Source organism: Massilia agrisoli, from assembly GCF_020831365.1.
In the GTDB taxonomy this organism is placed as follows: Bacteria; Pseudomonadota; Gammaproteobacteria; order Burkholderiales; family Burkholderiaceae_D; genus Telluria_A; species Telluria_A agrisoli.
Genome location: NZ_JAJHPV010000021.1, coordinates 1 through 57,671, shown reverse-complemented (window position 1 = coordinate 57,671; position 57,671 = coordinate 1). Strand labels below are relative to the sequence as shown.

At 63.2% G+C, this 57,671-nt stretch carries 44 protein-coding genes and 1 rRNA gene (1 of these 45 running past the window's edge); 16 read left to right on the top strand and 29 right to left on the bottom strand.

Features of this window, described 5'->3' with window-relative positions:
* Together LMJ30_RS19065 and LMJ30_RS19060 are read left to right on the top strand one after the other, a co-directional pair.
* A protein-coding gene (locus tag LMJ30_RS19065) for a S46 family peptidase (RefSeq protein ID WP_229434121.1) crosses the window boundary here: on the top strand, positions 1-843 show its 3' portion. 1,314 nt of this gene lie to the left of the window's left edge; 843 of the gene's 2,157 nt are visible here — the last part of the coding sequence; the start codon falls outside the window, past its left edge; its stop codon occupies positions 841-843.
* 287 nt (positions 844-1,130) lie between these two features.
* Entirely contained in the window at positions 1,131-1,502 is a 372-nt protein-coding gene (locus tag LMJ30_RS19060; protein ID WP_229434119.1) for a CPBP family intramembrane glutamic endopeptidase, read from the top strand.
* Between the two features lie 119 nt (positions 1,503-1,621).
* Here LMJ30_RS19060 and LMJ30_RS19055 read toward each other — a convergent pair whose 3' ends face one another.
* A complete protein-coding gene (locus tag LMJ30_RS19055) occupies positions 1,622-3,076 on the bottom strand; it encodes an APC family permease (RefSeq protein ID WP_229434117.1) in 1,455 nt (484 codons plus the stop codon).
* A gap of 178 nt (positions 3,077-3,254) precedes the next feature.
* On the opposite strand from LMJ30_RS19055, the gene LMJ30_RS19050 reads away from it, so the two are divergent.
* A complete protein-coding gene (locus tag LMJ30_RS19050; protein WP_229434115.1) occupies positions 3,255-4,448 on the top strand; it encodes a globin domain-containing protein in 1,194 nt (397 codons plus the stop codon).
* Positions 4,449-4,481: 33 nt separating this feature from the next.
* On the opposite strand, the gene LMJ30_RS19045 is transcribed toward LMJ30_RS19050, so the two are convergent.
* The 9 genes from LMJ30_RS19045 to LMJ30_RS19005 all read right to left on the bottom strand — a co-directional run bounded on the left by LMJ30_RS19045 (position 4,482) and on the right by LMJ30_RS19005 (position 18,922).
* Positions 4,482-5,339, bottom strand: a complete 858-nt coding sequence (locus LMJ30_RS19045; RefSeq protein WP_229434112.1) for a head GIN domain-containing protein — start codon at positions 5,337-5,339, stop codon at positions 4,482-4,484.
* A gap of 181 nt (positions 5,340-5,520) precedes the next feature.
* Positions 5,521-6,495 carry a succinylglutamate desuccinylase gene (locus tag LMJ30_RS19040; RefSeq protein WP_229434110.1) on the bottom strand — a complete coding sequence of 325 codons (975 nt, stop codon included), beginning with the start codon at positions 6,493-6,495 and terminating at the stop codon, positions 5,521-5,523.
* A gap of 5 nt (positions 6,496-6,500) precedes the next feature.
* A complete protein-coding gene (locus tag LMJ30_RS19035) occupies positions 6,501-11,204 on the bottom strand; it encodes an NAD-glutamate dehydrogenase domain-containing protein (RefSeq protein WP_229434108.1) in 4,704 nt (1,567 codons plus the stop codon).
* A 126-nt stretch (positions 11,205-11,330) separates the two neighbouring features.
* The gene (gene astB, locus LMJ30_RS19030; RefSeq protein ID WP_229434107.1) at positions 11,331-12,674 is read right to left on the bottom strand and encodes an N-succinylarginine dihydrolase; all 1,344 of its coding nucleotides are present in this window, start codon (positions 12,672-12,674) and stop codon (positions 11,331-11,333) included.
* Positions 12,675-12,682: 8 nt separating this feature from the next.
* Positions 12,683-14,149, bottom strand: a complete 1,467-nt coding sequence (gene astD, locus LMJ30_RS19025) for a succinylglutamate-semialdehyde dehydrogenase (protein WP_229434105.1) — start codon at positions 14,147-14,149, stop codon at positions 12,683-12,685.
* Positions 14,142-15,176, bottom strand: coding sequence for an arginine N-succinyltransferase (astA, locus tag LMJ30_RS19020; RefSeq protein WP_229434103.1), 1,035 nt, complete (start codon positions 15,174-15,176; stop codon positions 14,142-14,144). The genes astD and astA overlap by 8 nt, the downstream gene beginning before the upstream one ends.
* A 13-nt stretch (positions 15,177-15,189) precedes the next feature.
* A complete protein-coding gene (locus LMJ30_RS19015) occupies positions 15,190-16,221 on the bottom strand; it encodes an arginine N-succinyltransferase (protein ID WP_229434101.1) in 1,032 nt (343 codons plus the stop codon).
* A 64-nt stretch (positions 16,222-16,285) separates the two neighbouring features.
* Positions 16,286-17,536, bottom strand: coding sequence for an acetylornithine/succinylornithine family transaminase (gene astC / locus LMJ30_RS19010; RefSeq protein WP_229434100.1), 1,251 nt, complete (start codon positions 17,534-17,536; stop codon positions 16,286-16,288).
* Positions 17,537-17,974: 438 nt separating this feature from the next.
* Positions 17,975-18,922: a GlxA family transcriptional regulator gene (locus LMJ30_RS19005; RefSeq protein ID WP_229434099.1), complete on the bottom strand. Its 948-nt coding sequence runs from the start codon at positions 18,920-18,922 to the stop codon at positions 17,975-17,977.
* Between the two features lie 176 nt (positions 18,923-19,098).
* Between LMJ30_RS19005 and LMJ30_RS19000 the strand changes: the two genes are divergently transcribed.
* The 3 genes from LMJ30_RS19000 (at position 19,099) to LMJ30_RS18990 (ending at position 20,762) form a co-directional block, all read left to right on the top strand.
* A complete protein-coding gene (locus LMJ30_RS19000) occupies positions 19,099-19,551 on the top strand; it encodes a MarR family winged helix-turn-helix transcriptional regulator (RefSeq protein ID WP_229434098.1) in 453 nt (150 codons plus the stop codon).
* A gap of 14 nt (positions 19,552-19,565) precedes the next feature.
* The gene (locus LMJ30_RS18995) at positions 19,566-19,850 is read left to right on the top strand and encodes a hypothetical protein (protein WP_229434097.1); all 285 of its coding nucleotides are present in this window, start codon (positions 19,566-19,568) and stop codon (positions 19,848-19,850) included.
* 78 nt (positions 19,851-19,928) lie between these two features.
* Positions 19,929-20,762: an HDOD domain-containing protein gene (locus LMJ30_RS18990; protein WP_229434096.1), complete on the top strand. Its 834-nt coding sequence runs from the start codon at positions 19,929-19,931 to the stop codon at positions 20,760-20,762.
* A gap of 246 nt (positions 20,763-21,008) precedes the next feature.
* On the opposite strand, the gene secF is transcribed toward LMJ30_RS18990, so the two are convergent.
* The 5 genes from secF to queA all read right to left on the bottom strand — a co-directional run bounded on the left by secF (position 21,009) and on the right by queA (position 26,739).
* Positions 21,009-22,031, bottom strand: coding sequence for a protein translocase subunit SecF (gene secF, locus LMJ30_RS18985; protein ID WP_229434095.1), 1,023 nt, complete (start codon positions 22,029-22,031; stop codon positions 21,009-21,011).
* A 25-nt stretch (positions 22,032-22,056) separates the two neighbouring features.
* Positions 22,057-23,928, bottom strand: a complete 1,872-nt coding sequence (gene secD / locus LMJ30_RS18980) for a protein translocase subunit SecD (RefSeq protein ID WP_229434094.1) — start codon at positions 23,926-23,928, stop codon at positions 22,057-22,059.
* Between the two features lie 55 nt (positions 23,929-23,983).
* The gene (gene yajC / locus LMJ30_RS18975; protein WP_229434092.1) at positions 23,984-24,319 is read right to left on the bottom strand and encodes a preprotein translocase subunit YajC; all 336 of its coding nucleotides are present in this window, start codon (positions 24,317-24,319) and stop codon (positions 23,984-23,986) included.
* Between the two features lie 251 nt (positions 24,320-24,570).
* A complete protein-coding gene (gene tgt / locus LMJ30_RS18970; protein WP_229434091.1) occupies positions 24,571-25,710 on the bottom strand; it encodes a tRNA guanosine(34) transglycosylase Tgt in 1,140 nt (379 codons plus the stop codon).
* A 6-nt stretch (positions 25,711-25,716) separates the two neighbouring features.
* Positions 25,717-26,739, bottom strand: coding sequence for a tRNA preQ1(34) S-adenosylmethionine ribosyltransferase-isomerase QueA (gene queA, locus LMJ30_RS18965; RefSeq protein WP_229434090.1), 1,023 nt, complete (start codon positions 26,737-26,739; stop codon positions 25,717-25,719).
* A gap of 82 nt (positions 26,740-26,821) precedes the next feature.
* Between queA and recG the strand changes: the two genes are divergently transcribed.
* On the top strand, positions 26,822-28,873 hold the full coding sequence (gene recG / locus LMJ30_RS18960; RefSeq protein ID WP_229434089.1) for an ATP-dependent DNA helicase RecG: 2,052 nt from the start codon (positions 26,822-26,824) through the stop codon (positions 28,871-28,873).
* A 72-nt stretch (positions 28,874-28,945) separates the two neighbouring features.
* On the opposite strand, the gene LMJ30_RS18955 is transcribed toward recG, so the two are convergent.
* The 5 genes from LMJ30_RS18955 to LMJ30_RS18935 form a co-directional block, all read right to left on the bottom strand.
* Entirely contained in the window at positions 28,946-29,965 is a 1,020-nt protein-coding gene (locus tag LMJ30_RS18955; protein ID WP_229434088.1) for a Gfo/Idh/MocA family protein, read from the bottom strand.
* A 9-nt stretch (positions 29,966-29,974) separates the two neighbouring features.
* Positions 29,975-30,310, bottom strand: coding sequence for a hypothetical protein (locus LMJ30_RS18950; RefSeq protein ID WP_229434087.1), 336 nt, complete (start codon positions 30,308-30,310; stop codon positions 29,975-29,977).
* Positions 30,311-30,388: 78 nt separating this feature from the next.
* On the bottom strand, positions 30,389-31,189 hold the full coding sequence (locus tag LMJ30_RS18945) for a DUF3025 domain-containing protein (RefSeq protein ID WP_229434086.1): 801 nt from the start codon (positions 31,187-31,189) through the stop codon (positions 30,389-30,391).
* A 5-nt stretch (positions 31,190-31,194) separates the two neighbouring features.
* Positions 31,195-32,244 carry a dihydroorotase gene (pyrC, locus tag LMJ30_RS18940; protein WP_229434085.1) on the bottom strand — a complete coding sequence of 350 codons (1,050 nt, stop codon included), beginning with the start codon at positions 32,242-32,244 and terminating at the stop codon, positions 31,195-31,197.
* 80 nt (positions 32,245-32,324) lie between these two features.
* Entirely contained in the window at positions 32,325-33,050 is a 726-nt protein-coding gene (locus tag LMJ30_RS18935; protein WP_229434502.1) for an amino acid ABC transporter ATP-binding protein, read from the bottom strand.
* Positions 33,051-33,277: 227 nt separating this feature from the next.
* Between LMJ30_RS18935 and LMJ30_RS18930 the strand changes: the two genes are divergently transcribed.
* The 3 genes from LMJ30_RS18930 (at position 33,278) to LMJ30_RS18920 (ending at position 37,062) form a co-directional block, all read left to right on the top strand.
* A complete protein-coding gene (locus LMJ30_RS18930; RefSeq protein ID WP_229434083.1) occupies positions 33,278-34,537 on the top strand; it encodes a dicarboxylate/amino acid:cation symporter in 1,260 nt (419 codons plus the stop codon).
* A 144-nt stretch (positions 34,538-34,681) separates the two neighbouring features.
* A complete protein-coding gene (locus tag LMJ30_RS18925) occupies positions 34,682-35,968 on the top strand; it encodes a metal-dependent hydrolase family protein (protein ID WP_229434081.1) in 1,287 nt (428 codons plus the stop codon).
* 17 nt (positions 35,969-35,985) lie between these two features.
* The gene (locus tag LMJ30_RS18920) at positions 35,986-37,062 is read left to right on the top strand and encodes a type II asparaginase (RefSeq protein WP_229434080.1); all 1,077 of its coding nucleotides are present in this window, start codon (positions 35,986-35,988) and stop codon (positions 37,060-37,062) included.
* A gap of 118 nt (positions 37,063-37,180) precedes the next feature.
* Here LMJ30_RS18920 and LMJ30_RS18915 read toward each other — a convergent pair whose 3' ends face one another.
* Complete coding sequence (locus LMJ30_RS18915; RefSeq protein WP_229434078.1) at positions 37,181-39,031, bottom strand: ABCB family ABC transporter ATP-binding protein/permease; 1,851 nt, start codon at positions 39,029-39,031, stop codon at positions 37,181-37,183.
* A 62-nt stretch (positions 39,032-39,093) separates the two neighbouring features.
* On the opposite strand from LMJ30_RS18915, the gene LMJ30_RS18910 reads away from it, so the two are divergent.
* Both LMJ30_RS18910 and LMJ30_RS18905 read left to right on the top strand, forming a co-directional pair.
* The gene (locus LMJ30_RS18910; protein ID WP_229434076.1) at positions 39,094-39,534 is read left to right on the top strand and encodes an acyl-CoA thioesterase; all 441 of its coding nucleotides are present in this window, start codon (positions 39,094-39,096) and stop codon (positions 39,532-39,534) included.
* Positions 39,535-39,546: 12 nt separating this feature from the next.
* Complete coding sequence (locus LMJ30_RS18905; RefSeq protein ID WP_229434074.1) at positions 39,547-41,124, top strand: alkaline phosphatase D family protein; 1,578 nt, start codon at positions 39,547-39,549, stop codon at positions 41,122-41,124.
* A gap of 95 nt (positions 41,125-41,219) precedes the next feature.
* On the opposite strand, the gene LMJ30_RS18900 is transcribed toward LMJ30_RS18905, so the two are convergent.
* Complete coding sequence (locus tag LMJ30_RS18900) at positions 41,220-42,314, bottom strand: calcium:cation antiporter (protein WP_229434073.1); 1,095 nt, start codon at positions 42,312-42,314, stop codon at positions 41,220-41,222.
* A 163-nt stretch (positions 42,315-42,477) separates the two neighbouring features.
* Here LMJ30_RS18900 and LMJ30_RS18895 point away from each other — a divergent pair, with 163 nt between their 5' ends.
* A complete protein-coding gene (locus LMJ30_RS18895; RefSeq protein ID WP_229434071.1) occupies positions 42,478-44,862 on the top strand; it encodes a glycoside hydrolase family 31 protein in 2,385 nt (794 codons plus the stop codon).
* A gap of 98 nt (positions 44,863-44,960) precedes the next feature.
* Here LMJ30_RS18895 and LMJ30_RS18890 read toward each other — a convergent pair whose 3' ends face one another.
* From LMJ30_RS18890 to LMJ30_RS18875, 4 genes are all read right to left on the bottom strand, one after another.
* Positions 44,961-46,640 carry a long-chain fatty acid--CoA ligase gene (locus LMJ30_RS18890; RefSeq protein WP_229434070.1) on the bottom strand — a complete coding sequence of 560 codons (1,680 nt, stop codon included), beginning with the start codon at positions 46,638-46,640 and terminating at the stop codon, positions 44,961-44,963.
* 78 nt (positions 46,641-46,718) lie between these two features.
* Positions 46,719-48,416, bottom strand: a complete 1,698-nt coding sequence (locus tag LMJ30_RS18885) for a long-chain fatty acid--CoA ligase (RefSeq protein ID WP_229434068.1) — start codon at positions 48,414-48,416, stop codon at positions 46,719-46,721.
* A gap of 200 nt (positions 48,417-48,616) precedes the next feature.
* Complete coding sequence (locus LMJ30_RS18880; protein ID WP_229434066.1) at positions 48,617-49,675, bottom strand: aminopeptidase; 1,059 nt, start codon at positions 49,673-49,675, stop codon at positions 48,617-48,619.
* Positions 49,676-49,692: 17 nt separating this feature from the next.
* Positions 49,693-51,774 (bottom strand): molybdopterin-containing oxidoreductase family protein, encoded by a 2,082-nt coding sequence (locus LMJ30_RS18875; RefSeq protein ID WP_229434064.1) that lies wholly within the window; start codon positions 51,772-51,774, stop codon positions 49,693-49,695.
* A gap of 143 nt (positions 51,775-51,917) precedes the next feature.
* Here LMJ30_RS18875 and LMJ30_RS18870 point away from each other — a divergent pair, with 143 nt between their 5' ends.
* Entirely contained in the window at positions 51,918-53,111 is a 1,194-nt protein-coding gene (locus tag LMJ30_RS18870; protein ID WP_229434063.1) for a M20 aminoacylase family protein, read from the top strand.
* Between the two features lie 2 nt (positions 53,112-53,113).
* Here LMJ30_RS18870 and LMJ30_RS18865 read toward each other — a convergent pair whose 3' ends face one another.
* Positions 53,114-54,028 carry an NAD(P)-dependent oxidoreductase gene (locus LMJ30_RS18865; RefSeq protein WP_371873066.1) on the bottom strand — a complete coding sequence of 305 codons (915 nt, stop codon included), beginning with the start codon at positions 54,026-54,028 and terminating at the stop codon, positions 53,114-53,116.
* A 203-nt stretch (positions 54,029-54,231) separates the two neighbouring features.
* On the opposite strand from LMJ30_RS18865, the gene LMJ30_RS18860 reads away from it, so the two are divergent.
* Positions 54,232-54,705, top strand: a complete 474-nt coding sequence (locus LMJ30_RS18860; protein WP_307729384.1) for an acyloxyacyl hydrolase — start codon at positions 54,232-54,234, stop codon at positions 54,703-54,705.
* Positions 54,706-54,825: 120 nt separating this feature from the next.
* Positions 54,826-56,079 carry a M20/M25/M40 family metallo-hydrolase gene (locus LMJ30_RS18855; protein WP_229434060.1) on the top strand — a complete coding sequence of 418 codons (1,254 nt, stop codon included), beginning with the start codon at positions 54,826-54,828 and terminating at the stop codon, positions 56,077-56,079.
* Here the strand turns inward: LMJ30_RS18855 and LMJ30_RS18850 are convergent.
* Both LMJ30_RS18850 and rrf read right to left on the bottom strand, forming a co-directional pair.
* Positions 56,051-57,181: a sensor histidine kinase gene (locus LMJ30_RS18850; RefSeq protein WP_229434058.1), complete on the bottom strand. Its 1,131-nt coding sequence runs from the start codon at positions 57,179-57,181 to the stop codon at positions 56,051-56,053. The genes LMJ30_RS18855 and LMJ30_RS18850 overlap by 29 nt on opposite strands.
* A 218-nt stretch (positions 57,182-57,399) precedes the next feature.
* A 5S ribosomal RNA gene (gene rrf / locus LMJ30_RS18845) occupies positions 57,400-57,512 on the bottom strand.
* Positions 57,513-57,671 lie beyond the last annotated feature (159 nt).

Here is a 57,671-nt window from a genome sequence, read left to right as displayed (position 1 = left end):
TATGCCGAGAAAGTCGACAAGGCGCTGGTACTGAACAGCCTGGTTAAATACGCTGCACAGCCAAAAGCACAGCGCAGCGCCAATTTCGACGCTGCCATGGGCATCACCGACGGCATGACTGAAGCGCAGCTGAAAGCCATCCTGGACAAGATGTACGCCGGTTCGCAGCTGGCCGACAAGGCAGCGCGCACCGCGTGGCTGGGCAAGAAGCCGGAAGACTTCAAGGCCAGCAACGACAGCTTCATCAAGGCAGCGGTTGCCATGTACGAGCAGGGCATGAAGAGCGAAGCCGAAGACGAAGAACTGGCCGGCAAGATCCAGCAAGCCTACGCCAACTACATGAAAGCGAAGATTGCCTACATGACCAGCAAGGGCCAGGCGGTCTACCCTGACGCCAACAGCACCCTGCGCGCGACCTTCGGCAAAGTCGCCGGCCGCGCACACGGCGCCGATGGAACCGGCTCCTGGACCGCGTTCACGACCGTCAAGGGCGTGGTAGCGAAGGCAACCGGCGAAGGCGAGTTCAACGCACCGGCAGCCCAGCTGGCAGCGATCAAGGCCAAGGACTTCGGCAAGTATGTCGATCCGAAGCTGAAGACCGTGCCGGTGAACTACCTGGCGACCCTGGACATCACCGGCGGCAACTCGGGTTCGGCAGCACTGAACGCCAAGGGCGAGTTCATCGGCCTGGCATTCGACGGCACGCTCGACTCGATCATCTCGGACTGGGACTTCAACAAAGAAAACACCCGCGACATCCAGGTCGACGTCCGTTACATGCTGTGGAACATGAAGCATGTCGACAAGGCTGACAACCTGCTGAAAGAAATGAACGTCGAGTAATGTGACGACGGCATCGCAAGATGCGTATCAGAAGCCACGCCGCCGCAAGGCCGCGTGGCTTTTTTATATTCTCGGGGAACGTCCGATGACACAGGCAAACAGAGGCGCGATCTGGCGCATGGCAGCATCACCGGCCCCCGCCCTCGCCGTGGTGCTGATGCTGGCGACCGGGTTTGCCGCCATGCGCGCTGCAGGCGCCTGGCTGCCCGCCATTGCGCTTGGCGCGCTTGCATCGATGACCTGCTTTGCGGTGGGGACCATACCGCGGCATAACGGATACCAGCGGCATGTCGCTGTTGACGCTGTACCTGATGTTCACGCTGCCGGCGCTGGTCTTCAGTCCGGTTGCTGAAGAGATTTTTTTCCGGGGTATATTGCAGCGGACGCTTGAGCAGCACTTGCCCGAACAGACCAGTACGTTGATCGAAAGCGCGGCGTTTGGTGTTGTGCACCTGTGCCATCACGGGCTCATGGTGGGCGCTGCGGGGCTTGGCTGGATGCCGCTGTCGGGCTCGTTGTGGATGATGCTGATGTTCGGCACGGCACTGCTGTTTGCGCGAATCAGGAAACGCAGCGGATCCCTCTACCCTGCCATGGCGGCGCATGCCGCGTTCAACCTGACGATGAACGCGATGATTTTCATGGCCCTGTGGGACTAAATAAATAACCGGGACCGTAGGGCGGAAGAGCACGAAGTGCGTCATCCGCCGAATCAGCGTCGCGTTGACGCAAATCGGCGGATGACGCTTCGCTCGTCCGCCCTACGACTAGCTACACCTCAGCCCTTGCCGTTCAGCTTGGAGTTCCTAATCCCGTACGCAAAGTAGGTCAGCACCGCCACCGCCATCCAGATCGCAAACGTCGTGAAGGTCGTCTTCGACAAGTCCTTGATGATATACAGGCAGGCGAAGATCGACATCCCCGGAATCAGGTAAGGCCCGAACGGTACGCGGAAACCCTTGCCCGTGTTCTCGCCTGCGCGCTTGCGCATCACCGGCACCGCAATCGACACAACGATGAACGCCGTCAGCGTCCCCATGCTGACCATATCCCACAGGAAGGTCGAATCGACCAGCCCCGCCACCAGGCCAACCACGATGCAGACAATAATCGTGTTGCTGACCGGCGCCGCGGTACGCACGCTGAGCTTCTGGAAGGTCTTCGGAATCAGTCCATCACGGCTGATCGCGTACAAAATGCGCGTCTGGCCATAAATCGTCACCAGGGTCACGCTGAACACCGAAATCACCGCGCCGGCCGACAACACCAGCGCAGGCCAGCTCTGGCCGGTCACGTTCTGCAAGATGACGGCAAGGCCGGCTTCCTGGTGCGCGAACATGTGGGCAGGCTGCGCGCCGACCGCGGCCAGCGCCACCAGCAGGTAGAACACCGTGACAATACCGAGTGCCAGCAAAATACCCATCGGTACTGTGCGGCTTGGGTCCTTGACCTCCTCACCCGCGGTGGCAACCGTATCGAGGCCGATAAAGGAGAAGAACACCGTGCCCGCGGCAGCCGTCACGCCCGCCATGCCCGCGAAACCCTTGCTGTTGTCCGTGTTGAAGAACGGCGTGAAGTTGGCGCTGTCGAAGCCCGAGAAAGCGATCACCACGAAGAACACCAGGATCGCCAGCTTGATCAGCACCATGACCGCATTGGTGGTGGCCGACTCGCGCGTGCCGCGGACCAGCATGATGCCGCACATGATCACCAGCAGGATCGGCGGCAGGTTGATATGGCCAACATTGAATTCCACGCCGTTCGGCCCTGACACGATCATCGGCGTTCGTAGCATCTCGGGTATCTGCCAGCCAAACGCGTTATCGAGGAAGTTATTCAGGTAGGACGACCAGCCGATTGCGGTGGCGCTGGCGGCCAAGCCGTATTCAAGCAGCAGGCAGGCCGCCATGATGAAGGCGGCGAACTCGCCCACCGACGCGTAGGCAAACGAATAGGACGATCCGGAGGCCGGAATGCGGAACGCCAGCTCGGCGTAGCACAGCGCGGTCAGGCCGGCGGTAATCGCGGCGATAAGGAAGGACAGGATGACCGACGGCCCGGCCTTGGGGACGGCTTCGACCATCGTGAAGAAAATACCGGTGCCGATGGTGGCGCCGACGCCAATCATGGTCAACGGGAATAAGCCCATCGTCTGCGCCAGTCCGCCGGCGCCATCGGCCGTTCGGTCTACCCGCTTGGTTCGCAACAGCTTCTGGCCCAATGATTGATTCACGTCAGTCCCTTTTCGCGCTCTAAAAAATTCTAGCGATTATAGGGGCATATCGAATTTACCAATACACATCTTTCACCAGAGCCAAAGGTAAACATTCATTTCATTTACTTGTTTTGGTAAAATAGCGGACATCGACCCCAAGCGTCCCCGCTCCCCTCTCTAACATTGGATAAAACACATGATTTCTGAAGCTTCCCGCCCTTACATCGATGCCAGCGTCCCGGTCCTGCGCGAGCATGGCCTGGCCGTCACCACCACCTTCTACCGCAACATGTTCGCCGAACTGCCGGAGCTGACCAACCTGTTCAACATGGGCAACCAGGCCAACGGTGCGCAGCAGCAGTCGCTCGCATCGGCCGTCTTCGCCTATGCCGCCAACATCGGCAATCCGGACGCGCTCGGCCCGGTGGTCAACCGCATCGTCCACAAGCACGTCTCGGTCGGCATCCGCGCCGAGCACTACCCGATCGTCGGCCGCCACCTGCTGGGCGCGATCGCCGAAACCCTGGGCGACGCTGCCACCCCGCCCCTGCTGGCAGCGTGGGAAGAGGCATACAACTCGCTTGCCAACCTGTTCATCCAGGCTGAAAAAGATCTGTACGCCAGCGCCAGCGTGGAACCGGGACAGACCCGCCCGATGCACGTCACCAAGGTCACCCGCGAAAGCGACGACGTGGTTTCGGTACGCATGGCGCCAGCCGACGGCGGCGCCGTGCCGCCGTTCAAAGCCGGCCAGTATGTCAGCGTGACGGTCGACCTGGAGCCTGGCTACCAGCAGACGCGCCAGTACAGCCTGTCCGACGCCCCGGATGGCGCGACCTTGCGCATCTCGGTCAAGCGCGAGGACGGCGCCGGCGCAGCGGCTGCGGGCCAGGTATCGAACTGGATCCATGCGAACGTCAAGGAAGGCAGCGTGCTGCAGGTGTCGCACCCGTTTGGCGATTTCGCGCCTGACACAGAATCGAACGAGCCGGTCGTGCTGCTGTCGGCCGGCGTCGGCATCACGCCAATGATCGCGGCGCTGAACCGCATCGCCAGCATTAACCCGCAGCGCCGCGTGATCTTCGGCTTCGCCGCGCGCGATGCGGCGCACCATCCGCACAAGCTTGACCTGGCGATGGCCAAAGCGGCCATGCCAAACCTGCAGGTCGTGACGTTCTATGAAACGGTTGGGGAAGCTGTGGACGCGAAGGCCGGCCGCATGCAGGCCAGCCAGCTGCCAGCGTGGCCGCGCAGTGAAACCAATGTCTTCATGTGCGGGCCGCTGGCGTTCATGAAAGAACAGTGGCTTGGGCTGGTTGGCGCAGGCGTGCCCGTGACGCGCCTGCACCGCGAGGTGTTCGGGCCTGACCTGCTCGACCACCTGCTGTAACACACATGGCGGCCGCGATGGCCGTCATCTTTTTTAGTTCAGCACGTCGATATGCTTGCCGCTGACGTTACGCTGGTGAGGGTTGCCATGCACGGTGATGCGCCCCGAGCCGTTGCCGTTGGCAACCAGCGACTGCTTGACCAGCGCCGAGATGTCGCCCGAACCATTGGTGGACAGGTCGGCGCGCTGCGCGGTCAGGCGCGACAGGTGCACATCGCCCGAGCCATGCACGCTCGCGTTGAGCGCCTGCACCGCGCCGGCCGCTTCGATGTCGCCCGATCCGCGCACATGGGCGTTAAGCTGGTCGCCGTGGACCTGGCCCAGCATGATGCGCCCGGACCCGGTCAGGTTGGCGTTGGCGCCGGTGCTGCGCAGGCCAAGCGCATCGATGGTGCCCGAGCCGGTGCTGCGTACGTCGAAGCTGCCCACATTGCCAGACAAAACAGACTTGCCCGAACCGGTCTTGACGAAGGTAAGCGGCGCGCCATTCAGGCCGCTGACGTCAAGGCGGCCCGACCCGGTGGCGCGCAGGTGGCTCAGTTGCGGCGCGCTGTAGCTGATGCGGATAGGCTGCGACGGCTTGATTTTCCCGTCGATCCAGATCCGCATCGTGTCGCCCGACACGTCCGAACGGATCATCGGCAGCAGGTTGCTCTCTGCCTCGACCTGCAAGCCAGGCTTGCCGCCGACGCGCACGTCAACCTGCATCGGGCCGCTGACATCGAGGCCGGCCAGGTTCGCCACCGGCCGCTGCTCGCTGGCGACGCGGCCATCGCCGGCCACGCCATCGCCGCTAAAGACGGAATGCATCTGGACGTCGTGGTCCGGGGTGACGATGATGGCGCAGCCAGCCAGGGCGGCTACGCAGGCGAGGGACAGGAGTGTACGCATGGTCGGACCTTATTGTTGTTGGTTGAGGATTCAACCTTAACAAAAGCATCCGTGGGGAAGAACCGCGGTGCGACGAACTGCACAAAACGCGGAACAGGCTGCAAAGCCGCGTGTGGCGGGCGCGCTGCGAACCACAGTTCTCACGTAGGGCGGGTAAGCGCAGCGCACCCGCCGAACGTGACTAGATACGGACCACCATCAGGCCCGCACGCAACCCGGCGCGAACGTCCGGATTTGGAAATACCACCAGCTCCTCGGCATGCTTCACCGTATAGACGGTATCGCCGTCGGTGGCGATCACCTCGCCCTGGCGCAGCGCGGTGAAGTTTTGCGTCGTGCGGTCAAACGCCATGCGGAAGCCGTCAGTCAGCTTGATCACTTCCTGCGCCACCTTGAAGACATGCGGTTCGGTCCGTGCCGGCTTTGGCGGAGCGCCGCGCAGCAGGCCTTCCAGCGCCGTCTGCACGTCCGCGAACTGCGCCAGATCATTCTGTCCCAGCACGCCAACGCGCCCCAGCTCCACGGTGCTTGCCGCCGCACCGTGATGCTCGGCCGAGTAGTAGCTGTAGGTGCCGGCCGAACTCGGATTCATGATGATCGCCCCGATGGCAGCCTGCCCCAGCCACGCCACCAGCGCCGCCTTGCCCTCATCGGCAATCAGGTCAGGCACGATGGCGAAAGTCGGGTACACCGACGGACGGATCGCCGTATGCAGGTCCAGGTGCCAGCGCACCGGGCCAGCGCCAGCGAAGAAGTCTGCGGTAGCCTTGATCATCGTATCGGCGCGCGCAGCCTCCGCCGCATCGGCCAGCGAGCCCCGCACCGGACGGAACATCCGGTTCAGGTCAGCGTCGATAAAACGCTTGCCCGCCGCGATGGCATCCACGTTACCGACGCAAACCATCAGGTCCACCGCCAGTTCAGCCGGCGCGTGCGACAAGGCGTCAAGCACGTGGGCGACCACCTCGATCGGCCCGGTCTCGTCACCATGCACGCCAACCGACAGCACCACGCTTGCGCGCGGACCGCCAGCAGACCGAATGGTCATGATTCCGCGCGCCGGCAGCGCTACCGCAAAGCCGGCATCACGGAAACGCTGCGCCACGCCGCCGAGATCAGCTTCGGCGAGGGCGCGGACGGCTTCAGCAAGCGCCATGCCGCTTAAGCTGCCTTGGCCGACGGGCTGGTCGATTCCGACAGCGACCAGACATCGAGCATTGCCTGCTCAAGGTCGGCCGGCTGTTCGAAACCGGTCAGCGCCAGCTGGCTGGCAACCGCTTCGACCGCGTCGTGCGGCGAGGCGCCGCTGTTCGCGCGGGCCAGCACCTGCTCCAGCAAACGCTGCTGCGTGCGGCGCAGGGCCTGCGTTGCGTAGTTGCGCAGTTGCTCCTGCGACTTGCTCTGCGCGGTCAGCTTCAGGCCGCGCTCCAGCGTGTCGATGCCGGCACGGGCGCGCAGCGCCATGCCCACTTGCAGGAACTGCGCAAGCGACATGCCTGCAGGACGCCGTACCGCGACCGCCGCGAACAGGAAGCTCGACACCGATTCGATCGCATCGACCGCCTTCCACGCCTGTGCAAACGAGGCCGACAAGCCTGGGTGGCTGTCCGCATCGGTATGCGCAGGAGTGAGGCTCTTGACCGTGTCCGGCTGCGCGAACAGCTGCGCCAGTTCGGCCATGCCGCCGGCGTGGGCGCCGCCGTTCACCGACAGCACGCCGTCGAGCAGCGCCTTGAACAGCACGCGGGTGCGCGCATCGACCTTCATCGATACAGCGCGCGGCACCTTGAGCGCATCGGCGTCAAGTGCGTTGAACACCGGCGCCAGCTGGAGCGCCGACCATGCCTGGCCCCACGCCTTGACCACTTCGGTCTCGTCGACGCCATGTTCCGCCGCCAGGTCGCGCAGCATCAGCGGGCCGCAGCGGTTGACCGCTTCGTTGGCCAGCACGGTTGCCAGGATCGCATTGGCCAGCGGGTGCGCCAGCGGATCGCGGGTTGCCACCAGCTGCGCCGGGAAGTAAGGCTTGAGGACAGTCGCCGCCCATGGCTCGTCGGTCAGCGGCAACGCCAGCAAGGTGCGCTTGAAGCGGTTCTTCACGTTGGCGATAACCACTGCCAGTTCCGGCGCGGTCAGGCCGCGGCCGCTGGCCTTGCGGCGCTGCAGTTCAGCGTCGGTCGGCAGCTGCTCCAGGTCGCGCGACAGCGCGCCCTCTTTTTCCAGGCTGGTGATCAGCGACGCATAGCCGTCGACCACGTGGGCATCGCCCTGCGCCTGGCCTTCGCGGGTCAGCAGGTGCGTCTGCTGCGTGTTGTCGCGCAGGACCAGGCGTTCGATCTCGCCGGTCATTTCGTTCAGGATGCGGTTGCGGTCCGCTTCAGGCAGTTCGCCTGCATTGACTTCGGTGTCGAGCCAGATCTTGACGTTGACTTCGTGGTCGGAGCAATCCACGCCGGCCGAATTGTCGATCGCGTCGGTGAAGATGCGCCCGCCTGCCAGGGCGAATTCGATACGGCCGGCCTGGGTTGCGCCCAGGTTGCCGCCTTCGGCCACGACCTTGCAACGCAGCTGGTTGCCATCGACGCGGATATTGTCGTTTGCGCGGTCCTTGACCTGTGCGTGGGTTTCGGTCGACGACTTGATGTAGGTACCGATACCGCCGTTGTAGAACAGGTCCACAGGCGCCAGCAGGATACGGTGCATCAGTTCTTCAGGCGACAGCGAGGTCTCGGCGATGTCGAGGGCTGCGCGCACCTGCGGCGACAGTTCGATCGAACGGGCGCTGCGCGGGAACACGCCGCCGCCTTCCGAGATCAGGCCCTTGTCATAGTCTTCCCACGACGAGCGTGGCAGCGCGAACATGCGCGCGCGTTCTGCGAACGAGCTGACGACATCCGGTGCAGGGTCGAGGAAGATGTGGCGGTGGTCGAACGCGGCCAGCAGCTTGAGCTGGCGCGACAGCAGCACGCCGTTGCCGAACACGTCACCCGACATGTCACCCACGCCGACCATGGTGATCGGGGTGGTTTCCATGTCGTGGTCCATCTCGTAGAAGTGGCGCTTGACCGCTTCGAACGCGCCCTTGGCGGTAATGCCCATCTTCTTGTGGTCGTAGCCGTTCGAGCCGCCCGACGCAAACGCGTCGCCCAGCCAGAAGCCGCGCTTGACCGCGATGCTGTTGGCGATGTCGGAGAAGGTAGCGGTGCCCTTGTCGGCCGCGACCACCAGGTACGGGTCGTCCTGGTCGTAGCGCACGGTGTCGCTTGGCGGCACGATGGCGCCGCGCACGCGGTTGTCGGTCACTTCCAGCAGGCTGGAGATGAACAGGCGGTAGACTGCTTCGCCTTCAGCGGCGATGGTCTCGCGCACTGCATCTTTCGGCATCTGCTTGCAGACGAAACCGCCCTTCGAGCCGGCCGGCACGATCACGGCGTTCTTCACCATCTGCGCCTTGACCAGGCCAAGCACTTCGGTGCGGTAGTCTTCCATGCGGTCCGACCAGCGCAGGCCGCCGCGGGCGACAGGGCCGCCGCGCAGGTGCACGCCCTCGAAGCGGCGCGAGAACACGAAGATCTCGCGGTACGGGCGCGGTTCCGGCGCCAGCGCCAGGTTGCTGGTGTCGAACTTGAAGATGATCTTGTCGCCCTTCTGTTCGTTCTGGAAGTAGCTGGTGCGGACGGTGGCCAGCACCAGGTCCACCAGCGCGGCCAGGATTTCTTCGGTGTCGGCGTGGTTCACGGTTGCCAGGCGCGACTTGATCGACTTGACCTTCTCGGTGCCTGCCGCGCGTTCCGCTTCAGGCAGCGCAGGGTTGAAGCGCTGCAGGAAGCCGTCAACCAGCTCCTTGACCAGCCCTGGCTGGCGGCGCAGGGTGTCGGCCATGTAGCGGACGGTAAACTTGCTGCCGGTCTGGCGCCAGTAGCTGATGTAAGCGCGCACCAGCTGGACTTCGCGGGTCGACAGGCCGCCCTCGATGACCAGGCCGTTCAGGCGGCCGTCTTCCGCTTCGTCGTTGAACAGCGCAGTGAACAGTTCTTCGGCGACCGGCACGATGTTCGGGCGCGCCAGCTTGGCCGCGCTTTCCGCGTCAACCGACAGGCTGGTGACGAAACGGCGCGCGCCGTCGATCGAGGCGATCGAATAGGTCTGTTCGCGGTCGATCGATACGCCTGCGTTCTGCAGGGCCGGCAGGATGCGCGACAGCGACGGCACGTTCTCGATGGAGTACAGGCGCACCGTGGCGCTGTCGGCGTCTTCGGCGTCGATACGCACTTCGATGCCTTCGCTGCCGTTGGCCAGGATCGCTTCGAGGTCGCGGAACGCGACTTCAGGCGCGGTGGCGGTCACGTAGTTGACCGGCAGGGTCGAGCACATCTTGCGCAAGGTGGTGCGGGCCGCAACGTCAGGAACGCTGTCGGTCAGCGCGGCGAACTTGTCATGCCAGCCTTCCAGGATCGACATCAGCGGCTGCTGTATGTCGCTTTCGAGGTCGAGCGGATTGCGCGCGGCGTGTGCGATCAGGTAGACGCGGGCCAGCGGGCCGTCGGCCACCAGGGCCTGCGGGCGCACGTCGGTCGCGCCCGAGCTTTCCTTCAGCGCCTGGGCCAGGCTCTGGACGATGGCGGCGCTATAGCGCTCGCGCGGCATATAAACCAGCACGTTCAGGTGGCGCGCATAGACGTCGCGGCGGGCGAAGATCTTTGCGCGCGGCTGCTTGTACAAGGAAACGACCGAGCTGCATACCTGCGCCAGCCATTCAGGATCGGCTTCCAGCGCTTCGGTGCGCGGCAGCGATTCGAGGATCTCGATGAACTTCTCTGCGCGGAAGCCTTCCTGGCGCACGCCAGCGAGCGACAGCACCTTGGCCACGCGGCCACGCGCGAACGGCAGGCGCGCCAGCGGGGTCGAGGTGGCGGCGCGGGTGAACAGGCCGACGAAGCAGTGCTCGCCGAGGATCGCGCCCTGCGCGTCGGTGTGGCGCACGCCGATGAAATCCAGCGGCTGGTCGCGGTGCAGCGTGCCTTCGACGTCGGCCTTGACGATCGACAGCGCGTCGGGACGGTTCGACAGGGTCTCAAAGTCGCCCGGGATGTTGGCCAGGCAGGTGCCGTAGACCGGGTGCGAAGTATCCTGCAGCACGCCCATGCGGCTTGGGATGTCGCGCTCAAGTTCGCGCACGCCAGGCTTGGCGACGTAGTAGGCGTAGCCGAACGGCTCGAAGCCTTCGTTCTTGGCCCATTCGAGGAAGGCAGCGACTTCCTGGCCGGCCGGGCCCTGCTGCGCGGCTTGCGCGGCGACGGCGGTCAGGCGGTCGGCCATCGCCACCGCGTCGCGGCGTACCACGGCGGCGTCGCGCGCCACCATCTGCAGGCGCTCGACGAGGGCGCTCAGTTCATCCGCGGCGAGGTCTTCAGCCAGCAGGCAAAGCACATACGATTCGAGCGGCGCGCCGGCTTCGCCGACAGCGACTGCCTGGCCGTTCGCATCGCGGCGCACAGCGAGCACGGCGTTCATCACGCCGGTCGCCTGGACCTTCTGCTTGCGCAGGGCCATGACGATCGAATCGACGAGGTAAGGCATGTCGTCATTCAGGATAAGCAAGGCGCTCGCCATGCCGCCGCGGCCGTCCGCGTAACGCAGCTGGGCGATCTGGCAGCCATGCGAGGCGCGGCGCGCGGCCTGGAAAAAACCGTCCCACAGCACTGGCGCGAGGCTGTCGGGCGACGTGCCTGCCAGGTCTTCGTCGTCCAGCGACGCCAGCCAGGCGCCGATCAGGGCTTCGACCTGGCTGCTGTCTGCAGCCGGCTTGCTTGCGTTGACCAGTGCCAGCGTTTGCGCACGCACGTTTTGTGGCATGTTCTTCATCTTGCTTCTCCAATGCTTGTTGTGTAGTGCCTCGCGTTTGCACCTGCTTGTGGCCGTGCTCGCGCGATCGATAGAAAGACGGGGTTGGCCCGTCCAAAAATTAGTTCCTCAAAGCAACCCAGCATTCTACGCCAGGTCGTACAGGCCGGGCAGCCCCAAAATGCGTTCAAGATCCTGCAGCGCAGTGCTGCATTCGATGGCCAGCTGCGGGTCGGCCAGGTCTTTCGGCTCGATCCGGTCGCGGTAGTGTTTCCCGACCCACGCCACCAGGCTTGCGTAAAGCGCCTCGGTCATCACCACGCCCTGGTGCATCGCCGCCGCTTCGGCGTCCGTCAGCGCCACGCGCAGGCGCAGGCATGCCGGGCCGCCGCCGTTGCGCATGCTCTGGCGCAGGTCGAAGTCGATCAGTTCATTGACCGGGCCGGCGCCCGCGACCAGCGCTTGCAGGTAGCGCGACACCGCTTCGTTTTCCGCGCATTCGTGCGGCACCACCAGCGCCATCGAACCGTCGGGTTTTGACAACAGTTGGCTGTTGAACAGGTAGCTCGATACCGCATCGGCGACCGACACGAGGCCGGTATCGACGCGCACAGCATGCAATTCTGCGCCCACGCCGGCCATTGCGGCGCGCAGCTGGGCCAGCACGGCGGCTTCGTCCGCGAAGGCCTGCTCGTGATAGAACAGCACATTGCCGTTACCGACCGCGATCACGTCATTGTGGAACACGCCCTGGTCGATCACGTCCGGGTTCTGCGACGCGAACACGGTGCGCTCGGCATGCAGGCCATGCAGGCGCGCGATGGCCTGCGATGCTTCCAGCGTCTGGCGGGCCGGGTATTTTTTCGGGGCTGGCGCGGACGGGTCGAACTCGACGCGGCCGTACACAAACAGCTCGACGCCGCGCTCGCCATGGCGGGCTGCGAAGCGGGTATGGTTGGCCGCGCCTTCGTCGCCGAACGCCGGCGTCGATGGCAGCGCGTCATGCACTGCAAAGTGCCCGGCGTCTGAGAAGATGGCGCGCAGCGTGCGGCAGGCCTGCTCGTGCTCCATCGCGCGGTGCAGCTTGTTGTTCAGGTTCGCGGCGGTGAAGTGCACGCGCCCATCAAGTGTGTCAGCCGACGGGCTGACGGTGGCCGCGTTGGCGGTCCACATTGGCGACGCCGAATACGCGCAGGCCAGGATCACCGGCGACTCGCGGTAAGCGCGCGCCAGCACGTCGGCGTCGGTGCCGGTAAAGCCGATCGAACGCAGGAGGCGGAAGTTCGGGCGCGCCTGCGGCGGCATGACCGCCTGCGCGAAGCCGCGCGCGGCCAGCGCGCGCATCTTGGCCAGGCCCTGCAGCGCGGCCTCCCTCGGGTTCGACGCGCTCTTGACGTTGCTGAACGAGGCGACGTTGCCGAAAGAGAGTCCGGCGTAGTTGTGCGACGGCCCTACGAGGCCGTCGAAGTTGAATTCGCGTGCTGGTTGCATAAGTGATCCTAGATGGCCAGGCCAGGCGACAGCTTGGCTGGCAGCGCCAGTTCGTCGGTCTCGATCGACGCGACCGGATAAGCGCAGTAGTCTGCGGCGTAGTAAGCGCTTGGGCGATGGTTGCCGGACTTGCCGACACCGCCAAATGGCGCGCTGCTGGCTGCGCCCGTGGTCGGGCGGTTCCAGTTGACGATGCCGGCGCGTGCCTTGACCGAGAACTGCTTCCACAGGGATTCGTCGTTCGACAGCAGCGCGGCGGCCAGGCCGAATTCGGTGGCGTTGGCGACCTTGATGGCGCTGTCGAAGTCCTTGACGCGCACGACCTGCAGCAGTGGCCCGAACCACTCTTCGTCAGGAATGCCTTGTGCATTGGTCACGTCGACGATACCAGCGGTGACGAAACCGGCATTTGGGTCGAGCTGCTTCATTTGCAGCAGCACGGTGCCGCCCTTGGCGGCCATATCGGCCTGCGCCTGCACCAGGCGGGCCGCCACCGCGCTCGACACCACAGGGCCCATGAACGGCTGCGGGTCGGCATCCGGCGCGCCGACGGTCAGCTTGCCGGCCACTTCCACCAGGCGCTTGATGAACGCCTCGCCGGCAGGCGAATCCTGCACCACCAGCCGGCGCGCGCAAGTGCAGCGCTGGCCGGCCGAGATAAATGCCGACATCACGGCGTGATGCACGGCCGCGTCGACATCCTTCACATCCCACACCACCAGTGGATTGTTACCGCCCATTTCCAGCGCCAGCATCTTGCCTGGCTGGCCGCCGAACTGCTTGTGCAGCGCGACGCCGGTCTGGCAGCTGCCGGTGAACAGCACGCCATCGACATCGGCCTGGCCGAGCGCGACACCGGTATTTCGGCCACCGTTGACCAGGTTGATCACGCCCTTCGGCAGGCCGGCCTTTTCCCACAGCTGCACGGTCTTGACGGCCGTGCGCGGCGCGTACTCGCTCGGCTTGAACACCACCGTGTTACCAGCGATAAGCGCAGGCACGATATGGCCGTTGGGTAGGTGTCCCGGGAAGTTATACGGACCGAACACGCCGAACACGCCATGCGGGCGGTGGCGCAGCACTGCATTGCCGTCGGCGACCTTGGCGGCCACCTCGCCGGTGCGCGCGCCGTAGGCCTGGACCGAGATATCGACCTTGTTGGCCATGGTCGTCACCTCGGTGCGCGCTTCCCACATCGGCTTGCCCACTTCTTCCGCGATGGTCTTCGCCAAGTCCTCGGCGTTTTCCTTCAGCAGGTCGCGGAAACGGGTGCACACGGCGATGCGCTCATCGAGCGGCGCCATGGCCCAGCTGTCGAACGCGCCGCGTGCGGCCTTTACCGCGCGCGCCACGTCGTCGGGCGTCGACTCCTTGCTGGTCCAGGTCTGGCGGCCGCTGGCCGGATCGATGGTTGCGAGATCAGCGCCGCTGCCGGCTTCCCACTCGCCGTTGATGTAGTTGCTCAGGTTAGACATGTGCGTTCTTCCTTACATTGAGTGACAGCGTGCGAACCTGGTCGCCGCCTTGGCAGTGCAGCAGCGCCAGCTCGTCGGGCGACAGGGCGATGGCGCCCTGGGCCGGCGCGGCGCTTGCCACGATCATCCGAAAATCATGCAGCGTGGTGTTCGACACCAGGGTCGGCTCGCCGGGCGCCGGCAGTGCGGCCACGTCCGCGGTGACCACGATACTGTCGCGCATGGCGCGCAGTTCGGACACGCGCGCCTGCAGCACCGGGCCGGCGTCGAAGATGTCGACATAACCCTCGTAATGCATGCCCTCCTGCTCCAGCAGCCTGCGCGCCGGGGCGGTGGACGTGTGCACCTTGCCGATCACCTCGCGCGCATCGTCGGGCAGGTAATCGACATACAGCGGCTGGCGCGGCATCAGCTCGGCGATGAAGGACTTCTTGCCCAGCGCCGTCAGGTTGTCGACGTGGTTGAAGTCCATCTTGAAGAAGTGGCGGCCAAGGCCCTCGTAGAACGGCGAGCGGCCATCTTCTTCCTGGTAGCCGCGCATCTCGGCGATCAGCTTTTCGGTGAACAGGTGCGGGAACTGGGCGATGAACAGGAAGCGGCTCTTTGAGAGCCATTTGCCGTTGTTACCGACGCGGTAGTCCGGATGCAGGAACAGCGAGCATAGTTCGGTGGAGCCGGTCAGGTCGTTCGACAGGTACAGCGTCTCCATGCGCGTGAACACATCGAGCTCGCGGCTCGAATGCACCAGCGTGCCGATGCGGTAGTTATAGAAAGGCTCGTCCAGGCCAACCGCGCCCTTGATGGCGCAGATTCCGGCCATGCGGCCGTTGCTGGTGTCCTCCATGACAAACATGTAGTCGCGCTTTTCAGGCGCGATGGTCTCGGCGAAGGACTGCACGGCGATGCTGACGCGGTCGCCCAGCATCTTGCGGTCCGGCTTGAGGGTCGTCATGCCGCTGCCGACCTGGCCCGCCATATCGAGCAAGGCTTCGAGGTCGTCGGCGGTAATTGCGCGCACTACTAGCATAGGTTTATCTCACTCAGATTCTGACGCAAATGACGTTGTCGCCCGGCTCGACCATCAACTCCGCGAGTGCGGAAGCCGGCAGCAAGATCGAATCGAGTGCTTCGGCCGACGGACAAGCCACGGTGATGGCGCGGAAATTCTGCTCGTTGCTGGCGGCCACGGCGTAGTTCACCATGACATCGCTGGCGGCGCCGGGTTCGGCTTCGGCCACGCGGCGCACCATCGATGCGCCGAAGGTGCGCAGCGAGTTCTTGTGGGCCTGCAGGATCGGACCGCCGTCGAAGATATCGATGTAGTCGTCGGCCTCGAAGCCCTCCTCGGTCAGCAGGCCGAAAGCCAGCTCGCCGTCCGGATGGATCTGGCCCATCGCCGCTTGCGCGTCGCCCGGCAGCAGCGGCACGTACACCGGATAGTGCGGCATCAGCTCGACGATCAGCGTGCGGTTGCGGGCGCCGCCGATGACGCGCTCGGCGTCGAGGAAATCCATCTTGAAGAATTTGCGGCCCAGCGCATCCCAGAACGGCGACTGGCCGCGGTGGTCGGTGATGCCCGCCAGCGGCACGAAGAAGCGGTCGCCGAAGCGGTGCGGCGCCAGCACGGCAAACAGCAGGCGCGCGCGCGACAGCAGGGCCGCCTCGACGCCCGCATGTTCGCGGTTGCTGATGTAGTAGCCGGACAGCTGCGAATAGGCGGTCAGCTCGGAGCACAAGGTCAGCGCATGCACGCTGTGGCTGATGTTCAGGTCGCGCGAGACCTGCTGGATCACATCGTTACGGAATGAGAAGTAAGTACCGTTGGAGCCAGCCGACGCATGGATCGCGGCGGTGCCGGCGATACTGCCCGTCGCTGTCTCCTCGAGCACGAACATGTACGACTCCTCGCTCGGAATGTCGACATGGGCCGCGAAGGAGGCGATCGACCGCTCCACCGAGGCCGCAATTTCTCCGTGCGTTTTCGGCAGGGTGTGCACGCCTGGCATGGTCACCGCGGCCAGCTTTTCGAGGCTGGCGATATCCGTAAGTTCCACCGGACGGACAACAAACATGTGAACTCCTAAAGTGCTTGCAGGCCGGCGCGCTGCGCGAAACGCGGCGCGCCGGCAGGTGGTATTACTTGGCAGGCGCCGGATTGAGCATCTGCTCGATCGCCTCGCGCATGATGCGGTCGGCGTTGGCGATCTGCTCGTCCGAGACGATCAGCGCAGGCGCCAGGCGCACCACGTCGGGACCGGCGATCAGCAGCATCAGGCCGAGGGCTTCGCATGCCTTGGTGAAGTCCTTGGCGCGGCCCTTGAAGCCTTCGGCCAGCGGCAGGCCAATCAGCAGGCCGCTGCCGCGCACCTTGCCGAACACGTGCGGGTAGTCGGCGGTCAGCTTGTCGAGGTTCGCGAAGATTTTGGCCGAAGCCTCTTTCACGCGCGCCAGGAAGGCAGGCTGGTTGATGGTGTCGATGACGTTCAGCGCCACGGTTGCAGCCAGCGGGTTGCCGCCGTAAGTGGTGCCGTGCGAGCCGACGCCGAAGTGGTGCGCGATCTCGTTAGTGGTCAGCATGGCGCCGATTGGATAGCCGTTGCCCAGTGCCTTGGCGCTGGTCAGGATGTCCGGGGTCACGCCCATGCCCATGTAGGCATACAGCTCGCCGGTGCGGCCAACGCCCGACTGCACTTCATCGAAGATCAGCAGCGCGCCGGTCTTGTCGCAGAACTCGCGCAGCGCCTTCAGGTATTCAGGATTTCCCGGGATGACGCCGCCCTCGCCCTGGATAGGCTCGACGATCACAGCGCACACATCGTCGCCGATGGCTGCGCGCGCCGCTTCGATGTCGTTGTACGGGATGTGGTCCAGCTGCTGCGGCAGTGGCTCGAAGCCCTCGGTGTACTTCGGCTGGCCGCCGACGGACACGGTGAACAGGGTGCGGCCGTGGAACGACGACAGGCAGGACACGATGCGCGACTTATGCGGGCCGAACTTCGTGTGCGCATACTTGCGCGCCAGCTTCAGTGCGCCCTCGTTCGCCTCGGCGCCCGAGTTGCAGAAGAAAGCGCGGTCGGCGAAGGTAGCCTCGGTCAGCGCCAGCGCCAGGCGCAGCACCTGCTCGTTGGTGTAGCCATTACCCAGGTGCCAGACCTTGTGCATTTGCTGGGTCAGCGCATCGACCAGGGCCGGGTTGCAATGCCCCAGGCTGGTCACGGCGATACCGGAAGTGAAATCGAGGTAATGCTTGCCGGCCTGGTCCCACAGATCGAGTCCGGAAGCGCGCACGGGCACCATGGCGGCCGGTGCGTACGTTGGGACCAAGACCTCGTCGAAAGTTTCCCGGGTCACAGCCCGTGTAGTAAGACCGGCATCATTTGCGTTCATGGCATTCCTCGTCGAAGTTAAGGGTCGCGCCCGGCCAACAGCGGGGCGCGTGTGCGCCATTATAGGAAACGCAGCAACAAAACTCTTTTCAACAAGCGACAGCCATTTTCACTTTTGCTCATACAAAATTGCCATGAAATCGCTCAAAAAGTGCCAAAATCGGGGTCAGACCGGGTCACGTTGACCACCGGTTTCTGAAAATCTTTCAAAAACCCTGTGGTCTGACCCCGAATTTGGAAACTCTTTTGCTCATACAAAACTGCCACTAAATAGCCCGAAAATTGCCAAAATCGGGGTCAGACCACCGTTTTTTGCAAAATCGGGGTCAGACCACCGGTTTTTTGGAAATCTTTCAAAAACCCTGTGGTCTGACCCCGAATTTGGAAACTTCTTGCAAAAACCGGTGGTCTGACCCCGAATTTGGAAACTTTTGCTGTTTTAATTGGTGCCGCTGAGCTTGCGCTGGCGTTCTTCGCGGGGGGTGTTGCCGAACAGGGCGCCGAAGGCGGTGGAGAAGTGCGAGCCACTCGAGAAGCCACACATCAGCCCGACCTGCACGATCGAGTTGTTGGTGCTTTGGAGTAGTTGCCGCGCGCGCTGTAGCCGCAGCTCGAGGTAGTAGCGCGATGGCAGGCTGCCGAGGTATTGTTTGAACAGGCGTTCGAGCTGGCGCCGCGAGATCCCTACAAGATTGGCAATGTCGTCCGTCGACAGCGGTTCTTCGATGTTGGCTTCCATCAGCGATACCGCTTCCGTCAGCTTCGGCTGCAAGGCGCCGAAGCGCGCCTGCAGTGCTACCCGCTGCCGTTCGTCCTTGCCGCGCACGCGGTCGATGCAGAGCTGTTCCTTGATCTGGCTCTGGATGCCGGCACCGAAAATCGCTTCCACCAGGGTCAGCGCGAAGTCGATGCTGGCCGCGCCGCCGCAGCAGGTCAGGTGGGCGCCGTCGATTTCGAACAGGTTGGGCGTGAACATGGTGTGCTCGTCGATCGAGTCGGCGTCCGGGTACAGCGACCACGGCAGCGCCGTGCGCACGCCCGACAGCACGCCGGCGTCCGCCAGCCAAAGCACCCCGGCGCCTACCCCGCCCCAGAACGCGGCCGAGCGGCAGCGCTCGATCACGACACGGATGTTGCCGGGCTTGAGCGCGGCCTGGGCTTCGTCGGCAACCAGCAGCACCAAATGCCAGTGGCGCTGGATGTCTGTGGGGAATTTGTCGGGACTGCGCACGTCGACGTGCAGGCGTTCGGGCCCGAGCAGCTTGGCGGCGAGCCGCAGCGGCTGGTACAGGCCGGCCCAGCTGAGCGAGTCAGGCTCGCCGGCATGGATCAGCAGGACGCGCAGCGGCTTCTCCTGCGCAAGGCGGGAGAGGTCAGCGGACGGCATCGGACTGCGGGAGGCGTGTCATGTACTCGGGTGGCGGGAGCCCTTGGAGCGGCTCAGGATTGCATACCTCATATCATACCGGAGATCAACAGCAGCGGTCTTGTCCAGCCCTCGTTTTCCCTCGATAGCGACGGGGCGCAACTGCGATCCGGCGCAGGCGGCTATAATTGCGCCCCATGGGTGAACGATATCTAAAGAGTGTGCGGCTGCTGGCGGAATGCCTGCAGGGCTTCGAGCGCTTCTCCGGTGAATCGGTCCGCGCTTGCGGTTTGACCCATGCCCAGTTCGATATCATCGCCACGCTCGGCAACACGCCCGGCATGACGTACAAGGAGCTGGGCGAGCGTACCTTGATTACTAAAGGCACCCTGACCGGCGTGATTGAACGGCTGGAGCAGAAAGGCCTTGTTGCACGCGAGCGCAGTAGCGAGGATAAGCGTTCGTTCTTCGTGCGCCTGACGCCGAAAGGCGATGAAACCTTCCACCAGGCTTTCCCGGTGGTCGTGGCGCAGGGCAAGAAGTTGTTCGAGACGTACTCCGAGGCCGATTTCGCCGACCTGGATGCGTCCTTGCTCAAGCTGCGCAACCTGATTGCCGGCGCTGCGGCTGCCGATCCCCCACATTCCTGAATTGACGATAAAAAATGCTCAAAACTACCCTGCTCGATGGCGTCAAGCCTGCAAAATTCGATAAGCAAATCACTGGCAACCTGCTGCTGGAGTCGGTCACGCCCGACGAAGTGCGCGCGGAGAAGATGGTGATCGGCGTGCGCAACGACGATGGCGACATCTACCGCCTGATCGGCGCCACCAAGATGAACAGCTATGTCAACGCCGTCGAAGAGCTGGAAGACATGGAGCTGGTCGATGAGCTGGCCGACGTGGAAGAGACCCGCGAAGGCTGCGACGCCATCTTCGCCGAGGCGTAAGCCGTAATCTTGTCGCAAAAAAGTGCCGCAAGGCATCTTTTTCGGCGGATGGCCTGTTTACTGGAGTAGAATTTCCCCATGGACAGACTTGAAGCCTTCAAAAGCCTTGCAGCTGAGGCAAGCCGCGGCGAACTTACCTTTCCGACCAATCTCGATGCGACGCTGAAGCTCCAGCGCGCCCTCGACGATCCGGATTGCGATACCGATACCGCGGCGCGCCTGGTCCAGGCTGAACCGCTGCTTGCCGCGCGTGCCGTGGCGATTGCCAATTCGGTCGCCTACAAGCGCGCCGGCAACGAAGTGACGAATGTACGCGCAGCTATCCAGCGCGTGGGTTTCCGTACGCTCAATGCGCTGGTCGCCGCTGTCATCGTGCGCCAGCTCGACAGCAAGATCACCCACCCGCAGCTGCGCGCCATGGCCGACCAGCTGTGGCGCCATTCGACCCACGTGGCGGCGCTGGCGCAAGTCATCGCCCGCCGGGTCACCAAGACCGACCCGGAAACCGCGCTGTTTGCAGGCATCGTCCATGAGGTCGGCAGTTTCTATGTGCTGTCGCGGGCCGAGGAGTTCCCGGGCCTGCTCGATGGCGAACCGGAAGAATGGATCGAGTTCGGTGAAACGGCCATCGGCCGTGGCGTGCTGGCCAAGCTTGGCGTCCCGGCAACGGTGATGGAGGCAATTGAAGCCATGTGGCATGGCATGCGCGCCCTGCCTCCGGAATCGCTGGGCGACACCTTGTTGTTGGCAAATGATCTCGCGCAAGTGCCTTCTCCCCTGCACGTGCGTGCCGGCGCCACTTCCCTGCAGGCAGCCTCCACCATCGACTTCGTCATTGGCGATGGCAGCCTGCAGAGCATCCTGGACGAATCGGCCGAGGAAGTGCGCAGCCTGGCGTCCGCCCTGCTGTAAACCTTTCGGGCAAAAAAACGCCCGCTACGAGAGCGGGCCAAGTCCAAAACTAGGGATGTCCTGAAAGAGACAGCTCCACTTTAACGCCATGGCGATACCCGCTCTGTGCGTGAACACACACAATTTGCAATTAAGTTTCCGGATGAGTTGCGCGGGATCGCGCCGGGGATGTGTGCGCCAGAGGGAAACGCGCGTTTCCCTCTTGATCTGGCGCAAGGTGCCGCCCCGTGAAGGGGCGGCGAATTGTTACACGACGGCGCCGTCGGTCTCGTCTTTCTGGACCACCGGCTTGATCAGGTCTTCACGCTTGATGCCCAGCCACATTGCGATTGCCGCGGCCACGAACACCGACGAGTAGATACCGAACAAGATGCCAATGGTTAGCGCCATCGCGAAGTAATGCAGCGACGGGCCGCCGAAGATCAGCATCGACAGCACCATCATCTGGGTCGAACCGTGGGTGATGATGGTCCGCGAGATGGTGCCGGTAATCGCGCTGTTGATTACTTCGCTCACGCTTGATTTACGCTGCTTGCGGAAGTTCTCGCGAATCCGGTCGAAAATAACCACCGATTCGTTGACCGAGTAACCCAGCACCGCCAGCACCGCGGCCAGCACGGTCAGCGAGAACTCCCACTGGAAGAACGCAAAGAAGCCGAGGATGATCACCACGTCGTGCAGGTTGGCCAGGATAGCCGCGACCGCATATTTCCACTCGAAGCGCACTGCCAGGTAAATCATCACGCCCACGATCACCATGATCAGTGCGTTCAGGCCATTCTGCGCCAGTTCGTCGCCCACCTGCGGGCCGACGAATTCGACTTTCTGCAGGTGCAGCACTTCTTTACCGGCGCTGTCGAAGCAGCCCGTCTTGGCCACGTTCTGGCCTTGCGGCGTTACCGAATTGAGCTGGCGCGTGGTGCCGCCTTCGGCCTTGCACAGCCCGTTGAAGACGAGCTGCGAGCCGGCCGCGCCGGACACCGATTTGATGATCGGCAGGCGCAGCATGACTTCCTGCGCATTACCGAAGGTTGCCACTTCCGGATGCTCGTAGCCCAGCTTGGTCAGTTCGCCACGGATCTTCTCCGTGTTCGCCGCCACCGGGTACTTCAGCTCCATCACGGTGCCGCCCATGAACTCCACCGACAGGTGCAGGCCTTTGGTCGCGATGAAGAAAACGGCTGCCACGAAGGTCAGCGCCGAAATCACGTTGAAGATCAACGCATGGCGCATGAAGGGAATATCTTTCTTGATGCGGAAAAATTCCATCTCGAATCCTAGTAGTAAGTGCTAATTATTTCTCGACCGACAGGCCAGGAGTCCAGACGGTACCGATCGACACTTTGGACAGCTTTTTCTTGCGGCCGTACCAGAGGTTGACGACGCCGCGCGACACGAAGACCGCAGAGAACATCGAGGTCAGGATGCCCAGGCAGTGCACGATTGCAAAGCCGCGGACCGGTCCGGAACCGAACACCAGCAGTGCAATACCGACAATCAGGGTCGTGATGTTCGAGTCGAGAATGGTTGCCCATGCGCGGTCGAAGCCGGCGGCAATCGACGCTTGCGGGCTGTTACCGGCACGCAGTTCTTCACGAATACGCTCGTTAATCAGCACGTTCGAGTCAATCGCCATACCCAGCGCCAGCGCGATCGCGGCAATGCCAGGCAAGGTCAGGGTGACACCCAGGAAGGAGAGCAGTGCGAGCAGGAACAGCACGTTCGCCGCCAGGGCCAGCGAGCTGAAGATACCGAACAGGTGGTAGTACAAAACCATGAAGATGGCGATCGCGATAAAGCCGTACACGGTCGAGTACAAGCCCTTGGCGATGTTCTCGGCGCCCAGCTGCGGGCCGACCACGCGCTCTTCGATGACTTCCATCGGTGCCGACAGTGCGCCCGAACGCAGCAGCAGCGCCAGTTCGGTCGACTTCTCGGCGCTTCCCATGTTGGTGATCTGGAAGCTGCTGCCCAGTTCGCTCTGGATGGTTGGCGCCGACAGGATCGTGTACTTGCCTTTTTCTTTCAGCAAAATCGCCATGCGCTGGCCGATGTTGTCGCGCGTCGCCAGGCGAATCTTGCGGCCGCCGTCGCCGTTCAGGTCGAGCGATACTGCCGGCTGCTGGTTCTGGTCGAAGCTTGCTACCGCGCTCGAAATGTAGTCGCCGGTCAAAATCACGTCTTTCGACACGACCAGCGGACCACCCTGCTCAGGACCAAACAGTTCCGAGTTCAGCGGAATGGCGGCAGCCGATTCAGTGCCAGGCACAACCGACTTATCGACCATGCGCAGTTCCAGGGTGGCGGTACGGCCGATGATGTCCTTGGCGTGCGCCACGTCCTGCACGCCTGGCAGCTGGACCACGATACGTTCGAGGCCTTGCTGGGCGATGATCGGCTCGGTCACGCCCAGTTCGTTGATCCGCTTGGACAGGGTGGCAATGTTCTGCTTGACGCCCTCTTCCACGGTGCGCTTGAGCGCTTCCGGCTTCATGGTGACGACCAGCTTCAGGTCTTCGCCTTCGCCGCGGTCGGCAAACGCCAGGTCCGCCGACTGGTTGGCGAGCGCTTCGCGGGCCGCGGTGCGGGTGGCGACATCGCGGAAATTGATCTCGATGGCATTGCCGACACGCTCAATACCAGCGTGGCGCACATTCTTTTCGCGCAGCTGGCTGCGAACGGTCGACTGGATACCTTTGACGCGGGTGTCGAGCGTGGCTGCGGCATCGACCTGGAGCAGGAAGTGCACGCCGCCGCGCAAGTCGAGGCCGAGGTTCATCGGCGTGGCGCCCAGCGACTGCATCCAGGCCGGCACAGTCTTGACCAGGTTGACGGTGACGATGTAATCCGGGTCAGCCGGGTCGCGGTTGAGCGCGCGTTCCAGCGCCAGCTTGGCCTTGAACTGCTCGTCGGTGGTGCCGAACAGCGCGCGCACATAACTACTGCTGCCTGTCCCGTCGCGGGAGATGCCATCGGTGGCGATGCCTGCGGACTTCAGCGCGGACTCGACCTGTGCGGCGGTGTCGTCGCTGATCTTGACCGTTGCCTTGCCAGTCGTAACTTGCAGGGCCGGCGATTCCACGAAGTAGTTAGGTGCCGTGTACAGCGCAGCTAGCAGCAGCGCGACGACGATCAGGACGTATTTCCAGACGGGATAGCGATTCATAGTGTTCCAGCGTTCGATGTTGAGCAGGCGGGCGGCGAATAGCCGCCCGTCAGGCTTACAGGGACTTGATGGTGCCTTTTGGCAGCAGCGTGGTGATCGAGTGCTTCTGCACGGTGATCTCGGTGTTTGCAGCAACTTCGATGGTCACGTAGGTGTCGCTGACCTTGCTGACCTTGCCCAGGATGCCGCCTGCGGTGATGACTTCGTCGCCTTTGGCAAGCGCGTCCATCATGGCCTTCTGTTCTTTAGCGCGCTTTTGCTGTGGACGGATCATGAGGAAATACATGACCACGAACATCAGGATCAGTGGCAGGAAGGTCGACAGGCTGCCCATCAGGCCAGGATCTGCTGCTGGGGCTGCAGCTTGCGCATAAGCGTTGGAAATAAACACGGTGACTCCGTTTGTTAGTTAGTCTGGTAAAAAAAGTAGCGCTGTATTCTAGCACCGGCTGGGATGATGCAAGTCATTTCCGGCCATGTTGTGGCCGTAATTCTTATTGCAAGTATTTACAAAAAAGTTTCCACTACACCAAACAACGTCGTTCCCGCAAATGCGGGAACCCACGCTGAACTTGCGATATCACCAAAGTTATCGATCAAGCGAACTCAGCATGGGTTCCCGCTTTCGCGGGAACGACGTGCTCAAATCCCCCGCGACCGCTCCGCATTGAACTGCAGGCGGAATGCGTGGAAGCGGTCCTCATCGATCGCATCGCGCATATCCTGCATCAGCTGCAGGTAGTAATGCAGGTTGTGGATCGTGTTCAGGCGCGCACCCAGGATCTCCTTCGAGCGGTGCAGGTGATGCAGGTAAGCGCGCGTGAAGTTCTGACAGCAGTAGCAGCTGCACGTTTCATCCAGCGGCGTATTGTCTTCCTTGTAACGGGCGTTCTTGATCTTGATGTCGCCAAAACGGGTGAACAGCCAGCCGTTGCGGGCATTCCGGGTCGGCATCACGCAGTCGAACATGTCGACGCCGTTGGCCACGCCTTCGACCAGGTCTTCCGGCGTACCGACGCCCATCAGGTAGTGCGGCTTGTTTTCAGGCAGCTTCGGACCCACGTGCGCCAGGATGCGCATCATGTCTTCCTTCGGCTCGCCCACCGACAGGCCGCCAATCGCCAGGCCGGTGAAATTGATGTTCTCCAGGCCTTCAAGCGACTCGTCGCGCAGCTTCTCGTACATGCCGCCCTGGACGATGCCGAACAGCGCGTTGGGGTTCTCGCCCGCCTTGAACTCGTTCATCGAGCGCTGGGCCCAGCGCAGCGACATGCGCATCGACTTGGCCGCTTCTTCGGACGTGGCCGGGCGGCCGTCGATTTCGTACGGCGTGCATTCGTCGAACTGCATCACGATGTCCGAATTGAGCGACTTCTGGATCTGCATCGAGATTTCCGGCGACAGGAACAGCTTGCCGCCGTCGATCGGCGAGGCGAATTTAACGCCCTCTTCCGTAATCTTGCGCATTGCGCCCAGCGAAAACACCTGGAAACCGCCGGAATCGGTCAGGATCGGGCCATTCCAGCCCATGAAGCCGTGCAGGCCGCCGAACTTGTCGAGCACCTGGGTACCCGGGCGCAGCCAAAGGTGGAAGGTGTTTCCAAGGATGATCTGCGACTTGATCTCTTTCAGCTCGAGCGGCGACATCGCCTTGACCGAGCCATAGGTCCCGACCGGCATGAAGATCGGCGTTTCGATCGTGCCGTGGTTGAGCTTCAGACGGCCGCGGCGCGCATGCGACAGGCCGCTGGTGTCCTTTTTCAGGAGTGTAAATTCGAGCATCGTGTCCTACTTGTTCTGTGTAGTGAGCAGCATGGCGTCGCCATAGCTGAAAAAGCGGTATTCATTGGCGATCGCGTGGGCGTAGGCCGCGCGGATCTCGTCAAAACCGGCAAACGCCGACACCAGCATCAGCAGCGTCGACTTCGGCAGGTGGAAGTTGGTGATGAGCCGCGAAACGGTCTTGAAGGTGTAGCCCGGCGTGATGAACAGGGCCGTGTCGGCGCTGCCCGCCACCAGCTCGCCCGACTGCGACGCCGATTCCAGCGCCCGCAGGCTGGTGGTGCCGACGGCGACCACATCGCGGCCAGCCGCTTTCGCCGCGCGCACCGCATCGACGGTTGCCTGCGGCACGGTGTACCACTCGGTGTGCATCTTGTGCTCGGCCAGCGCCTCGACCCGCACCGGCTGGAAGGTCCCGGCGCCCACGTGCAGCGTGACGAAGGCGAAGTTGACGCCCTTGTCCTTCAGTTTGGCCAGCAGCGCCTCGTCGAAGTGCAGGCCGGCCGTAGGCGCCGCAACCGCGCCCGGCTCTTTCGAATACACGGTCTGGTAGCGGTTCTCGTCGAATTCGTCGGCGTCATGCTCGATGTACGGCGGCAGCGGCAGGCGGCCGTGCGCTTCGATCAGGTCGAACACGTCGCCCTCGAACGTCAATGTGAAGAATTCGCCGGCGCGCTCGCCCGCCGTCACCTCGAAGGCATCGGCCAGGCGCATCTTCATGCCCGGCTTGGGCGACTTCGACGCGCGCACCTGGGCCAGCACGGTGCGGTTATCCAGCACGCGCTCGACCAGCACCTCGACGTTACCGCCGGTTTCCTTGACGCCGAAGAAGCGCGCCTTCAGCACGCGCGTGTCGTTCATCACCAACAGGTCGCCCGGCTGCAGCAGGTCGACGATGTCGGCAAAGCGGCGGTCAATAATCTGCGCGCCGTCGAGATGGAGCAGGCGCGACGCGCTGCGATCCGGCAGCGGCAGCTGTGCGATGCGTTCGGGCGGCAGGTTAAAATCGAAATCGGAAAGCGAGTACATTCTGCTAATTCTGGAAAAATGAATAACGAGGGCCTTACAATAGCGCTTACGCACAAAGGGCAACCCTCTATTTTACCGCGATATGCCCTCAACTAAACCGAAAACGGCGCCAAAAACCAACGAAAGCAAGCTCGCCAGGCTGGGCCTGCGCAGCGACATGGACCTGGTGCTGCACCTGCCGATGCGCTACGAGGACGAAACCCAGGTGGTGTCGATCCGCGAAGCCTGCCTGCGCGGCGGCCACGTATCGCAGGTCGAAGGCGTCGTAACCAAGAACGAAATCAGCTTCCGGCCGCGGCGCCAGCTGCTGGTGACCATCGCCGACGAAACCGGCGACGTCCTGCTGCGCTTCATGAATTTCTATGGCAGCCAGACCAAACAGCTGGCGGAAGGCACGCGCGTGCGCGCCCGCGGAGAACTCAAGCACGGTTTCTTCGGCGCCGAGATGGTGCACCCTGCTTACAAGGTCATCAACGAAGGCGCCCCGCTGCCGACGGCGCTCACGCCAGTCTACCCTTCCGGCGAAGGGCTGTCACAAGCCATTTTGCGGCGCGCGATTTCGGACGCGATGAAGCGCGTCGACTGGCGCGACACGCTGCCGCCCCAGCTGCGCGCGCGCATGCAGTTGAGCGATTTCGAGCCAGCTGTCAGGCTGCTGCACTATCCGCCGCAGGAAGTCGACCCGAACGCGCTGGTCGACCGCTCGCACCCCGCGTGGGTGCGGATGAAGTTCGACGAGCTGCTGGCCCAGCAGCTGTCGCTCAAGCGCGCGCAGGTCGCGCGCCGCAGCAAGGGCGCTCCGGTGCTCGATGCGGTCGGCACGCTGTCGGAAGCCTTCATGCGCATACTGCCGTTCAAGTTGACGGGCGCGCAGCAGCGCGTGCTGAAGGAGATCCGTTTCGACCTGACGCAGCCCTTCCCGATGCAGCGCCTGCTGCAGGGCGACGTCGGCAGCGGCAAGACGATCGTCTCCGCGCTGGCGGCGGCGCAGGCCATCGACAGCGGCTACCAGGCCGCGTTGATGGCGCCGACCGAAATCCTCGCGGACCAGCACTTCCGCAAAATCGCCGCGTGGCTCGAACCGTTGGGCGTCAAGGTTGCGTGGCTGACCGGCAGCCTGAAGAAAAAAGAGAAACTGGCGGCGACGGCGCTGGTGGAATCGGGCGAAGCGCAGCTTGTCATCGGCACCCACGCGCTGATCCAGGACACCGTGCAGTTCGCCAGGCTGGGCCTGGTGATCGTCGACGAACAGCACCGCTTCGGCGTCGGCCAGCGCCTCACCTTGCGCAACAAGGGCGCACAGGGCCGCACGCCGCACCAGCTGATGATGTCAGCCACGCCGATACCGCGCACGCTGGCGATGACCTACTACGCCGACCTGGAAGTATCGATCATCGACGAACTGCCGCCAGGGCGTAGCCCGATCGTCACGCGCGCCATCGACCAGAACCGGCGCGACGAAGTGATCGAGCGCGTGCACGCGGCGGCGCAGGAAGGCCGCCAGGTCTACTGGGTCTGCCCGCTGATCGAGGAATCGGAAGCGCTGCAGCTGCAAACCGCGACCGATACGCACGCAATGCTGGCCGAAGCGCTGCCCGATTTGCAGGTCGGGCTGGTGCACGGGCGTCTCAAGCCGGCCGAAAAGCAGCAGGTGATGGACGCTTTTGCGGCCGGCGAAGTGCATGTGCTGGTCGCCACCACCGTCATCGAAGTGGGCGTGGACGTGCCGAATGCATCGCTGATGGTGATCGAGCACGCCGAACGCTTCGGCCTGTCGCAGCTGCACCAGCTGCGCGGGCGGGTCGGCCGTGGTTCAGCGGCCAGTGTCTGCCTGCTGCTGTATCAGAGCCCGCTGGGCGGCGTGGCCAAGCAGCGCCTGATGACGATGCGCGAAACTACCGACGGCTTCGAGATTGCGCGGCGCGACCTGGAGATACGCGGACCGGGCGAGTTCCTCGGTGCGCGGCAGTCGGGCCAGGCGATGCTGCGCTTTGCGGACCTGGAAACCGACCAGTGGCTGGTCGAGCAGGCGCGCGACGTGGCGCACTCGCTGCTGCACGAAGCGGATGAAGACACGGTCGAAGCGCACCTCGCGCGGTGGCTCGGCGGCCGCGAGGAATTCCTGAAAGTGTAACGTCGTTCCCGCGAAGGCGGGAACCCATGCTGAGCATGCACGCGCTAGGTTCCCGCGTTCGCGGGAACGACATCAGATGTCAGCGCCCTCTGGCCAGCGCGCCGCATCAGCCGCATAACGCAACCCAATCTGGTCGCGGATCTCGTCGAGCACGCCCATCAGCGCCAGCGTCTCGTCGAGCGGCATGCGTGGACTTTCAAGCAGCCCTTCCTTGAGGCAGCGCCCTGCTTCGACAGCCTCGTAGGCGTATCCGTTCCCGGCATACGGCGTCGGCACGGTACGCGAAGTGCCATCCGCCAGCGACACGCTGATCGATGGCGCGCGATGGAACATCGTATTCATCCGGATATGGCCAAGGTCGCCCGACACGGTCAGCTCGGCCGGCGTGCGCGCCTGGATCGAGCAGCTGCACACCGACATGCCGCCACCTTCATGCTTCATCACGAACCCGGTCTGCACATCGACACCGGTAGCGCCGATTTCTGCCTGCGCCTGTACCGATGCGACGGGGCCCAGCAGGTATGCCGCGATCGACAAGGGGTAGATGCCCAGGTCGAGCAGCGCGCCGCCGCCCAGTTCCGGGTTAAGCAAACGGTGTTCGTTATCGACCGCCGCCGTAAAGCCGAAGTCGGCGATCACCTGCCTTGGCTTGCCGATCTCGCCCGACGCGATGATACGGCGGACTTCATCGATCGCCGGCAGGTAGCGCGTCCACATCGCTTCCATCAAGAACAGCTTTTTCGAACGTGCCAGCGCCACCAGCTGCCCGGCTTCGCGGCGGTTCATCGTGAACGGCTTTTCGCACAGCACAGCCTTGCCGCCATTAAGCGCCATGGCCGCGTTCTCGGCATGCATCGGGTGCGGGGTGCCGATATAGACGATGTCGACATCGGTGGCGCTGGCTACTTCCTCATACGAGCCGTAGCAGGCGCGGTCGGGCAGGGCGAAATCGGCGCCGAAGGCGAGCGCGCTGTCCATGCGGCGCGATCCCACTGCTGCCAGCACCGCACCCGGGGTGTCCTTCAGCGCAGTGGCAAACGCCCGCGCGATCTTCCCGGTACCGATTATTCCCCAGCGAACCTCGTCAGCCATATCTCATCCTTATTCAATCTTTATCAGTTCAACGCCGTCGACGATCATCTTCCACACGCCGCCAGCGCGGTGCGGCGGCTTGTTGACGAGGAAAGTCGACCGGATCAGGCTGAAGCCCGCGTCGAAGCTGTCGCCGTTAAAGCCCTTCAGTTCAATGTTCAGGTCGACGCGCTTGCTTTCCCGGATCCGCTCATACTGAATCTTCCCATCTTTTTCGATTTGCAGTCGCATCTGCTTTCCCGTCCATTCGCCCACATAGTGCAGCTTGTCCTTGGGGACCGGGTCGGCATGGCTGGCTTGTGGCAAGGCGAGTGCGCTGGCGAGCAGGATTGAACGGATCAGCATTGAAGTTCTTTCGAGGATGACTGGAAAATGAACTCGTATTCTCCAGTATCGGCGCGAACCTCGACACTGTCAGACCTGTCAGGGGCCGGCGCTTGCCCGTTTTGGCCGGAACACGCTCGTATCGCCATAAAACGCTTCGTCCTGTCCCTCGTACCAGCCGGGGATGCCGAGTACGGGAAGCGGCGTGAAGGACGCTGTCGTCAGGTTGTCCGCGGCCAGTTGCGCAGCCACTGTGTCGTCGATCCAGCTGCGCTGTGCGTCCCAGCCGAGCGCGAAGTATGCATCGGGAGCCACCACGACGCGCGTGTGCGCGGTGATCGCCTTGCGCGGCGCGACCAGCTTTTCCATCAGCGCATGGCCGAACAGCCAGGGCTGGACGTCGGTCCCGAACTGGGCGCGGCGCTCGAACAGGGCCTCGGTCCATCGATGACCGCGCAATGCCTCGATAAGGCCGCGCGCGCCGTCGCTGTCGCGCACCACCAGCAGGGCCGCGTTCTCGTCGAAGATGGTGGCCGCATCGCGCGCAGGCCCACGCCACTTGCCGATACCCGCCACGGCGATCTGCGCCGCCTGCAGGGCGTTAAGCTGCTGTTTGATACGCGGGAAGGTGAGCCACACCAGGCCGTTGAAGAAGTCGTGCAGGTTGTCGCGCGTGGGCACGCATCCGGTCGCGCCGATGAACTGTTCGTAAGCCTGTCCTTCCGGCAGTTCGGCTTGGGGAACGAAGCGAATTGGCAGTCCCGCCGCGTTGCAAAGGCCAAGGCCGGCAGCGCCAGCATTAAGCGCCGCACTGACACTGCCCGCGCCCTGGCCTATGCGGGCAAAGGCCGGACGCACCGAGTCATACCAGCGGCGCGTCCAGTCAATCGTCTCCAGCATCTGGTTTAGAGCATCTTCCAGTTGATCGCCTCGCCGCTGTTGAGCGGGACCAGCTGCGCATCGGCCATCGGCACCGTTTCAGGCAGCGTCCAGGTTTCGCGCTTGAGCGTCACGGTTTCCGTGTTGCGCGGCAGTTCGTAGAAGTCCGGGCCGTAGAAGCTGGCGAAGGCTTCCAGCTTGTCCAGCGCACCCGCGCGCTCGAACGCCTCGGTGTACAGCTCCATCGCATGCAGCGCGGTGTAGCAGCCGGCGCACCCACAGCTGGTTTCCTTTGCGCCGATGGCGTGCGGCGCCGAGTCGGTGCCGAGGAAGAAGCGTTCGTCGCCGCTGGTCGCCGCAGTCACCAGCGCCAGGCGGTGTTCTTCGCGCTTGAGCACCGGCAGGCAGTAGTAGTGCGGGCGGATGCCGCCCTTGAAGATCTCGTTGCGGTTGTAGAGCAGGTGGTGCGCGGTGATGGTCGCCGCGATCGGCCCTTCGGCTTCGGCCACGTACTGGGCCGCGTCCCTGGTGGTGATGTGCTCGAAGACGATCTTCAGTTCAGGGAAATTCTTGCGCAGCGGGCGCATGACGCGCTCGATGAACACGGCTTCGCGGTCGAACAGGTCGATGTCCTGGTCGGTCACTTCGCCGTGCACCAGGAAAGGCATGTCGAGTTCCTGCATCACTTCCAGCGTTTTGTGGCAGCGCGCCAGGTCGGTCACCCCGGCGTCGGAATTGGTAGTCGCGCCTGCCGGGTACAGCTTGACCGCGTGAACGAATCCGCTGTCTTTCGCGCGGCGGATCTCGTCGGGGTCGGTGTTGTCGGTCAGGTAAAGCGTCATCAAAGGTTCGAAGCGCATGCCGGCCGGCAGCGCGGCCAGGATGCGCTCGCGGTAGGCCTGGGCCATCGCGGTGGTGGTGATGGGCGGGCGCAGGTTCGGCATCACGATGGCGCGGGCGAACTGGCGCGCCGTGTGCGGAAGCACGCTGGCCATCGCTGCGCCGTCGCGCAGGTGCAGGTGCCAGTCGTCGGGACGGGCGATGGTCAGGCTTTGGGGAGTGTCGATGAGGGACATGGCGGCTTTCGGAAAACGGATGGCGTTATTTTACCCGCTCCAGCGCCCGATTCCGCACTGGCACCCGGTGAGCCAGCGTGCTAGTGGATGATCTTGGCCAGGAACTCCCGCGCCCGCTCCGCGCGCGGCAGGGTAAAGAATTCCTCGGTCGGGCTGTCCTCGACGATGCGGCCATGGTCCATGAAGATGATCCGGTCCGCCACCTTGCGCGCAAAGCCCATTTCATGGGTGACCACCATCATGGTCATGCCTTCCTGCGCCAGGCCGACCATCACGTCGAGCACTTCGTTGATCATTTCCGGGTCCAGCGCCGATGTCGGCTCGTCGAACAGCATCGCGATCGGATCCATCGCCAGCGCGCGCGCAATCGCCACGCGCTGCTGCTGGCCGCCCGACAGCTGGCTCGGGAACTTGTCCTGCTGCGCCAGCAGGCCGACCCGGTCCAGGTATTTGAGGCCCTTGTCGGTCGCTTCCTCGCGCGTGCGGCCCAGCACCTTCACCTGCGCCAGCGTGAGGTTGTCGCGCACTGACAGGTGCGGGAACAGCTCGAAGTTCTGGAACACCATGCCGATGCGCGCGCGCAGCTTGGACAGGTTGGTCTTCGGGTTGCCGACCTCGACGCCATCGACCAGCACATGCCCTTGCTGGAAGGGTTCGAGCCCGTTGACCGTCTTGATCAGGGTCGACTTGCCGGAGCCGGACGGCCCGCAAATGACGACGACATCGCCTTTGGCGACCTGGGTGGTGCAGTCGGACAGCACCTGGAACTTGCCATACCACTTGCTGACATTCTTCAGTTCGATCATATTTTTGTTCATTTACCCGGGTCGTTAACGCCCCACCACAGCGCCTGATTGGCGAGCTTGACAGTACCCTCTACCCCTAGGATACTGCCCGGACTTGTAAAATTGATCAAAAGCATCTGGCCCGCTCGCCCGCAAAATCACGCTATTTTGCCCGAGAACGGGCTGGGGCAGGCAGTCCTTTCTTTTCCCTACCCGGATCGACACCCTTTCAGAAAGCGCAGCAGCACATGAATAATCGAAACCGCCTGACTATCTATATCCTGATCGGCCTTGTCGCCGGTGTTGTCGTCGGCTACCTGGCCAACGTCGGCATGGCCACTCCCGGGACGTTCGCTGATTACATGTCGCTGATCTCGACGATGTTCCTGCGCCTGATTAAGATGATCATCGCGCCGCTGGTGTTCGCCACGCTGGTGGTCGGCATCGCCAAGATGGGCGACGCCAAGGAAGTCGGCCGCATCGGCTTAAAGGCGATGCTCTGGTTCGTCATCGCTTCGGTCATTTCGCTGTCGCTTGGCCTGATCCTGGTGAACCTGTTCCGCCCGGGTGATGCGCTGACCGCGATGGTGCCTGCCGCCGATGCCGCGTCCGGCATCGCCACCACCGGCCTCACGCTCAAGGAATTCATCACCCACCTGATTCCGTCGTCGATCGTCGATGGCATGGCAAAGAACGAAATCCTGCAGATCGTCGTGTTCTCGCTGTTCTTCGGTACCGCAGCGGCCGCCGTTGGGCCGCGCGCCAATGCGATGATCGACGCCATCGACGGCGTCGCCCACGTGATGCTGAAAGTGACCGGCTACGTGATGAACCTGGCGCCGCTCGCCGTGTTCGCAGCGGTATCGGGCACCATCGCCAGCAAGGGCCTCGGCGTGCTGTCGACCTTCGGCATCTTCATGGCCGAGTTCTACTTCGGTATCGTGCTGCTGTGGATCGTGCTGACGATCGCCGGCTTCATGTTCCTGGGCCCGCGCGTATTCGCCCTGCTGCGCGAACTGCGCGAGCCGACCCTGCTGGCTTTCTCGACCGCGTCGTCGGAAGCCGCATTCCCGAAGACCCTGGAAGGCCTGGAGCGCTTCGGCGTGCGCAACCGCATCGCGGCATTCGTGCTGCCGGTCGGTTACTCGTTCAACCTTGACGGCTCGATGATGTACTGCACCTTCGCCGTCGTGTTCATCGCCCAGGCTTACGGCATCGAGATGGACCTGTCGACCCAGATCGTGATGATGCTGGTGCTGATGCTGACCTCCAAGGGCATGGCTGGCGTACCGCGCGCGTCGCTGGTGGTGATCGCCGCAACCCTCACCCAGTTCAACATCCCTGAAGCCGGCCTGCTGCTCCTGCTGGGCATCGACCACTTCCTCGACATGGCGCGCTCGGCGACCAACGTCATCGGCAACGGTATCGCTACCGCCGTCGTGGCCAAATGGGAGAATGAGCTTACCGACCCGGTCAAGAAAGACCTGGCTACGGAGCCGCTTCCGTAAATACGGCGCCATCGCCGCGACGCCACGGGGCGGGTATGCGTTTAACGCATCCCGCCCCGTGTCTTTTAGCCTACGTTTTTTATAAACTTTCCGTTTTGAATCGTGTATCCTCTTTTGCCACTATCACCTCCTGGAGCACCCAATATGCTGAAGCTTTCCGCGATGAGCCTTCTCCTTGCATCCACCGGTCTCGCGCAGGCCGCAACCCAGACGGTCGACTGCGGCCGGCTATTGGACGTCAAGGCCGGAAAGTGGATTGAACGCGTCAGCGTGGTGGTCGAAAACGGCTCGATCAGGTCGGTCGGCCCGATGACACAGGGCGCGGACCATATCGACTTGTCGAAGCACTCCTGCATGCCGGGGTTGATCGACATGCACGTGCACCTGACCGGCGAGACGCAAAAGCAGGTCGACGCCCTGCGCGAGAGCATCAGCTTCGACCCGGCCGACCTGGCCTACCGCTCCGTGGCCTATGCGGACCGCACGCTGAAGGCTGGCTTCACCACCGTGCGCGACCTCGGCGCCCCCGATGGCCTGAACGTCGCGCTCAAGCGCGCGATCGCTACCGGCGCCATTCCCGGCCCGCGCATGTTCACTGCCGGTAAATCGATCGCCACCACCGGCGGCCACGCCGACCCAACCAACAACTTCTCGCAGCGCTTCAGCAAGGCGCTTGGCGCGCCGGGTCCGAACGAGGGCGTCGTCAACAGTCCGGAAGAAGCCCGCCAGGCCGTGCGTGCGCGCTACAAGGAAGGCGCGGACCTGATCAAGGTGACCGCGACCGGCGGCGTGCTGAGCCAGGCCCGCAGCGGACAAAATTCGCAGTACACCGAGGACGAGCTGCGCGCCATTATCAGCACCGCGCGCGACTACGGCTTCCGCGTGGCCGCCCACGCCCACGGCGCCGAAGGCATGAAGCGCGCCGTCCGCGCCGGCATCGACTCGATCGAGCATGGCACGATGATGGACGACGAGACCATCGCGCTGGTCAAGAAGCACGGCACCTTCTACGTGCCGACCATCTCGGCAGGCCGCTATGTCGCCGACAAGGCCAAGGAAGCGGATTACTACTCGCCGCTGGTGCGCCCAAAAGCAGCAGCCATCGGCCCGCAGATCCAGGCCACCTTCGGCCGCGCCTACAAGGCCGGCGTGAAGATCGCGTTCGGCACCGATGCAGGCGTATTCCCGCACGGTGAGAACGCCAGGGAATTCGTCTACATGGTCGAAGCGGGCATGCCGCCGCTGGAAGCGATCCGCTCCGCCACTCTCGGCGCGGCAGCCCTGCTGGACCAGGACAAGCGCCTCGGTTCGATCGAGCCTGGCTACGCCGCCGACATCATCGCCGTCAGCGGCGATCCGCTGCGCAACGTGGCTATTTTGCAGCAGGTTCAGTTCGTGATGAAAGACGGCGTCGTCTACAAGAAGCCTTAATTTTTAAAGGAGACCGTATGTTGTTTCATAAATCCGCGCAGTCCATGGTTGCGCTGCTGGGCCTCATGGTCGCTCTCGCATCGGCGCATGCCGCCGATCCAAAACTGGCCAACGTCACCATCCTCGCCACCGGCGGCACCATCGCCGGCACCGGCGCCACCAGCACTACCACGGTTGGCTACACCGCCGCGACCGTCGGCGTGCAGACGCTGATCCAGGCAGTGCCTGAGATGACCAAGATCGCCAATGTCAGCGGCGAGCAGGTATTCCAGATCGCCAGCGAAAACATGAGCAACGAGCACTGGCTGGCTTTGGCCAAGCGCGTCAACACGCTGCTGGCGCAAAAGGACGTGCACGGCATCGTTATCACGCACGGCACCGACACGCTGGAAGAAACCGCGTACTTCCTGAACCTGGTTGTGAAGAGTAAAAAGCCGGTCGTGCTGGTCGGCTCGATGCGCCCATCGACCGCCATTTCGGCAGATGGCCCCGCCAACCTGTACAACGCGGTGGCGCTGGCTGCCAGCCCTGATGCGGTGGGCCGCGGTGTACTGGTGTCGATGAGCGACCAGATCCATGCAGGGCGCGACGTGTCGAAGTCGAACACCACGATGGTCGACACCTTCCGCACGCCGGAACTGGGCATGCTGGGCTACTTCCAGGGCGGTAAGCCGTTTTTCTACCGCCAGGTAGCGCGCAAGCACACGACCGAGACCGAGTTCGATATCAGCTCGCTCAACGCGCTGCCGCAGGTTGACGTGGCTTATGCGTATGCGAACGTGGGTCCGACTGCGATCGATGCGTTTGTCGCCGCTGGCGTCAAGGGACTGGTGCATGCGGGCGTGGGCAACGGCAGCTTGCCTGCGAAGGTGCGTCCGGCGCTGTCGGCTGCGCGTGCAAAAGGCGTGGTGGTGGTGCGCGCGAGTCGCGTCGGCCAGGGCATCCTGGCGCGTAATGGCGAAGCCAACGACGATGAGCTGGACTTTGTGGTGGCTGACACCCTCAGCCCGCAGAAGGCGCGCATTTTGCTGATGCTGGCGCTGACGAAGACGAACAACACCAAAGAGATTCAGCGGATGTTCTACACCTACTAACACCGCCTCGAACCGTAGGGCGGACAAGCCCGAAGGGCGCCTCCGCCGAATGAGCCTGAACAGCGTTATCGGTAATTCGGCAGATTCGGCGGAGGCGCTTCGCTTTTCCGCCCTACGATCAACCCGCCTCCTCCACGGGCGACTTAAGCTCCTCATCCTTCCTCGCCTGCTGCCTCTCCCACATCTGCGCATACAAGCCATCGGCCGCCAGCAGCTGCTGATGCGTGCCCCGCTCCACAATCCGTCCGTGATCGAGCACCAGGATCTGCTGCGCATCGGCCACCGTCGACAGCCTGTGCGCGATGACCAGCGTCGTGCGGCTTTTGGCAATCTCCTTCAGCTCCGCCTGGATCGCCTGCTCGGCCTTTGAATCGAGCGCCGACGTGGCTTCATCAAAAATCAGGATCGCCGGGTTCTTCAGCAGCGTGCGCGCAATGGCCACGCGCTGCTTCTCGCCGCCCGACAGCTTCAGCCCGCGCTCGCCGACCGTGGTTGCATACCCATCGGGGAGGCTCTCGATAAAGTCGTGGATCGACGCGGCCCGCGCCGCGGCGACGATCTCGTCCTTCGTCGCGCCCGGCTTGCCGTAAGCGATGTTGTACTCGATGCTGTCGTTGAACAGCACCGTATCCTGCGGCACGATGCCGATCGCGTGGCGCAGCGATTCCTGGGTCACGTCGCGCAGGTCCTGCCCATCGATGGTAATGCTGCCGCTGTTGACGTCATAGAAGCGGAACAGCAGCCGCGACAAGGTCGACTTGCCCGAGCCGCTGTGCCCGACCACCGCGGTCGTCGTCCCGGCGGGCACAGTAAAGTCGACGTCGAACAGGATCTGCCGCTTCGGGTCGTAGCTGAATTCGACGTTCGAGAACGTCACGCGCGCGCCGTGCGTCTGCAGTGGTTTGGCGTCCTTGGCGTCAGCCACTTCGCGGTTCTGCTCCAGCAGGCTAAACAGGCGCTCCATGTCGGCCAGGCTTTGCTTGATCTCGCGGTAGATCACGCCGAGGAAGTTGAGCGGAATGTACAGCTGGATCATGAAGGTGTTGACCAGCACAAGGTCGCCCAGCGTCATGGTGCCCGCAATGACGCCTTCGGTTGCGCGCCACAGGATCAGCGTGACGGCGGTGGCGATGATCAGCGACTGGCCGGTATTGAGCACCGACAGCGACGATTGCGACTTGACCGCCGCATTCTCGAAGCTCTTGAGCCCTTCGTCGTAACGCCGGGCCTCGTAGTCTTCGTTGCCGAAGTATTTGACCGTCTCGTAATTGATCAGCGAGTCGATGGCCTTGGTGTTGGCTTTCGAATCGAGGTCGTTCATCGTGCGGCGGAAGTGCGTGCGCCAGTCAGTCACGATGATGGTGAAGGCGATGTAGCTGACCAGCGCGACCACCGTAATCACGGTAAACCAGATGTCGTAGTTCAGGACCAGGTAGCCCAGCACCAGCGAGATTTCGACCAGCGTCGGCAGGATATTAAACAGCGTGAACGAGATCAGCGAGCTGACGCCGCGGGTGCCGCGTTCAATATCGCGCGTCATGCCGCCGGTCTGGCGGTTCAGGTGGAAGCGCAGCGACAGCGCATGCAGGTGGCGGAACACGCGTAGCGCAATCGTGCGCACGGCGCGCTGTGTCACTCGGGCGAACAGGAATTCGCGCAGCTCGGTGAACACCGTGGTCGACAGCCGAAGCGCCCCGTATGCGACCAGTATCCCGAGCGGCAGCACCAGCAGCGCCTTGGGATTGGATGGGCTGATGGTCAGGTGGTCAATCAGCTGCTTGAGGATCAGCGGCACGCCGACGTTGGCGATCTTGGCGCCGATCAGGCAGGCCAGCGCGGCGATCACGCGCCACTTGTAGACCCACAAATACGGCAGCAGGGTCTTGAGCGTGGCCCAGTCGCTGGGCCTGGGGGCGTTCGGATCAACGGGGGGAGCGGGTGCGGTGGAACTGGAGGAATGGCGGCGCATGGCAGAGCTCAGTAATTTATGGTTCAATCGGGTTCGATTGTAGCCTTTCATGAGATTTCAAGATGACCAAGCCCGAGAACGTCGCACCCTGCCCTGTCAACACGTCGCTTCCAACAGGAAAGATGCCTCAGCTGCGGGTAATGCCGGCCCCATCGGACGCCAATGTCTACGGCGACGTTTTTGGCGGCTGGATCATGGCCCAGGTCGACATCGCCGGCTCGCTGCCCGCAACCCGGCGCGCCAACGGCCGCGTCGCGACCATCGCGGTTAATTCCTTCGTCTTTAAAAACCCCGTGTTTGTCGGCGACCTGCTGTCTTTTTATGCCGATATCGTCAAAGTCGGGAACACTTCGATCACCGTGTATGTCGAAGTTTACGCCGAGCGCAACAGGCTGTCGGCGGACACGGTCAAGGTTACTGAAGCAACCCTCACCTATGTCGCCACCGGCGATGACCGCAAGCCGCGCCAGCTGCCGCCGCTCGAGTCGCTCATCGACAACTGACGCGGGGTAGCAATGGACGAGCAACGCCGGATCTTCCTGGCGGGCGCGGGGCAGTTGGCCGTGCTTGCCGCATGCGCACCGCTCGCACGCGCTGCCGCCCAGAACGCGCCTGGCAAGTATCCGTTCAGCCTGGGCGTCGCGTCCGGTTCGCCGCTGCCAAACTCGGTCATCCTGTGGACCCGCATCCTGGCCGATCCCCTCAATGCCGCGGCCACGCCGCCAGTGGCGTTTGCGGTGCGCTGGGAAGTGGCGCACGACGAGGCGTTTACCCGCATCGCGGCGAAGGGCAGCGCCAGCGCCGTGCCTGCGCTCGCGCACAGCGTGCATGTGGACGTGGCCGGGCTCGAACCTGGCCGCTGGTACTGGTACCGCTTCATGCTGGGCGACGCGGTCAGCCCGGTGGGCCGCACCCGCACGGCCCCGGCTGCCGATTCGCTGCCCACGATGCTGAAGATGGCTGTCGCCTCATGCCAGCACTGGGAGTTCGGCAGCTTTGCGGCGCACCGCCACATCGCCAACGCCGCGCCGGACCTGGTGGCCTTCCTTGGCGACTATATCTACGAATGGGGCCCCTACCACCTCAGCCATCCGGGACGCGCGAAGCGCGTCGACGAAAGCTATTCGCTGCTTGAGTACCGTGCGCGCTACGCACAGTACAAGAGCGACCCGGACCTGCAGGCCTCGCACCGCGCGGCGCCGTGGATCGTCACGTGGGATGACCATGAAGTCGCCAATGACTACGCGGGCGACCGCGACGAGCGGCTGAGCCCCACGTTCGCGCAACGGCGCGCGGCTGCCTACCAGGCGTTTTACGAGCATATGCCGCTGCGCGTGGCGCCCGCGCGGCGCAACGGCTTCGGCCAGTTGCGCATCTACGACCGCTTTGACTGGGGACGGCTGGCGCGCCTGCACGTGCTGGACGACCGCCAGTACCGCGCCACCCACGCCTGCCAGCCGCCGGGCAAAGGCGGATCGACGTCGGTATTGCGCGCGCGCTGCGGTGCGCTGCGCGATCCGTCGCGCACGATGCTAGGCGCGGAACAGGAGGCCTGGCTGGAAGCGGGACTCCAGACATCGGAAGCGCGCTGGAACTTCCTCGTCCAGCAAACGCCCATGGCGCAATCGAGCCAGGTGCCGGTGATCCATCCCGACGACGGCCGCTTCTGGAACGACGGCTGGGATGGCTATCCGACGGCGCGCCAGCGCTTGTTCGATGCGCTTGGCAGCACGCGCGCGTCGAATCCGGTTGTGCTGGCCGGCGACGTGCACACCTTTTACGCGACCGACCTGAAGCCGGATTTCAACCGTCCGGTGTCGAAGCAAAACCCGGTGATTGCGACCGAATTTTGCGGTACTTCAGTTACATCGGGATCGCGGCCGCAGGCGCGCACGCTGCAGTTCGTGGACATGAATCCACACGTCAAATATGGCCGCAGCGACAAGCGGGGGTTCATGCTGATGGAGGTCGCACCCGCCGCGACGAAGGCGATTTTCGTGGGCCTGGACGATGTGAAGCTGGCCAGTTCGGGTGCGGCTGCCATTGCCCAGTTCCGTGTTGAACACGGCCGGCCGGGAGCGGTCCGGGTCTGAGCGCCCCGCCAGCGCTGTACCTGGAAGGCCGGGTTCCCTCAGCGACTGTGCCCAGTTGCTCGTCAGCAGTCTTTACATCGTTTGCGACCTAGGCGCTAAGGAACAATCGTCGTAAACAGGTAGACCGCGAAAATCACCAGGTGCACAGTCCCCTGCATGACGGTGGTACGGCCAGTGCCGAGCGACAGCGTGGCGACGATAATCGACAACAGCAACAGCACGGTCGACTTGACGTCGATGCCCAGCGACAGTGTCCATCCGGTGGCCAGCGACACGATCGCTACCGCGGGAATGGTCAGGCCGATACTGGCCAGCGCCGATCCCAGCGCCAGGTTCAGGCTGGTCTGCAGGCGGTTGGCGCGCGCCGCCTGGTACGCGGCGATCCCTTCGGGCAGAAGCACCACCGCAGCAATGATGATGCCGACCAGGGCCTTGGGCGCGCCGATGGCGATCACGGCAGCTTCCAGTGTCGGCGACAGTGACTTGGCAAGCAATACCACGCTGGCCAGGCAGGCCAGCAGCAAGCCTGCACTGATCCACGCCATCTTCAGCGGCGGCGGCGGCGCGTGCACGTCCTCGTCCCCTGGAGCAGCTTCAGGCAGGAAATAATCTCGGTGGCGGACGGTTTGGACGAGCACGAACGTGCCGTAGAGCACCAGCGAAATCACCGCGATAAAGGCCAGCTGGCTGTTGCTGTACGAGGGACCGGGCGTGGTGGTCGTGTAATTCGGCAGCACCATGGTCAGCACCGCAATCGCGGCCAACGTTGCCAAGGCGGCGGATACGCCGTACAGGCCAAAGGTCTGCTCGCCGTGCCGTCCGGCGCCAGCAAGAATGCACAAGCCAACCATGCCGTTCAGGATGATCATGACTGCTGCAAAGACCGTGTCGCGCGCCAGGCCCGCCGTGGTTTCTCCCCCGGCAATCATCAGCGACACGATCAGCGCCACTTCGATCGCGGTGACCGCGATGGCCAGCACCAGGGTCCCGTAAGGTTCACCGACCTTGTGCGCGACGATCTCCGCATGAAACACTGCAGCAAGGACGCCTGCAAACAGTCCCGCAACCAGCAGCACGGTGTACGCCATGCCCAGGATATCGCCAGCGCCGGCAGCTAAGCCGGCCAGCAAAAGCCAGGCAACAATCGGGGCGGCGATAGACCAGCGCGGCAGCGAGGCTGTAATTTTCATAGCAATCGTTGGATAAGAGGCAAACTTAGTGTAGCAGCAAAGTGCCATATTTACGGGGTGAAACCGCGCATTTGGCCTCAACGGGTGAGCACTGCTGCTCTTACAAGTGATGGCGTAATCCTGTACATTTACTACATTTCCACACCAGGCCCGGAATTCCATGATGAGACCAACCCTTTGCACCGCAGCCCTGCTGCTGATGCTCCCCTCGCTCGCCCTCGCCCAGAACAGCAGCCGCACCGTGGAGCGCATCGAACAGAAAGGGAACCGGCTTGAAGTTGTGACCAATGACGGCGTGTACCTGATCACGCCCTACTCCGAGCGCATCATGGAAACGGTGTTCGTCCCAAAGGGCGAAGCGCATGACCCGCGCTCGCATGCGGTCGTCATGGCGCCCAAGGCGGCAGGGAGCCTGCGGACAAGCGCCGGCGCGGTGGAATTTGCCACCGGCGGCATCAGCGCCACAGTCACCCGTGCGCCCTTTGGCATCAGCTACGCGTACAAGGGCAAGCCGCTGGTCGCGGAAAAGAATGGCTACACGCGACAGGGCAAGCTTGAGTCGATCGACTTTGCGCTGACGCCGGGCGAAGCACTGTACGGCGGCGGCGCGCGCGCATTGGGCATGAACCGCCGCGGCCATCGCCTGCCGCTGTATAACAAGGCGCACTACGGATATGGCCAGAAGTCTGAGCAAATGAGCTACGCGATGCCGCTGGTGCTGTCGTCGAACATGTACATGATCCACTTCGACAATCCGACCACCGGTTTCCTCGACCTCGACGCCAAAAAGGCCAACGTGCTGTCCTACGAGCCGTCGAGCGGGCGCAAGGCCTACCAGGTGATCGCCGGCGACAGCTGGGAGCAGCTGGCTTACGAGTACACCAGCCTCACCGGCCGCCAACCGCTGCCGCCGCGCTGGGCCTTCGGTAACTTTGCCAGCCGTTTCGGCTATCACAGCGAGGCCGAGGCGCGCGCGACGGTCGACAAGTTCATCGCCGAGAAGGTGCCCCTCGATGCCATCGTGTTCGACCTGTACTGGTTCGGTCCCGACATGCGCGGCTCGATGGGTAACTTCACCTTCAGCAAAGCGCAGTTCCCGAATCCGCGCCAGATGATGGCCGACTTTTCGGCCAAGGGCGTCAAGACGATTTTGATCACCGAGCCTTTTGTGCTGACCGCGTCGACGCGCTGGCAGGAGGCGGTCGATCGCAAGGTGCTGGCCACCGACGACAAGGGCGCGCCGTTCCGCTATGACTTCTATTTCGGGAATACGGGACTGATCGATATCACGAGCCCTGTCGCGCGCAGCTGGTTCTGGGACATCTACAAGGAACTCACGCCGATGGGCGTGGCCGGCTGGTGGGGCGACCTGGGCGAGCCCGAAGTACACCCGGACGCCACGCGCCATGTCGGCGGCACTGCCGCGCAGGTACACAATATCTACGGCCACGAATGGGCGCGGCTGGTGCACGAAGGCTACCGCAAGGACTTCCCGAACCAGCGGCCATTCATCCTGATGCGTTCCGGTTACTCTGGCTCGCAGCGCTTCGGCCTGATCCCCTGGTCGGGTGACGTCAGCCGCAGCTGGGATGGCCTGAAGCCGCAGCCGGAGATCTCGCTCCAGATGGGCATGCAGGGCGCCGCGTACATGCATTCCGACCTCGGCGGCTTTGCCGGCGCGACCCTGGACGACGAGTTGTACACGCGCTGGCTGCAGTACGGCGTGTTCCAGCCGATCTTCCGTCCGCACGCGCAGGAAGACGTGGCGTCCGAGCCGGTGTTCCGGTCGCCGGCGGCGCTGGCGCTGGCGCGTGAAGCGATCCGCCTGCGCTACCGCCTGCTGCCATACAACTACACGGCCGCATTCGATAACAACCAGGCCGGCCTGCCTTTGATGCGGCCACTGATGTATGAAGAGCCCGGCAACCCGAAGCTGCGCGAACTGTCGTCGGCCTACCTGTGGGGGAACGATATCCTGGTCAGCCCGGTGCTGGAAGCGAAGAAGACCGCGCAGGAGGTGTACTTCCCGGCGACCAGCGCCTGGATCGATTTCCATACCGGACAGCGGCATGAAGGCGGCAGCACTGCGCAAGTGGCGCTGGCCGCGGACCGCATCCCGGTATTCGTGCGGGCCGGCGCGTTCATTCCGATGGCGCCGGGTATGCAGACGACGCGCGACTATTCAGGAAAGAACATCGAGCTTCACTATTACCACGACCGCTCGGTTGCAGCAGGCAGCGGCAAGATGTATGAGGACGATGGCGAAACGCCGGAGGCGTTTGAGAAGGGTAAGTTCGAGCTGCTGCAGTTCGCCAGCCGTGCAAGCGGCAAGGTGCTTGAGATGTCGGTCGCCAGCGAGGCGGGGGCGAACCAGCGCCGTTTATCGCGTGCGCTGTCGATGGTGGTCCACAATATCGACGCGCGTCCGGCACAGGTCGAGGTGGATGGCCGCGCGGTGCAGTTTGACTACCAGCCGGACGCCCGGACACTGGTGTTCGAGGCGCCTGCCAGCGACGCGGCGCGCCGCCGCATCGCCGTGCAGCTGTAACCGTCATTCCCGCGCAGGCGGGAATCCATAACACCCCAGAATGACGGCTCTATGGGTTGCCGCGGGGCCGCCGAGGCCTGCGCGGGAACGACGGCTGCTTACGTCGAGGCTTTGTCGCGCAGTTCGCGGCGCAGGATCTTGCCGACATTCGTCTTTGGCAGCTCGGTGCGGAACTCGATGTACTTCGGTTTTTTGTACCCCGTCAGCTGGTCCTTGCAGTAGTCCTTCAGCTGCTCTTCGGTCAGCGTCGGGTCCTTGCGGACCACGAACAGCTTTACCGCCTCGCCGGATGCACTGTCCGGCACGCCGATGCAGGCCACCTCCAGCACGCCGGGATGGCCCGCCACCACCTCTTCCACTTCGTTCGGGTAGACGTTAAAGCCCGAGACCAGGATCATGTCCTTCTTGCGGTCGACGATGCGGGTGTAGCCGCGTTCGTCCATGATGCCCACGTCGCCGGTCTTGAAGAAGCCGTCCGGCGTCATCGCCCTGGCTGTCTCGTCGTCGCGCTTCCAGTAACCGGCCATCACCTGCGGGCCGCGCGCTGCGATTTCGCCTGCGGTGCCAAGCGGGACAGGATTGCCGTCATCGTCGAGGATGGCGATTTCGGTCGATGGATATGGCAGGCCGATGGTGCCGGTGAATTCCTTGATGTCGCAGCGGTTCGCGGTCAGCACCGGGGATGTCTCGGACAGGCCGTAGCCTTCGATGATAGGCGTGCCGGTCAGCTTCAGCCACTTGTCGGCGACCGGGCGCTGCACGGCCATGCCGCCGCCGTTGCAGACCTTGTAGCTGGAGAAGTCCAGCTTCGCGAATTCGGCGTTGTTCAGCAGCGCGTTGTACAGCGTGTTCACAGCCGGGAAGATGTTGATCTTGTACTTGCCCAGCTCCTTGACGAAGCCCGGGATGTCGCGCGGGTTCGGGATCAGCACGTTCATGCCGCCCAGGCGCATGCCCATCAGGGCGCAGACGGTCAGCGAATAGATGTGGTACAGCGGCAGGGCGCAGACGAACTGCGGCTCCGTGCCTTTCGGCAGGGTGTCCAGGGTCGGCTGCAGCCACGCTTCGTTCTGCAGCACGTTGGCGATGACGTTGCGGTGCAGGAGCACGGCGCCCTTCGACACGCCGGTGGTGCCGCCGGTGTACTGGAGGAAGGCGATGTCGTCATGGCCCAGGGTCGCGGCCTTGAACGGCAGGCGCGAGCCCTCGGCCAGCACCTTGTTGAAGCCAACGGCAGTTGGCAGGGCAAAGGCCGGCACCATCTTCTTGACCTTGCGGACCACGAAGTTGACGATCGTGCCTTTGAGGCCGCCGAGCAGGTCGCCCATGGTCGCGACGACGACGTGCTTGACGCTGGTCTTGTCCAGCACCTGTTCGACCGTGTGCGCGAAGTTTTCCAGCACGACGATGGCTTCGGCGCCCGAGTCGGCCAGTTGGTGCTGCAGTTCGCGCGCGGTGTACAGCGGGTTGACGTTGACAACCGTGTAGCCGGCACGCAGCGCGGCGGCCAGCGCAATCGGGTACTGCAGCACGTTTGGCATCATGATGGCGACGCGCGCGCCCTGCTTCAGGCCGCGCGACTGCAGCCACGCGCCCATCTGCTGCGACATCTGGTCAAGTTCGCGGAAGGTGATGGCCTTGTCCATGCAGACGTAAGCCCTGCGGTCCGCGTACTTGCGGAACGAATCCTCCAGCAGGTGGGACAGCGACCGGTACTGCGTGATGTCGATTTCCGCCGGCACGCCCGGTTGATACTGCCTGAGCCAAAACTTGTCCATCTCTGATGCCTCTGTCATTTGTTCGATTCATAAATGAAAAGACCGCCCGCATGCGGGCGGCCTTTTCTTCCGCCCGTGTTACGCGGCCTGCTTTTCGAGCTTCTTCTGCTCGTCCCTCAGCACGCGGCGAAGGATTTTGCCGACGTTCGTCTTCGGCAGCTCGTCGCGGAACTCGATGTATTTCGGCCGCTTGTAGCCGGTGAGTTGCTCTTTGCAGTAGTCCATCAGCTGCGGCGCGGTCAGGTTCGGGTCTTTGCGGACCACGAAGACCTTGACCGCTTCGCCCGAATGCTCGTCCTCGACGCCGATGACCGCGCATTCGAGCACGCCCGGATGCATCGCGATCACGCCTTCCAGCTCGTTCGGATAGACGTTGAAGCCGGACACCAGGATCATGTCCTTCTTGCGGTCGACGATCTTGACGTAGCCGTTCGCGTCCATCACGCCGACGTCGCCCGACTTGAAGTAGCCGTCGGCGGTCATGACCTTGGCGGTTTCGTCAGGACGGTTCCAGTAGCCCGCCATGACCTGCGGGCCGCGGATCGCGATCTCGCCCGGCTCGCCCAGCGCAACCGGCTGGCCGTCGTCGTCGACGATGGCGATGTCGGTCGACGGCACCGGCAGGCCGATGGTGCCCGTAAACTCCGTCATGTCGGCGCGGTTGCAGGTCGCCACAGGGGAAGTTTCGGACAGGCCGTAGCCTTCGATGATCGACGTGCCGGTCGCTTTCTTCCACTTGTCGTTGACGGCCTTCTGTACCGCCATGCCGCCGCCGTTGGACAGCTTCAGCGCGCTGAAGTCGATCTTCTCGAATTCCGGGTGGTTCAGCAGCGCGTTGTACAGGGTGTTCACTGCCGGCAGCATGTTGAACTTGTACTTCTGCAGTTCCTTGATAAAGCCGCCGATGTCGCGCGGGTTCGGGATCAGGATGTTGAGTGCGCCGACCCGGGTGCCCCACATCGCGCACGCCGTCAACGCGAAGATATGGTACAGCGGCAGTGCGCACACGATGGTCATCTGTTCAACCACCGGCGCCTTGTCCAGCGCCGGCTTGGCCCAGACTTCGGTCTGCAGGATATTGGCGATCACGTTGCGGTGCGTGAGCGTGGCGCCTTTCGATACGCCGGTGGTGCCGCCGGTGTACTGGAGGAAGGCGACATCGGCGCTGCTCGATTCGACCGGGGTGAAGGTCATGCGCTCGCCCTGCGACAGCGCGTCCTTGAATTTCACGGCGTTCGGCAGCGCGAATTCAGGCACCAGCTTCTTGACGTTGCGGACTACGAAGTTGACCAGCATGCCTTTGGCGCCGCCCAGCATCTCACCCATGCTGGCCACGACGATGTGCTTGACCGGGGTCTTGGCGAGGACCTGCTGCAGCGTGTTGGCGAAGTTTTCGAGCACGATGATCGCCTCGCTGCCGGAATCGGTCAGCTGGTGTTCAAGTTCGCGCGGGGTGTACAGGGGGTTGACGTTGACGACGGTGTAGCCGGCGCGCAGGATCGCGGTGATCGCGATCGGGTACTGCAGCACGTTCGGCATCATCACGGCCACGCGGGCGCCCTTTTTCAGGCCGCGGCTTTGCAGCCAGGCGGCCATCTTCTTCGAGTAGGCGTCGAGCTCCGAATAGGTCAGGAACTTGTCCATGCAGACGTAGGCATTACGGTCACCGAACTTCTGGAACGATTCCTCGAACATCTGGACCAGCGAACGGTACTGGTCCGGGTCGATTTCGGCGGGGACGCCAGGGGGGTATGACTTCAACCAAAATTTATCCATGTCTGCCTCGTCTCGTCTTTATCGTTATTGGACCTGGCGCACCTGCCAGTCGGAGATGTGTCTGGCCCGTTCGTGCAGGCACATGACTACTCCCATTGTGATGCTATCGGGCGACGAGGCCTTACGCAAGCGCTTTTGCTGGTATTTGAGCAATGCCTCTACCCGCGCTGGATTGGTGCGCCGCAGCACAAGGCCAGGCATCAGGCGCGCGGGGCAAGCGCCTTCAGGCGGCGGTGGCGTTCCGCCTTTTCAAGCGCGGCGAGTTTGCGGGCGGACGCGTAAAACCCGGCGAAGGTTTTCTCGCGCGCCAGCAGCGTGCGGAAGGCGGGAACGAAATCGGTGTAGGTGGCGATCGAGGCCAGGTGGGCGTTGGAGAGCGGCTCGGCGAAGAAGCGGTCGTAGCCCGCAAAGCCGCCCCACGACGCCTTCAGCACCAGATAGTCCTCCTTCAGCTGGGCGAACAGGCGCGCCTTGGCCTCGCGCTTGGCGGCAGGCGGCGCTTTCGACGCGTAGTTTGCCTCCAGCGCACGGCGGTATTCGAGCAGCAGCTTGAGGAAGTCCTTTTTGCGCGCCGCGAAGCTGGCGTAGTTCTGGCGCATGGTGTCGTTGCCAAAGCCGCTCAGCCAGCGCTCGACGCCGGCTTCTTCGACCGCGCTGGCAAAGGACTCGTTGAACTGCGAGTCGCCCGGCACGTACACCACCTGGTGCGACAGCTCGTGGAAGATCAGGCGCGCCAGTTCGGCATCCGGATAATGGATGAAGGTGGAGATAAGGGGGTCGTTGAACCAGCCCAGCGTCGAGTAGGCCGGTACGCCGCCAACCTGGACATCGTGGCCATCGGCGCGCAGTTCGCGGGCGTAGGCCTGGGCGTCTTCCTTGCTGTAGTAGCCGCGGTAATTGACGCAGCCGGCCACCGGGAAGCACCACTGCAGGGGCCGCAGCGACAGCTCGGGCGTGGCGACGATGTTCCACAGGACGTAAGGGCGCGACAGCCTGGCGTAGTTCTTGTAGCTGCCGTTGTCGGGAAGGCCCAGCTCCTTGACGGCGAAGCTGCGGATCTGGCGCGCCGTGGCGAGCCGCACGCGCAGCTTCGAATCGGTACCGTTATCGGCCAGCCAGTCTTCGATCGGCCGCGCGTCGGACAGCAGGGACACCTGCCCGCGCGCGGCCTGCGCGTAGTAGCTCAGGCCGGAGCAGCTGGCCAGCAGGGCTACAGCAAAGCCCGCAAGCGCCATGTGCCTGAGGGTCCTGGTCTTCATGTTGGCAGTTCCCGTTCCTATGCAGCGTGTTTTTCAACCTCGACCAGCGTGTCGTAGAAGGTCGGCGCGCGCCCCATGTCGGTCAGGCGCTGGCTGGTCACTTCATTGGCGTTCTTGCCATCGCTGGCGAGCTTCTTCCACCACACCGACAGGCCGACGACGAGGCCCTGGCGCGCCTTGTCCGTCACCCGGGCGCGCGCCACGAAGGTGCCGCGGTCGTTGAAGATGCGCGCCATGTCGCCGTGGCCGATGCCGCGCGCGGCAGCGTCGAGCGGGTGGATGTCGAGGTGCGGTTCGCCTTCGGCCGAGCGCAGGCTCTTGACGTTGACGAAGGTCGAATTGAGGAAGTTGCGCGCCGGCGGTGAGATCATCGCCAGCGGGTACTTTGCGCCCAGCGCGGGATTCGACGCGATTGACTCGTAGGGCGCGGTGTAGGCCGGCAGCGGGTCGAGGCCGTCGGCCAGCATCGCGCTCGAATAAAACTCGCATTTGCCCGACGGGGTCAGGAAGCCGCCGTCGGCAAACGGCGCGGCCGGGACGTTGAGCTTTTGCCATCCGGTGCGCTTGAGCGACTCCCAGTCGAAGTGCACCGCGCGCGGGTGGTTGTTGTCGAAAGCCTGGGCGGCCAGTTCGTCGTCGGTCTCGCGGAAAATCGGATCGTCGAAGCCCATGCGCGCGGCCAGCAGGCGGAACACGTCGGTGTTGGCCTTCGCTTCTCCCATCGGCGCGATGGCGGCGTTATTGGCCATCATGTACAGGTGGCCGTAGGAGGTATGCGTGTCGACGTGTTCAAGCTGGGTGGTAGCCGGCAGCAGGATGTCGGCGTAGTCGGCGGTGTCGGTCTGGAAGTGCTCCATCACGACGGTGAACAGGTCTTCGCGCTCGAAGCCGCGCATCACCTTGCCCGAATCCGGGGCGATGGCGACCGGGTTGGCGTTGTAGACGATGACTGCTTCGATCTTCGGCCCGAAGCCAGGCGAGCTTTCCTTCAGCAGGTCGTCGCCGATGGTGGTCATGTTGATGGTGCGCGCCGGGCGCCCGTTCAGCAGGTCGGGGCGCTGCAGTGCCGGTTTATTGGTCGGGAAGGTGCCCGACGAGGACAGCTGGATGCCGCCGGCCGGGTGGCGCCATGCGCCGACCAGCGCAGGCAGGCAGGAGATCGCGCGCACGGCCATGCCGCCGCCGCGCACGCGCTGGACGCCGTAGTTGATGCGGATTGCGGCAGCGCCGCCATCGGCCGCAGCCTGGCCGTAGTCGCGCGCCAGGCCGATGATTTCGTCGGCGCTGATGCCGCAGGTTTCGGCGGTGCGTTCCGGCGTCCATTCGGCGGCGCGCTCTTTGAGCTGGTCGAAGCCAAGCGTGTGCCGGGCGATGTAGTCGTGGTCGAGCAGGTCGTCGCGGATCAGCACGTGCATCATGCCCAGCGCGAGCGCGGAGTCGGTGCCCGGCATCAGCGCGATATGCTGGTGGCATTTCTCGGCCGTGAGCGAGCGGTAAGGGTCGATCGCGATCAGCTTCGCGCCGCGGCGCTTGGCTTCCTGCGCCCGGGTCCAGAAGTGCAGGTTCGAGGCGATCGGGTTGCCGCCCCAGATGATGATGAGTTTGGCGTCCTGGAACTGTTCCATGTCGGTGCCGATTGAGGCGCCGATGGTGTACTTGTACCCGGTTGCGCCCGCGCTGGCGCAGATGGTGCGGTCGAGCAGCGAGGCGCCCAGCTGGTGGAAGAAGCGCAGCGACATCGACTCGCCCTGCACCAGCCCCATGGTGCCGCAGTAGCTGTACGGCAAGATCGCCTGCGGGTCGCGCGCGGCAATGCCTTTCAGGCGCGCAGCAATGGTGTCGAGCGCCTCATCCCAGCTGATGCGTTCGAACTTGCCCTCGCCCTTTTTGCCGACCCGCTTCATCGGGTGCAGCAAGCGGTCTTCGTGGTAAGTGCGCTCGGCGTAACGGGCCACCTTGGTGCAGAGCACGCCCGCCGTGGTCGGGTGGTCCGGGTCGCCCTTGACCTCGGTCGCAACGCCGTCCTCCACAGTGATCAGCAGCGCGCAGGTATCGGGGCAGTCGTGCGGGCAGGTTGCCCGGACCTGGGTGGTCGTCATGGGGAAATTCCAGAAAAAATCGTGCTTGAAACCGTTACTGTAAACGATTCCGGGCTGGTCGTTACGCTGATGTGCTGCACTGGCTTACATAGGATGAGAAGGCTACAATGACTCATTAGCATTCCAGCATCACGGAGAAGATTATGAAACTGGTTGAACCGATCATCGCTTTCCAGAACGAGCTGCAAGAGATACGCCGGGACCTGCATGCACACCCGGAACTTTGCTATGAAGAAGAACGTACGGCCGACATTGTTGCTGCCCGCCTCACAGAATGGGGCATCCCGATCGTGCGTGGCCTTGGCGTGACCGGGCTGGTCGGCATCATCAAGAACGGCACTTCCGACCGGGCCATCGGCTTGCGCGCCGATATGGATGCCCTGCCGATGCAGGAGGTAAACAGCTTCGCGCACGCGTCGCGCCATGCCGGCAAGATGCACGCCTGCGGCCACGACGGGCACACGGCCATGTTGCTGGGCGCCGCGCGTTACCTGGCGAAACACCGCAACTTCGATGGCACCGTGTATGTGATTTTCCAGCCGGCGGAAGAAGGCGGCGGCGGCGCGCGCCGCATGATGGACGATGGCCTGTTCAAGCAATTTCCGATGGAGGCAGTTTATGGCATGCACAACTGGCCGGGGCTGGAGGCGGGCAGCTTTGGCGTCGTGCCCGGGCCGATGATGGCGTCCAGTAACGAGTTCCGTGTCGTGGTCCAAGGCAAGGGCGCGCATGCCGCCCAGCCGCACCGTGGCGTCGATCCGGTGATGGTGGCGGTGCAGATCGCGCAGTCATGGCAGACCATCATTTCCCGCGAGAAGAATCCGCTCGATACCGCCGTGCTGTCGATTACCCAGATCCACGCTGGCAGCGCCACCAATGTCATCCCTGATGAAGCAGTGCTGATCGGCACCGTGCGCACCTTCACCACCGAGGTGCTGGACCTGATCGAGCGCCGCATGGAAGAAATTGCCAACGGGGTCGCGGCCGGTTTCAATGCGAACGTCGACTTCGGCTTCAAGCGCAACTATCCACCGCTGGTCAACCACGAAAAGGAAACCGCTTTTGCCGTGGAGGCGATGAAGGCAGTGGCCGGGGCTGACCGGGTCAACACCAGCGTCGAGCCAACGATGGGCGCGGAAGACTTCGCATTCATGCTGCAGGAAAAACCCGGCTGCTACGTCTTCATCGGCAACGGCGAAGGCGACCACCGAATGGGCGGCCACGGGCTGGGGCCGTGCCAGCTGCATAACGCGAGCTATGACTTCAATGACAAGCTGCTGCCCATCGGCGCAAGCTACTGGGTACGCCTGGCCGAAATGAGCTTGCCGCTGCGCTAAGCCTAAGGCAGCTGGTCGGGGCCGGCGCCCAGGCGCTGGCCAGGATTGAGTTTTTCTACCGCAAGAAGCGCGGCCGACTGGTCCGCGCGCGGAACCTCCGCCGCGATCGACTGGTAGTGCTCGGTAACGAGCGCGGTGACAGGCAGCACGACGCCTGCGTCGGCTGCGGCCGCCAGCACATTCTGTAGATCCTTCAGCTGGCTTTTCACCTGTCCCCCGGGCAGGAAATTACGCTCGAGCATGCGCTGGCCGTGCACTTCCAGGATGCGGCTTTCAGCAAATCCACCGCGGATCGCGGCGCGCACCGCAGCCGGGTCGGCGCCCGCAGCCTGCGCCAACAAGAGCGCTTCTGCGATGATATTCAGCGTTCCGCCGACAATCAGCTGGTTGCACAGTTTGGCAACCTGACCGCTGCCGGCAGGCCCAACCAGCATCGGACGCCCCATCGCTTGCAGCACAGCTTCTGCCTTCGAAAAATCATGCACGCTGCCGCCCGCCATGATCGCCAGGGTGCCCGCTTCCGCGCCGGCCACGCCGCCCGACACGGGCGCGTCGAGGAAATGGAAGCCACGCCCTTCGAGCCTGGCGTTGAATGCCACCGCTTCGTCCTGCCGCGTCGAACTCATGTCAACCCATAAAGCGCCGGGCTTGAGCGCCGGCAGTGCGGCGTCGATGACCTGGCCGACCACGGCGCCGGATTCAAGCATGGAAATGACGATATCGGCTTTCCGCACGGCTTCCTGCAAGCCTGGTTCAGCCTGTGCGCCAAGGCCCGACAGGGCGGCCGCTTTGGCGTACGTGCGGTTCCAAGCGCATACCTCGAAGCCGCGGCCGAGCAGGCGTGCGACCATCGGCGCGCCCATCAGGCCAATGCCCAGGAAGGTGATAGTTGGCATAGTTAAGGCATTCCCTTTTATGTCGTTGGTATAACTATTTTAACAATTACGAAGGTGGCAACAGGGATTTCGGAACGTCGGTAGAATAATCGCTCCTGTGCTGCATGAGTCAGCGCACCAAACGAGTGGAAGTAAATATGTTAAGTGTAAAATCCTTTGTTCAAGTATCTCTGGCAACATTAGTCGCCGCAATTGTTTCATCTCCGGCTGCAGCCGCCGACACAATGATCGACAGCGCATCGCTCGAATACGGCTCGACATCGAAAGCCCGCATCGCACGCATTGGCGTCCAGAAGCAGTTCGAAAAGCGCTGGTTTGTCTCCAACGGCACCCATCTGTCCGGTTATTGGGACCTGTCTCTCGCGCAGTGGCGCGCTACCGCCCACCGCAACATCCCCGGCGAACGCCAGGACATCACCAATGTGGGCTTGACGCCAGTGTTCCGCTTCCAGTCCGACGACAAGCTGGGCTGGTATGCCGAGGGCGGTATCGGCCTGAACCTGCTTTCCGAACGGTATGACAATGACGGCAGCGAGCTGTCGACGCACTTCCAGTTTGGCGACCACCTCGGCACCGGCTATGTTTTCGCCAACGGCTGGGATGTGGGAATGAAACTGCAGCACTTCTCCAACGGCGGCTTCAAGAAGCCGAACGGTGGCGTCAACTTCCTCCTGTTGAAAGCCGCACGCGCTTTCTGATCCACTTCTCCAGGGCATCGCAAGCGGGATGATTTCGCTCAATTGTGACGCTGACGAATCGACGGGTGCGATTCTTCCCCACTGGTAATATTTCCTTGCCGCATAACGCAGGGGATGGCCATGAAATCGTTGATTCTTTGGATCTGCATGATGCTGGCCGCCACACCGGCGGCCGCATCGACGAGCTGGATCACCGCGGGCGATACCGCCTACCTCAAGATTCGCAAGATACAGCCGGGTGCGAAGGTGCTTGGCAGCAGTGTGCCTGGCATGGCGGGCACCGAGAAGCTGCACTTGATTGAGGTGAAGACGTCAAGCCTCGACAAGCTCGGTGCGCGGCTGCATCAGGAGTTGAGGCACTGCGGCGGTTTCATGTACCACGCCAGCGAGGCCGACGGCCGCCGCGCCCTTGCGATGCGCGACGCCATTCCCCTGACATCGCTGACCAGGCCTGCGTACACAATTACCAACCAGGCCACCGTCGTACCGATGCTGCAGCAGATGGACGAGGCGCGTATTCGCGACACCATCACCGGGCTGGCTGGCTTCGCCAACCGATATTACTTGTCGGCGCCGGGCATTGCCGCATCGGGTTGGCTCAAGGCGCGGTGGATGGCGCTGGCCAACGGCCGTGATCACATTTCGATTGCCCAGTACGCGCACTTGCGCTTTGACCAGCGCTCGGTTATCGCGACGATCGACGGGAGCGACAAGCCCAACGAGGTGATTATCATCGGCGCGCACCTGGATTCGATCAACCTGTTGGGCACGAAGGATACGACCAAGGCGCCTGGCGCCGACGACGACGCTTCCGGGGTCGCCGGGCTGACTGAGGTGCTGCGGGTAATTGCGGCGACTGGCTACAAGCCGAGAAGGACCATCAAGCTGATTGCCTACGCCGCTGAAGAAGTGGGCCTGCGTGGTTCGCAGGAAATCGCCCAGGAATACAAAAAGACCGGAACCAATGTCGTTGGCGTGTTGCAGCTCGACATGACCAACTTCAAGGGCTCGGCGAACGACATCTATATTTTCAGCGACTTCACGGACGCGCCCCAAAACCAGTTCCTGGTCAAGCTGGTAAACGCTTACCTTCCAACACTGACAGTGGGCTACGACAAGTGCGGCTATGCCTGCTCGGACCATGCAGCGTGGCACGCGCAGGGGTACGCGGCGTCAATGCCGTTCGAGTCCGAAATCAAGAAAGATAACCCGAGGATTCATACGGCGGGTGACACGCTGGCGAACAGTGGCGGTGAGGCAGCCCATGCACTCAAGTTTGCCCGGCTGGCGGCCGCGTATGCAGTCGAGCTGGGCAGCGAGGTAGCCACCGTGGGGCGTACGACGCTTAAGCCAGGCGCGGCAGCGAGACGGTAAAACAGCTGCCCTGCCCTTCGCCGGCGCTAAACGCGGACACCGTGCCGCCATGCAGTTCAACCAGCTTTTGAACAAGGGCCAGGCCAAGTCCCAGCCCGCTCTCATTCCGGTCGGAACTCCGGTCCCCCCGCGTGAACAAGCCGAACAGCGCAGGCAAGCGCTCGGGAGCGATGCCCACGCCAGTGTCGCTTACCCGGAGCATCACGGCATCCTCATCTTGAGAGAGCGCGACATCGATGCGCCCGCCTGCTGGCGTATAGCGCACGGCGTTGCCGACGATATTGCCGACCACTTGCAGCAACCGGGTCCGATCGCCGGCCAGGATGCATGGCTGCTCGGGCAAGGCCAGATGCACGGCGTGCGCCTTGGCGTCTACCAATCCTTGCAACTGCTCCATCGCGTCGTGGACGACCTGCCCCATGTCGACCGGCTCGTGTTTCAGGACGATCAAACCACGCGAGACGCGCGAAATGTCGATCAGGTCTTCGACCAGACGGCTCATGTGGCCAACCTGCCTCGCGATCAGTTTGCCAAGCTGGGAGGTGCGATCGAATTCCAGCTTCTGGGTTTCCAGCAGGGTCGCCGCCATGCCAGCTGCGGACAGCGGATTGCGCAGTTCGTGGGCGAGGATGGCGAGGAATTCATCCTTTCGGACATCGGCGGTGCGCAGCGCTTCGCGTGCCAGGTAAATCTCGGTGACGTCGCGCGACACGGCCAGCAAGCCGTGGATATTTCCGCTGTCGTTGCTTACGGGAGAAACGATGACGTCCCACCAGCGCGGCGTGCCTTTGGCTGTGGGACAGAACGCAGCAAACTGGATGCGCTCGCCGCGCGTGGCGCCAGCAATGGCGCCGAGAACCACAAGCCGGGATTCTTCTGGCCATAGCTCAACCCATTTCTCGCCACAAATATCGTCGATGCTGTCCAGTTCGAGTGCATCGGCGGCGCCAGGGTTAACCTGGACAATGTAGCCGTCCAGGCTGATGACCTTGATGCAGTCAAGGCTGACCTGGAACAGCTGCGCATTGATTTCGCCGTTGGGCGACTGGTAGGACGTACATTGGGCGTCGAGCATCGTGCAATCGAAGTGCATTGAGCGCATCGGAAGCATTCAAGCCGACGAATTGGCGCAGGTTAAAGACAGGGATCAGGTTGAGCAGGCGTTTTAAAGCAACGATATATGAGCTGCGAAATTATCGCACACGGTATAGAGCGCACGATGTTCGAATGCCGCGGGGAAATATTAGGGGGGACAGCCAATTTTCTCTGGACGAAAAAAAACCCGCTGACATCAGTCAACGGGTTTTTTCTTTATAACTAGCCTGACGATAACCTACTTTCACACTGGTTGCAGCACTATCATCGGCGCAAAGTCGTTTCACGGTCCTGTTCGGGATGGGAAGGGGTGGGACCGACTTGCTATGGTCATCAGGCATAACTTGTACGAGCAACTGTTCCCAACGGGGCAACAGCACTCTGAATCTGGAAGAAGTAGTTTTATATCAAATCAGTTTTGAAGTCTTGCAGACCTATAACTACTAATGTTATAGGGACAAGCCGTACGGGCAATTAGTATCAGTTAGCTTAATGCA

Coding starts and splice junctions, on each gene's coding strand:
- LMJ30_RS19060 (WP_229434119.1), top strand. CDS start 1,131: ATGTCGCTGTTGACGCTGTACCTGATGTTCACGCTGCCGGCGCTGGTC.
- LMJ30_RS19050 (WP_229434115.1), top strand. CDS start 3,255: ATGATTTCTGAAGCTTCCCGCCCTTACATCGATGCCAGCGTCCCGGTC.
- LMJ30_RS19045 (WP_229434112.1), bottom strand. CDS start 5,339: ATGCGTACACTCCTGTCCCTCGCCTGCGTAGCCGCCCTGGCTGGCTGC.
- LMJ30_RS19040 (WP_229434110.1), bottom strand. CDS start 6,495: ATGGCGCTTGCTGAAGCCGTCCGCGCCCTCGCCGAAGCTGATCTCGGC.
- LMJ30_RS19035 (WP_229434108.1), bottom strand. CDS start 11,204: ATGAAGAACATGCCACAAAACGTGCGTGCGCAAACGCTGGCACTGGTC.
- astB (WP_229434107.1), bottom strand. CDS start 12,674: ATGCAACCAGCACGCGAATTCAACTTCGACGGCCTCGTAGGGCCGTCG.
- astD (WP_229434105.1), bottom strand. CDS start 14,149: ATGTCTAACCTGAGCAACTACATCAACGGCGAGTGGGAAGCCGGCAGC.
- astA (WP_229434103.1), bottom strand. CDS start 15,176: ATGCTAGTAGTGCGCGCAATTACCGCCGACGACCTCGAAGCCTTGCTC.
- LMJ30_RS19015 (WP_229434101.1), bottom strand. CDS start 16,221: ATGTTTGTTGTCCGTCCGGTGGAACTTACGGATATCGCCAGCCTCGAA.
- astC (WP_229434100.1), bottom strand. CDS start 17,536: ATGAACGCAAATGATGCCGGTCTTACTACACGGGCTGTGACCCGGGAA.
- LMJ30_RS19005 (WP_229434099.1), bottom strand. CDS start 18,922: ATGCCGTCCGCTGACCTCTCCCGCCTTGCGCAGGAGAAGCCGCTGCGC.
- LMJ30_RS19000 (WP_229434098.1), top strand. CDS start 19,099: ATGGGTGAACGATATCTAAAGAGTGTGCGGCTGCTGGCGGAATGCCTG.
- LMJ30_RS18995 (WP_229434097.1), top strand. CDS start 19,566: ATGCTCAAAACTACCCTGCTCGATGGCGTCAAGCCTGCAAAATTCGAT.
- LMJ30_RS18990 (WP_229434096.1), top strand. CDS start 19,929: ATGGACAGACTTGAAGCCTTCAAAAGCCTTGCAGCTGAGGCAAGCCGC.
- secF (WP_229434095.1), bottom strand. CDS start 22,031: ATGGAATTTTTCCGCATCAAGAAAGATATTCCCTTCATGCGCCATGCG.
- secD (WP_229434094.1), bottom strand. CDS start 23,928: ATGAATCGCTATCCCGTCTGGAAATACGTCCTGATCGTCGTCGCGCTG.
- tgt (WP_229434091.1), bottom strand. CDS start 25,710: ATGCTCGAATTTACACTCCTGAAAAAGGACACCAGCGGCCTGTCGCAT.
- queA (WP_229434090.1), bottom strand. CDS start 26,739: ATGTACTCGCTTTCCGATTTCGATTTTAACCTGCCGCCCGAACGCATC.
- recG (WP_229434089.1), top strand. CDS start 26,822: ATGCCCTCAACTAAACCGAAAACGGCGCCAAAAACCAACGAAAGCAAG.
- LMJ30_RS18955 (WP_229434088.1), bottom strand. CDS start 29,965: ATGGCTGACGAGGTTCGCTGGGGAATAATCGGTACCGGGAAGATCGCG.
- LMJ30_RS18950 (WP_229434087.1), bottom strand. CDS start 30,310: ATGCTGATCCGTTCAATCCTGCTCGCCAGCGCACTCGCCTTGCCACAA.
- LMJ30_RS18945 (WP_229434086.1), bottom strand. CDS start 31,189: ATGCTGGAGACGATTGACTGGACGCGCCGCTGGTATGACTCGGTGCGT.
- pyrC (WP_229434085.1), bottom strand. CDS start 32,244: ATGTCCCTCATCGACACTCCCCAAAGCCTGACCATCGCCCGTCCCGAC.
- LMJ30_RS18935 (WP_229434502.1), bottom strand. CDS start 33,050: ATGATCGAACTGAAGAATGTCAGCAAGTGGTATGGCAAGTTCCAGGTG.
- LMJ30_RS18930 (WP_229434083.1), top strand. CDS start 33,278: ATGAATAATCGAAACCGCCTGACTATCTATATCCTGATCGGCCTTGTC.
- LMJ30_RS18925 (WP_229434081.1), top strand. CDS start 34,682: ATGCTGAAGCTTTCCGCGATGAGCCTTCTCCTTGCATCCACCGGTCTC.
- LMJ30_RS18920 (WP_229434080.1), top strand. CDS start 35,986: ATGTTGTTTCATAAATCCGCGCAGTCCATGGTTGCGCTGCTGGGCCTC.
- LMJ30_RS18915 (WP_229434078.1), bottom strand. CDS start 39,031: ATGCGCCGCCATTCCTCCAGTTCCACCGCACCCGCTCCCCCCGTTGAT.
- LMJ30_RS18910 (WP_229434076.1), top strand. CDS start 39,094: ATGACCAAGCCCGAGAACGTCGCACCCTGCCCTGTCAACACGTCGCTT.
- LMJ30_RS18905 (WP_229434074.1), top strand. CDS start 39,547: ATGGACGAGCAACGCCGGATCTTCCTGGCGGGCGCGGGGCAGTTGGCC.
- LMJ30_RS18900 (WP_229434073.1), bottom strand. CDS start 42,314: ATGAAAATTACAGCCTCGCTGCCGCGCTGGTCTATCGCCGCCCCGATT.
- LMJ30_RS18895 (WP_229434071.1), top strand. CDS start 42,478: ATGAGACCAACCCTTTGCACCGCAGCCCTGCTGCTGATGCTCCCCTCG.
- LMJ30_RS18890 (WP_229434070.1), bottom strand. CDS start 46,640: ATGGACAAGTTTTGGCTCAGGCAGTATCAACCGGGCGTGCCGGCGGAA.
- LMJ30_RS18885 (WP_229434068.1), bottom strand. CDS start 48,416: ATGGATAAATTTTGGTTGAAGTCATACCCCCCTGGCGTCCCCGCCGAA.
- LMJ30_RS18880 (WP_229434066.1), bottom strand. CDS start 49,675: ATGAAGACCAGGACCCTCAGGCACATGGCGCTTGCGGGCTTTGCTGTA.
- LMJ30_RS18875 (WP_229434064.1), bottom strand. CDS start 51,774: ATGACGACCACCCAGGTCCGGGCAACCTGCCCGCACGACTGCCCCGAT.
- LMJ30_RS18870 (WP_229434063.1), top strand. CDS start 51,918: ATGAAACTGGTTGAACCGATCATCGCTTTCCAGAACGAGCTGCAAGAG.
- LMJ30_RS18860 (WP_307729384.1), top strand. CDS start 54,232: ATGATCGACAGCGCATCGCTCGAATACGGCTCGACATCGAAAGCCCGC.
- LMJ30_RS18855 (WP_229434060.1), top strand. CDS start 54,826: ATGAAATCGTTGATTCTTTGGATCTGCATGATGCTGGCCGCCACACCG.
- LMJ30_RS18850 (WP_229434058.1), bottom strand. CDS start 57,181: ATGCGCTCAATGCACTTCGATTGCACGATGCTCGACGCCCAATGTACG.